This window comes from Pseudomonas saliphila (assembly GCF_008638345.1).
GTDB lineage: Bacteria > Pseudomonadota > Gammaproteobacteria > Pseudomonadales > Pseudomonadaceae > Halopseudomonas > Halopseudomonas saliphila.
In genome coordinates this window covers 1-53,380 of the sequence record NZ_VTVA01000021.1, presented here as the reverse complement: position 1 = coordinate 53,380, position 53,380 = coordinate 1, and the positions used below count along the sequence as shown (strand labels likewise).

Annotated in this window: 70 protein-coding genes and 1 riboswitch (1 of these 71 cut by a window edge); of the genes, 17 read left to right on the top strand and 53 right to left on the bottom strand. The window is 58.2% G+C overall.

Annotation, left to right across the window (positions count from 1 at the left end; genetic code table 11):
* On the bottom strand, positions 1-217 hold the 5' portion of the coding sequence (locus FHK95_RS17945; protein ID WP_150306017.1) for an OsmC family protein. 206 nt of this gene lie to the left of the window's left edge; the window shows 217 of its 423 coding nt (coding positions 1-217); its start codon is at positions 215-217; its stop codon lies off the left edge, out of view.
* A gap of 238 nt (positions 218-455) precedes the next feature.
* Between FHK95_RS17945 and crp the strand changes: the two genes are divergently transcribed.
* The 9 genes from crp to FHK95_RS17900 all read left to right on the top strand — a co-directional run bounded on the left by crp (position 456) and on the right by FHK95_RS17900 (position 10,351).
* The gene (crp, locus tag FHK95_RS17940; protein ID WP_150306016.1) at positions 456-1,100 is read left to right on the top strand and encodes a cAMP-activated global transcriptional regulator CRP; all 645 of its coding nucleotides are present in this window, start codon (positions 456-458) and stop codon (positions 1,098-1,100) included.
* A 63-nt stretch (positions 1,101-1,163) separates the two neighbouring features.
* Positions 1,164-2,516, top strand: coding sequence for an adenosylmethionine--8-amino-7-oxononanoate transaminase (locus tag FHK95_RS17935; protein WP_150306015.1), 1,353 nt, complete (start codon positions 1,164-1,166; stop codon positions 2,514-2,516).
* A gap of 4 nt (positions 2,517-2,520) precedes the next feature.
* The gene (locus FHK95_RS17930; RefSeq protein ID WP_150306014.1) at positions 2,521-3,243 is read left to right on the top strand and encodes a 16S rRNA (uracil(1498)-N(3))-methyltransferase; all 723 of its coding nucleotides are present in this window, start codon (positions 2,521-2,523) and stop codon (positions 3,241-3,243) included.
* Positions 3,244-3,307: 64 nt separating this feature from the next.
* Positions 3,308-4,081 (top strand): sulfite exporter TauE/SafE family protein, encoded by a 774-nt coding sequence (locus FHK95_RS17925; protein WP_150306013.1) that lies wholly within the window; start codon positions 3,308-3,310, stop codon positions 4,079-4,081.
* Between the two features lie 66 nt (positions 4,082-4,147).
* Entirely contained in the window at positions 4,148-4,387 is a 240-nt protein-coding gene (locus tag FHK95_RS17920) for an exodeoxyribonuclease VII small subunit (RefSeq protein WP_150306012.1), read from the top strand.
* Positions 4,380-5,267, top strand: coding sequence for a (2E,6E)-farnesyl diphosphate synthase (gene ispA, locus FHK95_RS17915; protein ID WP_150306011.1), 888 nt, complete (start codon positions 4,380-4,382; stop codon positions 5,265-5,267). Before FHK95_RS17920 ends, ispA begins: the two co-directional genes overlap by 8 nt.
* A 94-nt stretch (positions 5,268-5,361) precedes the next feature.
* Positions 5,362-7,269, top strand: a complete 1,908-nt coding sequence (gene dxs, locus FHK95_RS17910; protein ID WP_150306010.1) for a 1-deoxy-D-xylulose-5-phosphate synthase — start codon at positions 5,362-5,364, stop codon at positions 7,267-7,269.
* 30 nt (positions 7,270-7,299) lie between these two features.
* Positions 7,300-7,528: riboswitch (cobalamin riboswitch) on the top strand.
* 148 nt (positions 7,529-7,676) lie between these two features.
* Positions 7,677-9,488 carry a TonB-dependent receptor domain-containing protein gene (locus tag FHK95_RS17905; protein ID WP_150306009.1) on the top strand — a complete coding sequence of 604 codons (1,812 nt, stop codon included), beginning with the start codon at positions 7,677-7,679 and terminating at the stop codon, positions 9,486-9,488.
* Positions 9,489-9,658: 170 nt separating this feature from the next.
* The gene (locus FHK95_RS17900; RefSeq protein ID WP_150306008.1) at positions 9,659-10,351 is read left to right on the top strand and encodes a histidine phosphatase family protein; all 693 of its coding nucleotides are present in this window, start codon (positions 9,659-9,661) and stop codon (positions 10,349-10,351) included.
* Here the strand turns inward: FHK95_RS17900 and FHK95_RS17895 are convergent.
* From FHK95_RS17895 to nrdR, 13 genes are all read right to left on the bottom strand, one after another.
* Positions 10,321-11,154, bottom strand: coding sequence for a cobalamin-binding protein (locus FHK95_RS17895; RefSeq protein ID WP_150306007.1), 834 nt, complete (start codon positions 11,152-11,154; stop codon positions 10,321-10,323). The genes FHK95_RS17900 and FHK95_RS17895 overlap by 31 nt on opposite strands.
* A complete protein-coding gene (locus FHK95_RS17890; protein ID WP_150306006.1) occupies positions 11,154-11,582 on the bottom strand; it encodes a hypothetical protein in 429 nt (142 codons plus the stop codon). The genes FHK95_RS17895 and FHK95_RS17890 overlap by 1 nt, the downstream gene beginning before the upstream one ends.
* On the bottom strand, positions 11,582-12,193 hold the full coding sequence (gene ribA / locus FHK95_RS17885) for a GTP cyclohydrolase II (RefSeq protein WP_150306005.1): 612 nt from the start codon (positions 12,191-12,193) through the stop codon (positions 11,582-11,584). The genes FHK95_RS17890 and ribA overlap by 1 nt, the downstream gene beginning before the upstream one ends.
* Positions 12,194-12,294: 101 nt before the next feature.
* Positions 12,295-12,945, bottom strand: a complete 651-nt coding sequence (locus tag FHK95_RS17880; protein WP_150306004.1) for a retropepsin-like aspartic protease family protein — start codon at positions 12,943-12,945, stop codon at positions 12,295-12,297.
* Positions 12,946-13,019: 74 nt separating this feature from the next.
* Positions 13,020-13,514 carry a phosphatidylglycerophosphatase A family protein gene (locus FHK95_RS17875; protein WP_150306003.1) on the bottom strand — a complete coding sequence of 165 codons (495 nt, stop codon included), beginning with the start codon at positions 13,512-13,514 and terminating at the stop codon, positions 13,020-13,022.
* The gene (thiL, locus tag FHK95_RS17870) at positions 13,514-14,500 is read right to left on the bottom strand and encodes a thiamine-phosphate kinase (protein WP_150306031.1); all 987 of its coding nucleotides are present in this window, start codon (positions 14,498-14,500) and stop codon (positions 13,514-13,516) included. The genes FHK95_RS17875 and thiL overlap by 1 nt, the downstream gene beginning before the upstream one ends.
* A gap of 29 nt (positions 14,501-14,529) precedes the next feature.
* Positions 14,530-15,009 carry a transcription antitermination factor NusB gene (gene nusB, locus FHK95_RS17865; protein WP_150306002.1) on the bottom strand — a complete coding sequence of 160 codons (480 nt, stop codon included), beginning with the start codon at positions 15,007-15,009 and terminating at the stop codon, positions 14,530-14,532.
* Complete coding sequence (gene ribH / locus FHK95_RS17860; protein WP_150306001.1) at positions 15,010-15,486, bottom strand: 6,7-dimethyl-8-ribityllumazine synthase; 477 nt, start codon at positions 15,484-15,486, stop codon at positions 15,010-15,012.
* 58 nt (positions 15,487-15,544) lie between these two features.
* The gene (gene ribBA / locus FHK95_RS17855; RefSeq protein ID WP_150306000.1) at positions 15,545-16,639 is read right to left on the bottom strand and encodes a bifunctional 3,4-dihydroxy-2-butanone-4-phosphate synthase/GTP cyclohydrolase II; all 1,095 of its coding nucleotides are present in this window, start codon (positions 16,637-16,639) and stop codon (positions 15,545-15,547) included.
* Positions 16,640-16,661: 22 nt separating this feature from the next.
* The gene (locus tag FHK95_RS17850; RefSeq protein ID WP_150305999.1) at positions 16,662-17,327 is read right to left on the bottom strand and encodes a riboflavin synthase; all 666 of its coding nucleotides are present in this window, start codon (positions 17,325-17,327) and stop codon (positions 16,662-16,664) included.
* Positions 17,328-17,362: 35 nt separating this feature from the next.
* On the bottom strand, positions 17,363-18,616 hold the full coding sequence (gene nhaD / locus FHK95_RS17845) for a sodium:proton antiporter NhaD (RefSeq protein ID WP_150305998.1): 1,254 nt from the start codon (positions 18,614-18,616) through the stop codon (positions 17,363-17,365).
* Positions 18,617-18,625: 9 nt separating this feature from the next.
* Complete coding sequence (gene ribD / locus FHK95_RS17840) at positions 18,626-19,759, bottom strand: bifunctional diaminohydroxyphosphoribosylaminopyrimidine deaminase/5-amino-6-(5-phosphoribosylamino)uracil reductase RibD (protein ID WP_150305997.1); 1,134 nt, start codon at positions 19,757-19,759, stop codon at positions 18,626-18,628.
* Positions 19,752-20,225 carry a transcriptional regulator NrdR gene (gene nrdR / locus FHK95_RS17835; protein WP_150305996.1) on the bottom strand — a complete coding sequence of 158 codons (474 nt, stop codon included), beginning with the start codon at positions 20,223-20,225 and terminating at the stop codon, positions 19,752-19,754. Before nrdR ends, ribD begins: the two co-directional genes overlap by 8 nt.
* 117 nt (positions 20,226-20,342) lie before the next feature.
* On the opposite strand from nrdR, the gene FHK95_RS17830 reads away from it, so the two are divergent.
* From FHK95_RS17830 to FHK95_RS17805, 6 genes are all read left to right on the top strand, one after another.
* Positions 20,343-20,999 (top strand): class I SAM-dependent methyltransferase, encoded by a 657-nt coding sequence (locus FHK95_RS17830; RefSeq protein WP_150305995.1) that lies wholly within the window; start codon positions 20,343-20,345, stop codon positions 20,997-20,999.
* Between the two features lie 52 nt (positions 21,000-21,051).
* Positions 21,052-21,933 (top strand): thioredoxin, encoded by an 882-nt coding sequence (trxA, locus tag FHK95_RS17825; protein ID WP_150305994.1) that lies wholly within the window; start codon positions 21,052-21,054, stop codon positions 21,931-21,933.
* Positions 21,934-22,028: 95 nt separating this feature from the next.
* Positions 22,029-22,673, top strand: a complete 645-nt coding sequence (locus FHK95_RS17820; RefSeq protein WP_150305993.1) for a DUF2796 domain-containing protein — start codon at positions 22,029-22,031, stop codon at positions 22,671-22,673.
* A gap of 44 nt (positions 22,674-22,717) precedes the next feature.
* Positions 22,718-23,431: an ABC transporter ATP-binding protein gene (locus FHK95_RS17815; RefSeq protein ID WP_150305992.1), complete on the top strand. Its 714-nt coding sequence runs from the start codon at positions 22,718-22,720 to the stop codon at positions 23,429-23,431.
* Complete coding sequence (locus FHK95_RS17810; RefSeq protein WP_150305991.1) at positions 23,431-24,693, top strand: ABC transporter permease; 1,263 nt, start codon at positions 23,431-23,433, stop codon at positions 24,691-24,693. The genes FHK95_RS17815 and FHK95_RS17810 overlap by 1 nt, the downstream gene beginning before the upstream one ends.
* Positions 24,694-24,703: 10 nt before the next feature.
* Positions 24,704-25,222, top strand: a complete 519-nt coding sequence (locus FHK95_RS17805) for a DUF3299 domain-containing protein (protein WP_178114840.1) — start codon at positions 24,704-24,706, stop codon at positions 25,220-25,222.
* A gap of 12 nt (positions 25,223-25,234) precedes the next feature.
* Here the strand turns inward: FHK95_RS17805 and FHK95_RS17800 are convergent, their stop codons facing one another.
* Genes FHK95_RS17800 through FHK95_RS17775 form a run of 6 tightly spaced genes read right to left on the bottom strand, consistent with a single transcriptional unit; the run spans position 25,235 to position 30,074 of the window.
* Positions 25,235-26,344: a tetratricopeptide repeat protein gene (locus tag FHK95_RS17800; RefSeq protein ID WP_150305989.1), complete on the bottom strand. Its 1,110-nt coding sequence runs from the start codon at positions 26,342-26,344 to the stop codon at positions 25,235-25,237.
* Complete coding sequence (locus tag FHK95_RS17795; RefSeq protein WP_150305988.1) at positions 26,341-27,030, bottom strand: energy transducer TonB; 690 nt, start codon at positions 27,028-27,030, stop codon at positions 26,341-26,343. Before FHK95_RS17795 ends, FHK95_RS17800 begins: the two co-directional genes overlap by 4 nt.
* Positions 27,030-27,449, bottom strand: coding sequence for an ExbD/TolR family protein (locus tag FHK95_RS17790; RefSeq protein WP_150305987.1), 420 nt, complete (start codon positions 27,447-27,449; stop codon positions 27,030-27,032). The genes FHK95_RS17795 and FHK95_RS17790 overlap by 1 nt, the downstream gene beginning before the upstream one ends.
* Positions 27,450-27,458: 9 nt before the next feature.
* Complete coding sequence (locus FHK95_RS17785; RefSeq protein ID WP_235906825.1) at positions 27,459-27,974, bottom strand: MotA/TolQ/ExbB proton channel family protein; 516 nt, start codon at positions 27,972-27,974, stop codon at positions 27,459-27,461.
* Complete coding sequence (locus FHK95_RS17780; RefSeq protein ID WP_150305986.1) at positions 27,967-29,313, bottom strand: MotA/TolQ/ExbB proton channel family protein; 1,347 nt, start codon at positions 29,311-29,313, stop codon at positions 27,967-27,969. Before FHK95_RS17780 ends, FHK95_RS17785 begins: the two co-directional genes overlap by 8 nt.
* The gene (locus FHK95_RS17775; RefSeq protein WP_150305985.1) at positions 29,310-30,074 is read right to left on the bottom strand and encodes a DUF3450 domain-containing protein; all 765 of its coding nucleotides are present in this window, start codon (positions 30,072-30,074) and stop codon (positions 29,310-29,312) included. Before FHK95_RS17775 ends, FHK95_RS17780 begins: the two co-directional genes overlap by 4 nt.
* Before the next feature lie 194 nt (positions 30,075-30,268).
* Between FHK95_RS17775 and FHK95_RS17770 the strand changes: the two genes are divergently transcribed.
* A complete protein-coding gene (locus FHK95_RS17770; protein WP_150305984.1) occupies positions 30,269-30,949 on the top strand; it encodes an OmpW/AlkL family protein in 681 nt (226 codons plus the stop codon).
* A gap of 50 nt (positions 30,950-30,999) precedes the next feature.
* Here the strand turns inward: FHK95_RS17770 and FHK95_RS17765 are convergent, their stop codons facing one another.
* The 4 genes from FHK95_RS17765 to FHK95_RS17750 form a co-directional block, all read right to left on the bottom strand.
* On the bottom strand, positions 31,000-31,878 hold the full coding sequence (locus FHK95_RS17765; RefSeq protein ID WP_235906828.1) for a sugar nucleotide-binding protein: 879 nt from the start codon (positions 31,876-31,878) through the stop codon (positions 31,000-31,002).
* Between the two features lie 101 nt (positions 31,879-31,979).
* The gene (locus FHK95_RS17760) at positions 31,980-32,657 is read right to left on the bottom strand and encodes a histidine phosphatase family protein (RefSeq protein WP_150305982.1); all 678 of its coding nucleotides are present in this window, start codon (positions 32,655-32,657) and stop codon (positions 31,980-31,982) included.
* A 213-nt stretch (positions 32,658-32,870) separates the two neighbouring features.
* Positions 32,871-33,389 carry a single-stranded DNA-binding protein gene (gene ssb / locus FHK95_RS17755; protein WP_150305981.1) on the bottom strand — a complete coding sequence of 173 codons (519 nt, stop codon included), beginning with the start codon at positions 33,387-33,389 and terminating at the stop codon, positions 32,871-32,873.
* Between the two features lie 28 nt (positions 33,390-33,417).
* The gene (locus tag FHK95_RS17750) at positions 33,418-34,773 is read right to left on the bottom strand and encodes an MFS transporter (protein ID WP_150306029.1); all 1,356 of its coding nucleotides are present in this window, start codon (positions 34,771-34,773) and stop codon (positions 33,418-33,420) included.
* A gap of 206 nt (positions 34,774-34,979) precedes the next feature.
* Here FHK95_RS17750 and uvrA point away from each other — a divergent pair, with 206 nt between their 5' ends.
* On the top strand, positions 34,980-37,811 hold the full coding sequence (gene uvrA / locus FHK95_RS17745; RefSeq protein ID WP_150305980.1) for an excinuclease ABC subunit UvrA: 2,832 nt from the start codon (positions 34,980-34,982) through the stop codon (positions 37,809-37,811).
* Positions 37,812-37,963: 152 nt separating this feature from the next.
* On the opposite strand, the gene FHK95_RS17740 is transcribed toward uvrA, so the two are convergent.
* The 29 genes from FHK95_RS17740 to rpsJ all read right to left on the bottom strand — a co-directional run bounded on the left by FHK95_RS17740 (position 37,964) and on the right by rpsJ (position 53,182).
* Positions 37,964-39,424 (bottom strand): catalase, encoded by a 1,461-nt coding sequence (locus tag FHK95_RS17740; RefSeq protein ID WP_150305979.1) that lies wholly within the window; start codon positions 39,422-39,424, stop codon positions 37,964-37,966.
* A 186-nt stretch (positions 39,425-39,610) separates the two neighbouring features.
* Complete coding sequence (gene rplQ / locus FHK95_RS17735) at positions 39,611-39,994, bottom strand: 50S ribosomal protein L17 (RefSeq protein ID WP_150305978.1); 384 nt, start codon at positions 39,992-39,994, stop codon at positions 39,611-39,613.
* Positions 39,995-40,020: 26 nt separating this feature from the next.
* A complete protein-coding gene (locus tag FHK95_RS17730; RefSeq protein WP_150305977.1) occupies positions 40,021-41,022 on the bottom strand; it encodes a DNA-directed RNA polymerase subunit alpha in 1,002 nt (333 codons plus the stop codon).
* Between the two features lie 25 nt (positions 41,023-41,047).
* On the bottom strand, positions 41,048-41,668 hold the full coding sequence (gene rpsD, locus FHK95_RS17725) for a 30S ribosomal protein S4 (protein WP_150305976.1): 621 nt from the start codon (positions 41,666-41,668) through the stop codon (positions 41,048-41,050).
* Between the two features lie 13 nt (positions 41,669-41,681).
* Positions 41,682-42,071 (bottom strand): 30S ribosomal protein S11, encoded by a 390-nt coding sequence (gene rpsK, locus FHK95_RS17720; RefSeq protein WP_150305975.1) that lies wholly within the window; start codon positions 42,069-42,071, stop codon positions 41,682-41,684.
* Between the two features lie 20 nt (positions 42,072-42,091).
* Positions 42,092-42,448 (bottom strand): 30S ribosomal protein S13, encoded by a 357-nt coding sequence (rpsM, locus tag FHK95_RS17715; protein WP_150305974.1) that lies wholly within the window; start codon positions 42,446-42,448, stop codon positions 42,092-42,094.
* A 175-nt stretch (positions 42,449-42,623) separates the two neighbouring features.
* Positions 42,624-42,740: a 50S ribosomal protein L36 gene (gene rpmJ / locus FHK95_RS17710; RefSeq protein WP_150305973.1), complete on the bottom strand. Its 117-nt coding sequence runs from the start codon at positions 42,738-42,740 to the stop codon at positions 42,624-42,626.
* A 26-nt stretch (positions 42,741-42,766) separates the two neighbouring features.
* Complete coding sequence (gene secY, locus FHK95_RS17705) at positions 42,767-44,095, bottom strand: preprotein translocase subunit SecY (RefSeq protein WP_150305972.1); 1,329 nt, start codon at positions 44,093-44,095, stop codon at positions 42,767-42,769.
* Complete coding sequence (gene rplO / locus FHK95_RS17700) at positions 44,096-44,530, bottom strand: 50S ribosomal protein L15 (protein ID WP_150305971.1); 435 nt, start codon at positions 44,528-44,530, stop codon at positions 44,096-44,098. It lies immediately after the preceding gene.
* 3 nt (positions 44,531-44,533) lie between these two features.
* On the bottom strand, positions 44,534-44,716 hold the full coding sequence (gene rpmD, locus FHK95_RS17695; protein WP_150305970.1) for a 50S ribosomal protein L30: 183 nt from the start codon (positions 44,714-44,716) through the stop codon (positions 44,534-44,536).
* A 6-nt stretch (positions 44,717-44,722) separates the two neighbouring features.
* Positions 44,723-45,226 (bottom strand): 30S ribosomal protein S5, encoded by a 504-nt coding sequence (gene rpsE, locus FHK95_RS17690; RefSeq protein ID WP_150279291.1) that lies wholly within the window; start codon positions 45,224-45,226, stop codon positions 44,723-44,725.
* A gap of 10 nt (positions 45,227-45,236) precedes the next feature.
* Complete coding sequence (gene rplR / locus FHK95_RS17685; RefSeq protein ID WP_150305969.1) at positions 45,237-45,587, bottom strand: 50S ribosomal protein L18; 351 nt, start codon at positions 45,585-45,587, stop codon at positions 45,237-45,239.
* Positions 45,588-45,597: 10 nt separating this feature from the next.
* Positions 45,598-46,128, bottom strand: coding sequence for a 50S ribosomal protein L6 (gene rplF / locus FHK95_RS17680; RefSeq protein ID WP_150305968.1), 531 nt, complete (start codon positions 46,126-46,128; stop codon positions 45,598-45,600).
* A 12-nt stretch (positions 46,129-46,140) separates the two neighbouring features.
* Positions 46,141-46,533 carry a 30S ribosomal protein S8 gene (gene rpsH, locus FHK95_RS17675; protein WP_150305967.1) on the bottom strand — a complete coding sequence of 131 codons (393 nt, stop codon included), beginning with the start codon at positions 46,531-46,533 and terminating at the stop codon, positions 46,141-46,143.
* A 39-nt stretch (positions 46,534-46,572) separates the two neighbouring features.
* On the bottom strand, positions 46,573-46,878 hold the full coding sequence (gene rpsN / locus FHK95_RS17670) for a 30S ribosomal protein S14 (protein ID WP_150305966.1): 306 nt from the start codon (positions 46,876-46,878) through the stop codon (positions 46,573-46,575).
* A gap of 10 nt (positions 46,879-46,888) precedes the next feature.
* Positions 46,889-47,428 (bottom strand): 50S ribosomal protein L5, encoded by a 540-nt coding sequence (gene rplE, locus FHK95_RS17665; RefSeq protein ID WP_150305965.1) that lies wholly within the window; start codon positions 47,426-47,428, stop codon positions 46,889-46,891.
* 17 nt (positions 47,429-47,445) lie between these two features.
* The gene (gene rplX / locus FHK95_RS17660) at positions 47,446-47,760 is read right to left on the bottom strand and encodes a 50S ribosomal protein L24 (protein WP_150305964.1); all 315 of its coding nucleotides are present in this window, start codon (positions 47,758-47,760) and stop codon (positions 47,446-47,448) included.
* A gap of 11 nt (positions 47,761-47,771) precedes the next feature.
* Positions 47,772-48,140, bottom strand: coding sequence for a 50S ribosomal protein L14 (rplN, locus tag FHK95_RS17655; RefSeq protein WP_150305963.1), 369 nt, complete (start codon positions 48,138-48,140; stop codon positions 47,772-47,774).
* A 42-nt stretch (positions 48,141-48,182) separates the two neighbouring features.
* Positions 48,183-48,446 (bottom strand): 30S ribosomal protein S17, encoded by a 264-nt coding sequence (gene rpsQ, locus FHK95_RS17650; RefSeq protein ID WP_150305962.1) that lies wholly within the window; start codon positions 48,444-48,446, stop codon positions 48,183-48,185.
* Between the two features lie 2 nt (positions 48,447-48,448).
* Entirely contained in the window at positions 48,449-48,640 is a 192-nt protein-coding gene (gene rpmC / locus FHK95_RS17645; RefSeq protein ID WP_150302319.1) for a 50S ribosomal protein L29, read from the bottom strand.
* Positions 48,640-49,053, bottom strand: coding sequence for a 50S ribosomal protein L16 (gene rplP, locus FHK95_RS17640; RefSeq protein ID WP_150305961.1), 414 nt, complete (start codon positions 49,051-49,053; stop codon positions 48,640-48,642). The genes rpmC and rplP overlap by 1 nt, the downstream gene beginning before the upstream one ends.
* A gap of 11 nt (positions 49,054-49,064) precedes the next feature.
* Positions 49,065-49,745 carry a 30S ribosomal protein S3 gene (rpsC, locus tag FHK95_RS17635; protein WP_150305960.1) on the bottom strand — a complete coding sequence of 227 codons (681 nt, stop codon included), beginning with the start codon at positions 49,743-49,745 and terminating at the stop codon, positions 49,065-49,067.
* A 9-nt stretch (positions 49,746-49,754) separates the two neighbouring features.
* Positions 49,755-50,087 (bottom strand): 50S ribosomal protein L22, encoded by a 333-nt coding sequence (rplV, locus tag FHK95_RS17630; protein WP_150305959.1) that lies wholly within the window; start codon positions 50,085-50,087, stop codon positions 49,755-49,757.
* Positions 50,088-50,098: 11 nt separating this feature from the next.
* Positions 50,099-50,374 carry a 30S ribosomal protein S19 gene (gene rpsS, locus FHK95_RS17625; protein WP_150305958.1) on the bottom strand — a complete coding sequence of 92 codons (276 nt, stop codon included), beginning with the start codon at positions 50,372-50,374 and terminating at the stop codon, positions 50,099-50,101.
* Positions 50,375-50,390: 16 nt separating this feature from the next.
* Positions 50,391-51,215: a 50S ribosomal protein L2 gene (gene rplB / locus FHK95_RS17620; RefSeq protein ID WP_150305957.1), complete on the bottom strand. Its 825-nt coding sequence runs from the start codon at positions 51,213-51,215 to the stop codon at positions 50,391-50,393.
* A 15-nt stretch (positions 51,216-51,230) separates the two neighbouring features.
* On the bottom strand, positions 51,231-51,527 hold the full coding sequence (rplW, locus tag FHK95_RS17615) for a 50S ribosomal protein L23 (protein WP_150305956.1): 297 nt from the start codon (positions 51,525-51,527) through the stop codon (positions 51,231-51,233).
* On the bottom strand, positions 51,524-52,126 hold the full coding sequence (gene rplD / locus FHK95_RS17610) for a 50S ribosomal protein L4 (protein ID WP_150305955.1): 603 nt from the start codon (positions 52,124-52,126) through the stop codon (positions 51,524-51,526). The genes rplW and rplD overlap by 4 nt, the downstream gene beginning before the upstream one ends.
* Before the next feature lie 12 nt (positions 52,127-52,138).
* A complete protein-coding gene (rplC, locus tag FHK95_RS17605) occupies positions 52,139-52,777 on the bottom strand; it encodes a 50S ribosomal protein L3 (RefSeq protein WP_150305954.1) in 639 nt (212 codons plus the stop codon).
* A gap of 93 nt (positions 52,778-52,870) precedes the next feature.
* Entirely contained in the window at positions 52,871-53,182 is a 312-nt protein-coding gene (rpsJ, locus tag FHK95_RS17600) for a 30S ribosomal protein S10 (RefSeq protein WP_028614853.1), read from the bottom strand.
* Positions 53,183-53,380: the final 198 nt, after the last annotated feature.

Genomic DNA, 53,380 nt, shown 5'->3' with positions numbered 1-53,380 from the left:
CCGTTTGCACATCCCGAATGTCCTGCCGCGCCTTGCGCAGGATGCTCACCACGTCATAACTGGCGCACCCGCCCAGACCGATAAGCACCGTTTCCATAGGTCGAACACCCATGTTTCGCCCACCCGCTTCAGGCGGACCATCCATTACCAACGTATGACCGCTGCCGGATTCGCCGATAAACATCGCCCCATCTACCCACTTGATATGCGCTTTCATATGCTCTCCAGCGGCACCAATTCACAGTTTGAAAGAAAGGCAGAATAACACAGGCCAAACGGCCCAGTACCGCTATGGCCATTTGCTGCAGAACTGGACATAATCTGATTTGGTCTCGGATATGAGGCTGCAGGGATGCGAGGCATCCTTTGGTAAGGACCACAATTACGGAGCAAAGGGATAGTCCGGTATTTTTGTCCAAGGACCCAGTTCACCAGCCCACTGCAAGGACACACACATGGTTGCTATAGCCCCCATTCCCAAAATAAAAAACATCGACGCCTATCTTTCATATTGTCATCGTCGCCGCTTCGCCGCGCGCAGCACCATCATCCACGCTGGCGATTCTTCCGAAACCCTCTTCTATATCGTTAAAGGCTCAGTGACCATCCTCATCGAGGATGAACACGGGCGCGAAATGATCATCGCCTATTTGAACCAGGGCGACTTCTTCGGCGAAATGGGCCTGTTCGATCAACACCTGGCGCAGCAGGATCGCAGTGCCTGGGTGCGCGCCAAAACGGAATGCGAGGTGGCCGAGATGAGCTACAGCAAATTCCGTGAACTGGGCCAACGCGATCCCGAGTTGCTGTATGTCATCGGTCGCCAGATGGCCGAACGTTTGCGCAACACAACACGCAAGGTAGGCAACCTCGCTTTCCTCGATGTAACGGGTCGCGTCGCAGGCAGTCTGCTTGAGCTGTGTAAACAGCCCGATGCCATGACCCATCCAGACGGCATGCAGATCAAGATCACCCGACAGGAGATCGGTCGCATTGTCGGCTGCTCACGGGAGATGGTCGGACGGGTACTGAAGAATCTTGAAGAGCAAGGCCTTATCGATGTAAAGGGTAAGACAATGGTGATCTTCGGCACCCGCTGAGCTCTGCAGCAGCCCGAGTGCTCATGTACAATCGCCGCATCATTTCCTGATGGTGAGGCGATTATGGGCTTGAACAATGAATGGATGCAGCGCGATATTTCCGTGCTCTGGCATCCGTGCACCCAGATGAAAGATCACGAGCACATGCCGGTCATTCCAATCCAGCGGGGTGAAGGCGTATGGCTGCATGACTTTGAGGGCAATCGTTATCTCGACGCCGTCAGCTCCTGGTGGGTCAATATTTTTGGGCATGCCAATCCGCATATCAATCAGCGGATAAAGGATCAGCTCGATACCCTTGAACACGTCATTCTCAGCGGCTTCAGCCACCCGGCTGTAATCGAGTTATCCGAACGCCTGGTTCAGATGACCCCTGCTCCGCTGACCCGCTGCTTCTATGCCGACAACGGTTCATCCTGCATCGAAGTTGCTTTGAAGATGAGCTTCCATTATTGGCTGAACATCGGGCAACCACGAAAAAAGCGCTTTATTACGCTATCCAACAGCTATCACGGCGAGACGCTCGCCGCTCTGGCCGTGGGCGACGTAGCACTCTACAAGCAAACCTACGAACCCCTGTTGATGGACGTAATCACCGTACCCTCGCCCGATTGCTATCAGCGCGAGGAGGGCGTCAGCTGGGAAGCCCACAGCCGACAGATGTTCGAGCACATGGAGAAGTCGCTCGCAGAGAACCACGAAGAAGTCGCTGCAGTCATCGTCGAACCTCTGATCCAGTGCGCCGGTGGCATGCGTATGTACCACCCGGTCTATCTCAAACTACTGCGCGAAGCCTGTGATCGCTATGGCGTGCATCTGATTCACGATGAAATCGCCGTCGGCTTCGGCCGCACTGGCTCGATGTTCGCCTGTGAGCAGGCCGATATCAGCCCGGATTTCCTATGTCTGTCCAAGGCATTGACCGGCGGATACCTGCCCATGGCGGTGTGCCTGACCACGAACAAGGTCTATGACGCGTTCTACGATGAATATGAAAATATGCGCGCCTTCCTGCATTCCCATAGTTACACCGGCAATCCACTGGCGTGCGCGGCGGCGCTGGCGACCCTGGACCTGTTCGAACAGAACGATGTGATCCAGGCCAATCGCACCCTGGCAGCGCATATGCACAAGGCCACCAGCCATTTCGCTGACCATCCACACGTTGCAGAGGTGCGCCAGACAGGCATGGTTCTGGCAATCGAACTGGTCAAGGACAAGCGCAGTCGTACGCCCTTCCCCTGGCAGGAACGCCGCGGCATCCGCGTTTACCAGCACGGCCTGAAGAACGAATCACTGCTGCGCCCGCTGGGCAATGTGGTGTATTTCATGCCTCCCTACGTAATCACTCCGGATCAGATCGACCACCTGGCAAGCGTGGCCTGGGAAGGCATTCAGTTAGCAACCCGGGACTGATCGCATGCGCGTATCTCGCTTTTATCTGGATCAGCCACTGACTGAGGGCGAGCTGTCGCTCACCGGCGATACCGCCCATTACATTGGAAGGGTGCTTCGCCTGGCGCCTGGCGCACCTGTACAGGTATTCAATGGTTCAGGCCAGGAGTGGTCCGGCGACATTACGCAGATCAGCAAGCGCGAGGTTGTGGTGCGGCTGGATGCGCCCACACCCGGCTTGCCGGAATCCGCTGTGCGCATTCATCTCGGTCAGGCCATGTCCCGGGGTGAACGCATGGACTGGGTCATCCAGAAAGCGGCCGAACTGGGCGTGGCAGAGATCACCCCGCTGTTTACCGAACGCTGCGAAGTCAAACTGCAAGGTGAGCGCGCAGACAAGCGGCAGAGCCACTGGCAACAGGTCGCTGTCAGCGCATGCGAGCAATGCGGTCGCAGCGTGGTGCCGAGAGTCAACCCGCCCACCTCAATGGATGACTGGCTCGCCAGTGTCGATGTCGAATTGCGGCTAATACTGCACCACCGTACCGACCAGAGTCTGAAAAGCCTCCAGCCACCTGCAAGCCTTGCTCTGTTGATCGGTCCGGAGGGTGGGTTGAGCGCTGATGAAATTAGCCGCGCCGAAAAGACCGGCTTTCTCGCCACGCGCTTCGGTCCTCGAGTGCTGCGTACAGAGACCGCTCCGGTTGTCGCTCTGAGCGTTGCCCAGTATCTTTGGGGCGACTTTTAGCAGGGATCGCGCCCTCGACTTGTCACGGCGGGATGAAACAGCGGTTAGCTGAGCTAAGGAGCACATGGATTTCTGGCACGTAGTACTGATTGCTGTGGGCGGTTTTGCCGCCGGTGCCATGAATGCACTGGCAGGCGGAGGCACCTTTTTCTCCTTCCCTGCCCTGCTGGCTGCCGGCATCGCGCCGGTCAGTGCCAATGCTACCAACGCCGTCGCGTTATGGCCCGCCAGCCTGTCCGCCGCCATCGCCAACCGCCGGGTATTACGCCGATTGCCGCTGCGTAGCTATCTGCTGCCACTCATGGTCGCCGCCTTGATCGGCGGTTTACTGGGTGGTCTGGTGCTACTGATCACCACTGACCAAACCTTCACGCTATTGATTCCCTGGTTGCTGTTGACCGCCACGCTGCTGTTCACCTTCAGCAGGCAAATCAGCCGGCTGGTCCGCAAGGGCGACGACCTGTACAACAACAACCAGATTGGACCGACAGGCTTTATCTGCCAGTTACTGGTATCGATCTACGGGGGCTTCTTTGGAGCCGGAATGGGCATTCTGATGATCGCCAGCCTGGCCATCTCGGGCCGTACCGAGGTGCTGGAAATCAATGCCATCAAGAACCTGATGTCGTCCACCATTTACAGCGTCGCGGCCGTGACCTTCATCGTTGCTGGCGCCGTACACTGGCCGGCCTTGCTGATCATGCTGGTGGGAACAGTCAGTGGTGGCTATGCGGGCGGACTATTTGCGCGCGCTTTGCCGGATGCCTGGCTACGCTGGCTGGTGATCGCCATCGGCTGGAGCCTGAGCCTGTATTACTTTTATGACGTATATGTCTGATTGACCCCCCCGACGGGCTTGGGTAATGTTTCAGCCCGAGCGGATCAGCCCAACCGAGGTACCACCATGGCCCGAAAGAAACCCATCGATTTCGAGCAGTCGCTAAGCGCACTACAGCAGCTGGTCGAACGCCTGGAAAGCGGCGAGCTCAGCCTGGAAGACTCGCTCGCGGCCTTCGAGCAAGGTGTGGCACTCACCCGCGACTGCCAACAGGCACTGACGCAAGCGGAACAGAAGGTTCAGCAACTGGTGGAGCAGAATGGCACCCCGACCACATTGCCGCTGGATAGCAACCCGAATGACTGATTTCGATCACTACCTGTGCAGCTGCCAGTCCCGCATCAACGATTACCTGACCCGGCGCCTCGACAATACCCATCCCCGCCTCGAACAGCTGTTCTCGGCCATGCGTTACAGCGTGACCATCGGTGGCAAACGCGTGCGCCCATTATTGGTCTACGCCAGCTGTGAAGCGCTCGACGGTCAGCGGGAGCAGGCCGATGTTGCAGCTGCTGCAACCGAACTGATCCACGCTTACTCACTGATTCATGATGATCTTCCGGCCATGGACAACGACGATCTGCGTCGTGGCCAGCCCACCTGCCATCGCGCCTACGACGAAGCCACCGCGATACTCGCAGGCGATGCCCTGCAAGCCCAGGCCTTCGAATGGCTCAGTGACGCCCAGCACATCCCGGCCGAGACCCGTCTGCGCATGGTTCAGGTACTCGCCGCCGCTGCCGGACCACGCGGTATGGTCGGCGGACAGGCAATTGATCTCGCCGCCGTGGGCCAGCACGTGGATGTGCAGACGCTGGAAGATATGCACCGCCACAAAACCGGAGCCTTGATAGGCGCCAGCATTCAGCTTGGCGCACTGGCCAGCGGCAAGGCGTCGGAGCAGCAGCTACTCGCACTGAATGAATATGCCGGCGCCATCGGGCTGGCCTTTCAGGTTCAGGATGACATCCTCGACGTCGAAAGCGACACCAGCGTGCTCGGCAAGCAACAGGGCGCCGACGCCGCCCGTGACAAACCGACCTACCCTGCCCTGTTGGGCTTACAGGGAGCCCATGATCTGGCCGCCGCACTGCGTGACCAGGCAATCGAGGCCCTGCAGCCCTTCGATGCTGGCGCAGATCGGCTACGTCAGATAGCGGACTATATAATCAAACGCCAATTCTGACCCGCCGGCAAGCCAAGGTTGGGCTATCGACCCGCATCGGGTAAACTACTCGTTTATTTCTTGCCACCGGGCGTGGCCCCAAGAGCCCTGTTTGATGCCTAGCACTTTCCACGAGATACCTCTTGAGCGTCCCAGCACTCCGCTGCTGGACAGCATCAGCGACACTGACGTGCTACGCGGCATGGATGAAGAATCCCTGCCCCAGCTGGCGAACGAGTTGCGCGCCTTTTTATTGTGGACCGTCGGTCAGACCGGCGGGCATTTTGGTGCCGGCCTGGGCGTCATCGAACTAACCGTCGCTTTACATTTTGTTTATCAGACGCCAGAGGACCGCCTGGTGTGGGATGTAGGCCATCAGGCCTATCCGCACAAGATTCTGACTGGCCGCGGCGAACTGATGCGCACTCTCAGGCAAAAAGATGGCCTGGCAGCATTCCCTCGTCGCACCGAAAGCCCCTACGACACCTTTGGTGTCGGCCATTCCAGCACCTCTATCAGTGCGGCTCTGGGCATGGCGATAGCCGCCCGTCTGCAAGGCCTGGATCGCCGTACGGTGGCCGTCATTGGCGATGGCGCGATGACCGCCGGCATGGCGTTCGAAGCGCTGAACCACGCCTCCGAAGTCGACGCCGACATGCTGGTGGTATTAAACGACAACGATATGTCGATTTCGCGAAACGTCGGCGGATTGTCCAACTACCTGGCAAAGATCCTCTCCAGTCGTACCTACTCGCACATGCGCGAAGGCAGCCGCAAGGTGCTTTCCAAGATCCCGAAAGCCTGGGAGCTGGCGCGGCGCACCGAAGAGCACGCCAAAGGCATGCTGGTACCGGGCACCCTGTTCGAGGAACTGGGCTGGAACTACATCGGCCCCATTGACGGGCATGACCTGCCACTACTGGTCAGCACGCTACGCAATATGCGTGCGCTGCCCGGCCCGCAACTGCTGCACATCGTCACGCAGAAGGGCAAGGGCTTCTCCCCCGCCGAAGCCGATCCCATTGGCTACCACGCTATTACCAAGTTTGAGCCCACACCTGCCGCTCAGGTCCCCAGCGGGCCGTCGAAGCTGAAATATTCCGCGGTGTTCGGTCAATGGCTGTGCGACATGGCCGCACTCGACGAACGCCTGGTGGGTATTACCCCGGCTATGAAGGAAGGTTCGGATCTGGTCGACTTCAGCGAGCGCTTTCCGGATCGCTACTTCGACGTTGCCATCGCCGAACAACATGCCGTGACGCTGGCGGCGGGCATGGCCTGTGATGGCGTCAAACCGGTGGTCGCGATTTACTCGACCTTCCTGCAACGGGCCTATGACCAGGTCGTACACGACGTTGCGGTGCAGAACCTGGATGTGCTGTTTGCCATCGACCGCGCCGGACTGGTGGGCGAAGACGGCCCGACACACGCCGGCAGCTTCGACCTGTCATTCCTGCGCTGCCTGCCGAACATGATGATCATGGCGCCAGCGGACGAGAACGAAACCAGGCAAATGCTGACGACCGGCTTTCTGCATAACGGTCCAGCAGCGGTTCGCTATCCACGTGGCACGGGAACCGGCGTGGCAATCGATGCGATGCTGAAGCCGTTGCCCATCGGCAAAGGCGTCGTCACCCGTCAAGGCAAGCAAGTCGCCATTCTGTGTTTTGGCACCTTGCACGCCAATGCGCTGGTCGCGGCCGAAGCGCTCAACGCAACGGTCGTCAACATGCGCTTCGTCAAGCCATTGGACACCGAGCTGGTCAATCGGCTGGTTGAGCAACACGCGTTATTAGTGACGCTTGAGGAGAACGCCGTCATGGGCGGTGCCGGCAGCGCAGTCAATGAATGGCTCATGGCTCAAGGCATCAATCAGCCGGTCCTCAATCTGGGTTTGCCGGATATCTACGTCGAACATGGCAAGCCCGCCGAAATGCTCGCTGAATGCGGGCTGGACGCAGCAGGCATTGAACGTTCGATTCGTAACCGGCTCTCACTCCCGCCCCTTATCCATCTCGCTTGACCTCTACTGGCAAAGCGCCTAGAGTCCTCTGCGCTTCCAGTCGCACTGGGTGCCTGGCAGCTCACACTGCCAGGTGAAACGGGAAGTCGGTGCAACCCCGACGCTGCCCCCGCAACGGTAAAGGATCGCAGGCTCGCCTGCCGGTAATGTCATCCGCCACTGTGTCTCGTACATGGGAAGGCGACATTATCCTGGGGATTTTCATTAAGAGAATCCCACTATCCTGAGCCCGGAGACCGGCCCTGTGCGAAGGGTCTGTTCGGTGCAATGCCCTGTGGGCGGCGTGCCCGACGGATTCGTAGCTGAGGTGTCGCGGAGGGCGTCACCCGGTCGGTGCATGCTGCCCTCCGTCACAGGCAACTCCACTGGCTCCTCGCCCTCCTCAAAAGTTGCTTTTGAGGATCAACATGAACAAGTTCGCCCTGTTTCTTCCCGCCATGCTGGCGTCCGCCGTTGCAGCAGCCAATAGCCTCGACTTGCCGGATACGGTCATTACAGCCTCGCGTATGGCGCAGTCCAAGACCGCAAGCCCCGCAGTCAGCAGTGTATTCAACCGCGCCGATATAGAACGACTGCAGCCATCCAGCGTTGCTGATCTGCTGCGCCGTGTACCAGGCGCTTCGCTGACCCCCAATGGCGGTACCGGGAGCCTGACCACACTGTCGTTACGCGGGACCAGTGCAACCCAGACGCTGGTGCTGGTCGACGGGCAACGCATCAGTAGCGCTTCGGCGGGCCAGCCGAGTCTCGAGTTTCTGGATATCGAACAGATTGAGCGTATCGAAGTGATCCGCGGTCCTCGATCAGCCGTTTACGGATCTGATGCGATCGGCGGCGTGATACAGATTTTCACGCGCCAGGGCGAGCCCGGTCTTCGTCCGCGACTCAAACTCGGAATCGGCTCCAATCAGAGCTTTATCCGCAGTGCTGGTGTTTCCGGCGGGAACGAGCGCACCACCTTCGACCTTGGCGCCACGCTCAGCGAAACAGCCGGTATCGATCGCACCCGCCATAACACAGGCGGCGATGAAGACCGCGACGGCTTCCGTAACCGCGCCTTCAATTTAAGTCTCAACCACCACTTCAGCGACAGTCTTAGCGGTGGCATCAAGCTCGCAGAACAGACAGGCAATACGGAATATGATCTGTTCGGAAACCCAGAGGACGACTTCGCGCTGAGTACAGTCGCGACGCACCTGCAGTGGGATATAAGTGAAGCCTGGACAACCCGTCTGGAGGCCGGACACGCTGAAGATAAGCGCGACAGCATCTATGACCTGGCCACTTACACCTACAACACCTACCGCGACTCAGCCAGTTGGCTGAATACCTTGAACCTGGGTGATCAGCATCGACTGCAACTGGGTCTGGACTGGTATGAGGATCGCCTGCGGAGCAATTCCGACTACATACAAACCGAGCGCTACAACAATGCCGCTTTTGTTCAGCATCACTTCGAGGGAGAGCGTTTCACCACCGAGTTTGGCTGGAGGCATGATGATAACGAGCAGTTTGGTCATCAGAATTCGCTAAACGCCGCCGTCATCGTGCCCATGACCGATACCCAGCAACTGGTCGCCTCGTACGGTGAAGGCTTCCGCGCCCCGACCTTCAATGACCTGTACACCAGTTTCGGCGCTAACCCGCTACTCCAGCCCGAACAATCAAAGACCTATGAACTGCAATGGCGCGGCCAGTCCGAGGGCGCCGAATTACAGGTCGCAGCGTTCCGCACCGATATCGACGAGATGATCCTCCTCGATCCTTTCTACACGGCGCAGAACATCAGCCAAGCGCGTATACATGGTCTCGAAGCAAGCTTCGGCAAGCGCTTATTCGGCTGGGACACCTTGGTGGCCGCTGCCTGGCTCGACCCACGTGAGCGCAGTACCGGGAATCAACTGCCACGTCGTTCCAAACGAACGCTGAGCCTGGATGCAGATCGCCAGCTCGGTTCATTCGGCGTTGGTTTCAGCGTGATTGCCAACAGTGAGCGATTCAATGATCGCGAAAACGAGCAGCGACTGCCCGGCTTTGGCACCCTGGAACTGCGTGGCCATTGGCGCGCGACGTCCAATCTGCGGCTGGATGCCAAGCTCAGCAACGTGCTTGAGCGCGATTATGCGGTGGCGAATTACAGCGCAGACGGTCGAACCTATGCGTACCAGGAGGAAGGGCTGAACGCTCAGCTCGCCGTAATTTGGACGCCAGAAATCTAGCCCCCATACATCCGGCAGTAACTCGCTGCCGGATGATTAATAGACAGATTCGCAGCCGCCTCAGCGCTCTGACGCTTTCGATAACTAATTACCTAATGTTTATCGCTGACAACTTCCTGCAATAAAGACTGTCGATACTTGGGCTAACTCCCAACTCTCGGCAGTCGTCCATGTTGAAAAACCGTACCCGCGCACTCATCGTCGTTCCCTTGCTCGCTATCTCCTGGCTGGTTTACGCAGGTCTCGACAGTACGCCTGAACCCGAAGAGGCCTTCCAGACGCTGGTTTTCCTGCGACATGCCGAAAAACCCACCGGTGGCCTCGGGCAACTGAACTGCCAGGGTCTGAATCGTTCCCTGGCCCTGCCCGCATTGCTCCCGGAACGCTTCGGCGCGCCTGATTACGTATTCGCCGCCAATCCCGACAGAAGGGTGGAGGAAGGACCGGACGACGAGGAGTTCAACTACCTGCGGCCGCTGCTGACCATCGCACCCACCGCCATTGCGCACGGGTTGCCAATCAACACTGAGTTCAATGCGAACGACGTAGGCGACATCGTCGAAGAGCTGACCGAACCGCAGTACCGCAACAGCACCATATACACTGCCTGGTCACGGGGCTACGTATCGGAAATCATGAACGAGCTGCTGGATGAGGTCGACGCAGACGAAAGCCTGAACGTCGCGCGCTGGCACCGGGAAGATTTCGACAGTGTCTATGTCATCAAATTGCATTGGAGAAATGGAGTGGCCAAGGCGTCGCTGGAAGCTCAAGCGCAAGGCCTGAACGATACCGGATCAGCCTGTCCCGGCGAGACGCAGCAAGCAACGCCTCAGTTGGCGGTCCGCGACAATTCGCGCTGACGCGCGATCAATGTGCACAGCTGCCCGACCCCATCCAGCACATCCGGCGTGGGTCGAACCAGGCGATCACTGTCCAGCACATGCAGCCCGTCCTGACGAACCGCATTGAGTTGCGGAAAACGCCGCCAGCGATCGAGCCATTCCGTGACCGCCTTGCCTTCGTCTGCCAGCACCAGAATCAGATCAGGGTTGGCTGCCAGCACACCTTCTCTGCCCACCTGCGGGGCCAGGCCCGGCAAGGCCTCAAACACGTTTAACCCCCCGCAATGGTTCACCGCATCGCCGATCAACTGCTTTCCGCTGACGGTATATATCGGATCGTCCCAGAGCTGGATGAATACGCGGGGCGCATCGGCGTCTGCCGGTACCGCGAGCTGCGACAGCGCGGCCTTATAGCGCTCATTCAGCTGGGCAGCGCGCTCGGTAGCATGAAGCGCCTCGCCCAACTGCTCGACCGTCGCGGCAATGCTTTCAAGAGTTTTAGGATCGAAGCGCAGTACCCGGATGCCCCAGCTTTCCAGACGGCTAAGCAAAGCCGGGGGGTTACCGGAATCCCAGGCCAGTATCAGGTCGGGTTTCTGCTCGACGATCAGCTCCAACGACAGGCTCTGATGGCCGCCGACGCGCGGAATATGATCAAGTTCAGGGGGAAGCTGTCCATCGTCCAGCACGCCCACCAGTTGCCCTGTTGCATCGAGCATGATGACCATGTCAGTGAGAAAGGGCGCCAGACTGATGACCCGCTCGGCAGCAGACAGGCAGACACTCTGGAACAGCAGGCCAGCGACTAGCCAGCCACGCATCACTGCATCCGGGCAGTCGGAGGACGATAGAGCAACATGGCGCCCTGGCTCGCCAGCACCAGCAGAACCAGCGGTACGATTTCACCCGCAGCAACGTAGTGCAGCATGCCGATCCAGCCGGGGAGTTTTGCATTGAGCAAACCAAGCAACTGTTGATGATGCAACCTTGCCCAGGCTTGCTCCGTTGCAGCAGAGTCACTGCTGTTATCGGCTTCAATCAGCGCGAACCGGTACTGACGGAAGCGCCACACGGTGAGGAATATGCTGGCCAGCCCAACCATGAAGATCGGCACTGCAGCAGTGTCCAGCACAGGCTGCCAGTCATCGCCGAGCAGCCAGACCAGTGCAATAGGTAACAGCAATGAAGCGGCGCATTGCATGCGCCAGTTACGCTGAAGCGCTTTCCAATGCGTGTGAGTATCAACCATCACTCTGCCTCGGCCTGATGAAATTTGCCGAGTAGATGCCCCAGCTTGCCGGCTTTGGTCGCCAGATACTTGCTGTTATGCGGATTTTCCCCGAATTGCAGCGGTAACCGCTCGACGACGGGGATGCCGTAGCTTTCCAACGCACTGACCTTGCGCGGATTGTTAGTCAGCAGCTTGAGACTGGTGATTCCCAGGTGAGCGAGCATCGGCTTGCAGATGGCGTAGTCGCGCTGGTCCGCACTGAACCCCAACTGCACGTTGGCTTCTACTGTGTCCGCACCATTGTCCTGCAGGTGGTACGCACGAATCTTGTTCATCAGGCCAATGCCCCGCCCTTCCTGACGCAGATAGAACAACGCACCACGCCCTTCTTCCGCGATCGCCTGGAGCGCAGCCTCCAGCTGAAAGCCGCAATCGCAACGCAGGCTGAATAACGCGTCACCGGTCAGGCACTCGGAATGCAAGCGCCCCAGCACCGGGAGACCGTCCGCTACATCGCCCATGGTGAGCACTACGTGTTCCTTGCCGGATCCGGGTTCGAGAAAACCGTGCATGGTGAAAGTACCCCATTTGGTGGGGAGCTGGGATGACGCGACGAAGGTGACAGGCACACCGGTCTCCTGTATGGACCACTGCAATAAACGGGCATACATGTTACCAGAGTGGCGGAGGCGCGGCGATTACAGTCTGGGCGAAGCGAAGCGCACAGGGCTCAATATCGGCGCTCCATTACCAGGGTATTGCCTTCGTCGATCATACGAAGCCGGCTGAGAAAGCTCATACCCAACAATACTTCGGTGGGGTGTCCGCCTTCCAGCACCATGCCCTCGATATTCTGCAGCTCAATTTCACCGACCTTGATACGCTCCAGTCGGACCCGGTAGCCGGCCGTGATGCCGCTGGCGGTGGTCACGCCGACGCGGGTACCGGTGACTTTGTAGTCGATGCCCAGGCGCCGCGCATGACCAGAGTTCATCGCGACGGTGGTGGCCCCGGTGTCGATCAGAAAGGGCACGCCATGACCGTTGATGGAGCCCTGGATGCGGAAATGACCGCCCTGCCCGCGTGGCACGACCACACGCTGCTGCTCCGGCTCGGTGTGGCTTTCGCTGTAATCAGTCTGCAAGCTAAAGTCCCGCGGGGCGCCATTGATAGCCAGGCGGGCAGTGTTGCTGTTGGCTGAGAGCAGTTCGACGCCCTGCGGCCCCGGCTTGCCAACTCGCAGCATATGCCGCTGGCCGTCGATGGTGACCACCGCCGCGCCAGCAAACAATCCCACCACCCGTACCGAGGGGTCTGCCAGCGCGGGGGTGATGATCCATAGCATGGAAAATATCAGTGCACAGCGGTTTGCAATGTTCATTGAGCGGCATCCATTGTCAGTCTCAAGGCAGTGCGGCGAACAGGTCAGTCGTCTTCGCGCCTATTACCTGGCGATCAGATCCGACCCAGGGCGAATTCGGCGATCAATAGCACCAGTAGCGCCATGAACCCCGCGAGTACATCGTCGAGCATGATACCCAGCCCGCCGTGAACCTTTCTATCTACCCAGCCGATGGGCCAGGGCTTCCATATATCAAACAAGCGGAACAGCAAAAAGCCGGCGATCAACCATCCCCAGCCAACTGGTGCCAGCCATAGGGCTATCCATACGCCGACAAACTCGTCCCACACGATACCACCATGGTCATGCACACCCAGATCCGCTGCAGTGCGGTGGCACAACCAGATTCCCAGTAACGTGCTGAGCACCAGCACCAGGCTGTAACCGCCTGGAGGCAGCTGTTGCCAGAGCAACACGAAGGGCATCGCCGCCAGTGTACCGAAGGTGCCGGGGGCTTTGGGCGCAGCACCGCTGCCGAAACCGAATGCCAGGAAATGGATAGGGTTGCGCCAAACAGAGGCGGGCGTCGGCTCGCGTGGGTCAGCCATCAGGAAGCTCCTTGAAAATGGTTATAGCCGGCAGGCCGCCCGACGCGTTGCGGCCCCTGCCCCTCATCCAGCCAGACGCCATCGCCGGACTGGATCTCGCCGATAACGCTGACACACCAGCCGCGGGTTCGCCACTCATCAATACGCGCACGCTGGGCTGGCGGCAGGCTGAATAGAAGCACGTATTCATCACCGCCGCCGAGCATCCACTGCAATCGTTGGGAGGCAGGCCAATGGGCAAGGGCTGGCGAGTGCGGCAGGTCGACGGCTCGAATATGCACGGCGATGCCGCTGCTGCTGGCAAGATGACCAGCATCAGCAAGCAACCCATCCGAGACATCCAGGCCAGCCGTGGCGATACCCGCCAACGCCTGGCCCAGCTCGCATTGCGCGCGTGGACGCCAGAAGCGCTGGTAAAGATAGTCTCGCTCGGACGCCGACAGCGTGGCAGGGAGATCCTGCCCCAGCGCCACCGCCAACCCTCCCGCGCCATCGCCCAGCGGACCGCCGACACACAGCAGATCGCCAGGCTTGGCGCCAGCCCGCTGCAAGCCCAGTCCATGCAGGACGTCACCGAATACGGTCACACCAATATTCAGCGGGCCACGGGTGGTATCGCCGCCAATCAGACTGATCTCAAACGCCTGCGCCGCCTCGGCCAGACCGCGGGCAAAATCCCGTAGCCATGCTTCGTCCACACTGGGCAGGGTCAGTGCCAGCGTAAAGGCCAGGGGGCGGGCAGCCATTGCCGCCAGATCACTGACAGCAGCCGCCAGAGCGCGGTAAGCCAGATCATCGGGTGAATAACGGGAGGGGAAGTGTGTGTCCTGCACCAGCGAGTCGGTGGAGATTACCAATTGCCGGCCGGACGGAATATTCAGCAAGGCCGCGTCATCGCCAATACCTAGCGCGACAACCGACTGATCGCCGGCCCTTTCCAGGGCGGCGCCCCGGAAATAGCGTTTGATCAGCTCGAATTCACCCAGCGGCATGGCTGTGGCTCCTGCCGTTGACGTCAGCGACCCCGGCGGGGTGCGCCAACTTCGGCACTGCGCAGGCGCGGCGCCAGCTTGTCGAGGATACCGTTAACGTATTTATGGCCATCTGTGGCGCCAAAAATCTTGGCCATCTCGATGCCTTCATTGATGACGACCCGGTAGGGAACGTCGATGCGCTTGCTCAGCTCGTAGACGCCGATGCGCAATACGGCCAACTCGATCGGGTCCACGTCCTTGACCGCTCGGTCCAGTACGCTGTCGAGATAACCATCCAGCTCAGTGAGGTTACGCGGAACGCCCGTCAGCAACTCATGGAAATAGGCGCCATCCACCTTGCTGAAGTCGTTGTCAGTGCGAAACTGGGCCTCGATATCAGACAGCGGCATACCCGCAATCTGCCAGGAGTAGAGCGCCTGCACTGCCATGCTGCGTGCCTTGCGGCGCGCTGAAGCCTTGGGTCGTCCGGGTGCAGGCGATTGCTGATCGGAATCGCTCACTTAAGCCCCCAACTGCTTGATCACGCTGACCATCTCGATAGCAGACATAGCCGCTTCAGCGCCCTTGTTGCCGGCTTTGGTGCCGGAGCGCTCAATGGCCTGCTCGATGCTGTCGACAGTCAACACGCCGAAGGCTACCGGTACGCCGAAGTCCAGTGACACGGAACCCACCCCTTTGACGCATTCACCGGCGACGTATTCGAAGTGCGGCGTGCCGCCACGAATGACTGCGCCCAGGGTGATGATGGCGTCGAAATCCTTGAGCTCAGCTACCTTCTGCACCATGAGTGGAATCTCGAAGGCGCCCGGAACCCGAACAATGGTGATATCGGCTTCCTTCACACCGTGGCGCTTGAGGGTATCAATCGCGCCAGCGACGAGGCTTTCCACTACAAAGCTGTTGAAGCGACCGACAACCAGGGCGTAACGTCCGCCGGCTGCAATGAAATCGCCTTCAATGGTACGGATAGCAGTCATGTTTACTCTCTCTTAAAGAACCGGCTGCACTCCATGGCGCAGCCGCAAATCAATGCGTTTATTCGCAGGGCAGATATTCTACTACTTCCAGGTCGAAACCGGATATGGCATTGAACTTCATCGGCGTGGACAACAGGCGCATCTTGCGTACGCCCAGGTCCCGCAGAATCTGTGAACCCGCGCCGACAGTGTTGTAGGTCGCCGGACGCCGCGCGGGGGCTTCGTCACCGGTCAGTTGCCTGACGTGGTACAACAGCTCTTCGCCGTTCATCTGATTACCCAGCAGCAGCACTACGCCGTTGCCCTGCTCGGCCAGTTTGGCCATGGCAGCGCGCAGACTCCAGCGGCCCGGTTGCTTGACCATGAACAGATCGCGGAGTGGATCCATGTTGTGTACGCGTACCAACGTCGGCTCTTCCGGCTCGATGTTGCCGAGGGTCAGGGCCAGGTGCACAGAACTGTCCAGGCTGTCGCGATAGGTGACCAGGTTAAAGCTACCCAGTTCGGTATCCAGCGGCTGTTCAGACAGCCGCTTCACGGTGTGTTCGTTGAGCAGACGATAGTGAATGAGATCGGCAATGGTGCCGATTTTCAGACCATGCTCCTCGGCGAACACTTCAAGCTCGGGGCGGCGTGACATGCTGCCATCCTCGTTCATGATCTCGCAGATAACGCCGGACTCACCAAATCCAGCCATCCGCGCCAGATCACAGGCCGCTTCGGTATGTCCAGCCCGCGCCAGCACACCGCCGGGCTGAGCCATGAGCGGGAAAATGTGGCCCGGGCTGACAATGTCTTCCGCGACCGCGTCACGCGCTGCGGCAGCCTGGACGGTTCGCGCCCGATCGGCTGCAGAGATGCCTGTCGTGACACCTTCGGCTGCTTCGATCGACACGGTGAACTTGGTCCCGAAGCCTGAACTGTTGCGCTGTACCATTAATGGCAGTTTGAGCCGTTCGCAATGCTCCAGGCTCATCGGCATACAGATCAGACCGCGACCGTGCCGGGCCATGAAGTTGATATGCTCTGCCTGACAGGCTTCAGCGGCCATGATCAGGTCGCCTTCGTTCTCGCGGTCTTCGTCATCCATGAGGATGACCATCTTGCCAAGACGAATGTCTTCGACCAGTTCTTCAATTGTGTTCAGATTCATAAGGCCCTCCCAGGCTCGCAAATCAGGGCTTGAGAAAGCCGTTTTCGGCCAGAAAAGCCAGATTAATGGTGCTGTCCGAACCAGATTCGGCCGCCTTGTCGCCGAGTAGCAGGCGTTCGAGATAACGGGCAATGACATCCACTTCCAGGTTGACCGGATGCCCGGGCTGATACTCGCCCATGACGGTCTCCTGGAGGGTATGCGGCACGATGTTCAGATCGAACACAGCGCCATCGACCGCATTCACGGTCAGACTGGTGCCATCGACGGTGATGGAGCCCTTCTCGGCGATGTATTTGGCCAGAGCGGCCGGCGCCTCAATACGAAAGCGCACAGAACGCGCTTCTTCATCACGGGACAACACATGCCCGACACCGTCGACATGGCCGCTGACCATATGGCCGCCCAGACGCGTGCTTGCCGTCAGCGCTTTCTCCAGGTTGACCTGGCTGCCGGTTTTGAGCCGGGTAAATGCGGTACGGCGCATGGTTTCCTGGCTGACATCCGCCCAGAAACCGTCGCCAGGCAGTTCCACTGCCGTCAGGCACACGCCGTTAACGGCGATACTGTCGCCGAGTTTTACATCGGCAAGATCCAGTTTGCCGGTCTTCACATACACTCGCACGTCACCGCTGCGCGGCTGCATGCTCTGAATTTGACCCACCGCCTCGATAATGCCGGTAAACATAGACGCCTCTGTTGGGGTTGGATATCAGTGCGCGATCATTCGATCATCAATCCGGTTAAATATACCGCCACGAAACCGACGGCGAAGGAAAGGAATAGCAGGCCGAAACTGCGCAAATAGGACATGAACGTCAGCCCCGGCACCTTGCTCATTGCTACGATGCCCGCGGCGGAGCCAATTATAAGCAGGGAACCCCCCACTCCGACAGCATAAGTCAGCCCCATCCACTCGGCGACGCTCATTTCCAGGTCGGATTTCAATAGCGCGGCGGTCAAGGGGACGTTGTCGATCAGCGCCGACAACACCCCCATCAGGAAGTTGGCCATCAGCACCGGCACCACGTCATACAACGCGGTGAGGCCATGTAGCACACCGATAAACTGCAACATGCCGACCAGCAACAGGATGCCGAGGAAGAACAGCAGCGTCTCGAATTCGATGGCCCGGATATATTCGAGGATCGGATCCTTGGAGATATCTTCGTTGAGAAAATGTGCCACGAGAAACATCAGCGCCAAACCGCCAAGAAAACTGAGAAGCGGCGGAATCTCGAACAACAGACTGCCGAGAATAGTACCCATAATGGTCAGAAGAAAAATGGTCGCAATGACCCGCTCTACCCTTTGCGAGTGCACCTTGGAGCTCTTGTCGATGACCACCTGATCGTTCATGCCGATCGATAACAGCGACGCCAGCAACAGCACCGCAGCCAGTGACGGAACAATGAGAAATAACAGATGGGTTATCTCGAGTTTTCCGGCGAGAAATATCATCAGGGTAGTGACGTCACCGGTAATCATCGCCACGCCGCCTGAGTTCACCGAGAACACCACCAGTGTGGCAAATCGCAGTGTCTTGCGCAGCTCCAGACGCAGGCTCAGCACCAGCGCCATGGACACCAGCGTGGCGGTGATATTGTCGGCGATGGAGGAAAACGCAAAGCAGAATATAGCCGTAAGAAACAGCAGCTTACGCTCACTGACATGGGTCGGCAGTATCTTGAAGATGACGCTGTCGATGAGACCTTTCTTATTCAGATACGCCACAAAGGTCATGGTCGCCATCAGGAACAGCCAGAGGCCGGCGATATCCAGGATATTGTGGTTCAGCGCCTCCTGCACCCTGGCGCGGGCCAGCTCATCCGGTGCGGCAATAAACATCAGAATCCACGCCAGCGTGCCGAAGAACAGCACCACCATCGCCTTGCTGACGTGGGTGATCTCCTCCAGCACCACGCCTGCCACAGCCAGCACGGCCAGCAGAATCAGAACGACTTCTAATGCACTCATATCACTATCTCAGGAAGGGAAAGCCGGTCGCGCAGTAATACGCCAGTCTCTGCCGACGGCGCGCATATCGATGATGTCGAGGTCTTGAACTTCACTCATGGTATCGAAGGGCAGCTCGATCAACGGGCGGCCGCGACTGCCCAGCAAGCGGGGGGCCAGATACACAACCAGTTCATCCACCAGTCCAGCTCGGTAGAACGCGCCCGATAGACCGGCGCCGGACTCGATCAGCACCTCATTGCAGCCACGGCTGGCCAGTTCGAGCAGCAGGGCGTGAAGATCGACCTGTTCGCCTGCTTCGTCCGGCAGTGACAACAGCTCGGCACCGGCGAAACCATAATCCGGGGCACGCCCGCGCTGCATGCGACAAGCGACCAATACGGGCCCGGACTGGCGAAACAGTCGGTTCTCCAGTGGCACCCGCAGTCTCCCGTCGACCAGCACCCTGAGCGGCTGGCGTGCCGCGGCAGCGATTGCTTCGGCTTCGGGCAATCCCAGTTCGGTCGCGCGCACGGTCAGTGCCGAATCGTCCATCAACACGCTGTCGGCGCCGCTGATCACCGCGCCGCTGCGTGCGCGCAGGCGCTGCACATCACCTCGGGCATCAGTACCAGTTATCCACTGGCTTTCACCGCTGGCCATCGCGGTGCGTCCGTCGAGGCTCATCGCCAGTTTCATGCGTACCCAGGGCAGTCCGGTTTCCATGCGCTTGATGAAACCGGGATTGAGCGCGCGAGCCTCACTCTCCAGCACGCCGCACTGCACATCGATACCTGCGGCGCGCAATCGCTTAAAACCTCGACCCGCTACCTGTGGATTGGGATCCTGCATGGCGGCAACCACTCGGCTGACGCCCGCCTTGATCAAACCGTCAGCGCAGGGCGGCGTCTTGCCGAAGTGGCTACAAGGCTCAAGGGTGACGTAGGCGGTGGCGCCCCTGGCGTTTTCTCCCGCCATCGCCAGCGCATTGACCTCGGCGTGGCCTTCACCAGCCTGCACGTGCCAACCTTCACCGACGATCACGCCATCGCGCACCACTACACAGCCCACCCGCGGATTAGGCTCGGTGGTATAGAGCCCGCGCGCGGCCAGTTGCACCGCGCGCGCCATAATCTGCTGATCGAATATGTCCGGTTCAGACATCCGGTTCAGCCTTTTCACGGCGCGACAGGCGTTCGATTTCTTCACGGAACTGGTCGAGGTCCTGAAAACGGCGATACACAGAGGCAAAGCGGATATAGGCCACTTCATCCAGTTGCTTGAGCTCATCCATGACCATTTCACCGACCACCATGGCCTTGATCTCCCGCTCACCGGTGGCGCGCAGTCGATGCTTGATACGACTGATTGCCGCCTCGATCTCTTCGACGCTGACCGGGCGCTTCTCCAGCGCACGCAGCAGGCCAGCACGCAGCTTGTCTTCATCAAAGGGCTGACGGCGGCCGTCCTGCTTGACCAGCCGCGGCATGACCAGCTCGGCTACTTCGAAGGTAGTGAAACGTTCCTGACAGGCCATGCACTCGCGGCGACGGCGCACCTGGTCACCGTCGGTCACCAGTCTGGAATCGATCACCTTGGTGTCGTGGGCGCCACAGAAAGGACAATGCATGGGACGGATCCTGGATTCGAGGATGAAATAACGGGCCCCATGTTACTCCCAACCCGGCTGCTAATAAATCGTTGCGAAGGGTTACACTGTCCGCTCACTCACTCACCAGACTGCTACATGTTGTTGAATCAACTCGAATCTGCGCTACATGAGGTATTGACTGACGCCCGACTGGTACCTACGGAGCTGCCAGGACTGCCGGAGTTGCGCCTGTGGCTACTTGACCCGGCCAACCTTGATCGCGCCTTTGCCGAACAGGAGACCCGCGCCCTGCTGCACAAGCCGCCCTACTGGGGGTTCTGCTGGGGCAGCGGTCTGGCGCTGGCCCGCTGGGTGCTGGATCATCCCGAGCAGGTCCGTGGCAAACGGGTACTGGATTTTGGTGCCGGTTCGGGCATCGTCGCCCTCGCCTGTCGCGCCGCCGGTGCCAGCGCCAGCATCGCCTGTGATCTGGACGTCCCGGCACGCTGGGCCAGCCAATTGAACGCCGAACTCAATGAACTCGACATCGAGCTGGCGGAGGACTTCTTCGCAGTCGGCGGCGAACTGGATATGATCCTGGCTGCCGATGTGCTTTACGATGCGGAAAACCGCGTGTTCCTCGATCACTTCGCTGCGCGCAGCAATCAGGTGCTGGTCGCCGACTCGCGCGTTCGCAATCTCCACCATCCGGGCTACCAACGTCTGGGCACCATGCCAGGCCAGACGCTACCTGATCTGGGCGAGCCGCTCGAATTCCGTCAGGTGGCACTCTACGGCGCGGGTCTTGAATAACGCCCAGCTGCCACCATATTAAACCGATAGCCAACAGTCATCCGGAAACCCCATGAGCCAATCGCCCTACATTTTTGATGTTACCGCCGAGGATTTCGACCGCTTCGTTCTGGAAAACTCCTTCCATAAACCGGTGCTGGTCGACTTCTGGGCCGACTGGTGCGCGCCCTGCAAGGCATTGATGCCCGTACTGGCATCCATCACCGAGAGCCTCGCCGGCGAACTTCTGCTGGCCAAGGTGGACTGTGACGCCCAGGCGGTACTTTCGGAGCGTTTCGGCATCCGCAGCCTGCCGACCGTTGTGCTATTCAAGGACGGTCAACCGGTCGATGGCTTCGCGGGTGTAGAGCCTGAAAGTGCTATTCGCACGATGCTCGAACCGCATCTTGCTGCGCCCACCGAAGCGCCACAGAACGACCAACTGGATACTGCTGGCCAGGCGCGCGAGCTGATCACAGCCGGCGCCTATCAACAGGCACAGTCGCTGTTGCAGCAGGCCATTGCCGAGCAACCGGATGATGAGCTACTGGTACTGTTGGCCGAAGCGCTGGCAGGGGATGGCCAACTCGACGACGCTGAGCAGGTCATTGGCTCGGTGAAGGATCAGGATGCCCATAAACAGGCCATCAAGGGATTGCAGGCGCAGATCACTTTTTTGCGCGAGGCCGCCGGCTTCCCGGATCGCGCCTCGCTGGAGGCACGCCTCGCTGCGGACGCCAGGGACAGCGAAGCGACCTATCAGCTGGCCATACTCGATCTGGCCAACGGCGAGTACGAATCCGCGCTCGCTGCGTTACTGGGTCTGTTCCAGACAGATCGCGGTTATGCCGATAACAGCCCGCAGCGGAGCATGCTGCAGGTATTCGATCTGCTCGGAAACGCCGACCCACTGACAATCCAGTATCGGCGCAGGATGTATCAGGCTCTTTATTGAGCCGGATGTTTCTATATCAAACCAGCTGAGTGGACCCTTGGTGAACGATAAGTTATAAGATAACATCCTGGTTTCGTTTCCCGAGGTTCTCCGTCATGCGCACTGCACCGTTCTTGTTCGTCACATTGCTCAGCAGCTTCGTCGCCGCGACGTATGCCCACGATCACGGCGAGCACGCCCATTCGCACGGGCATGCAGAGGACAACCAAGGTGACAGCCTGTCCGCGCATCAGCATGGTGTCGCGGCGCTCAATCTGATTGTTGACGGGGATGTGGTTGAGATCGAGCTGGCTAGCCCGGCGGATAACCTGATCGGTTTTGAATACCTGCCCTCCACTGCGGCGGACATCAAAACAGTGAAGGACACCATGGCTTTTCTGGGCGAGCCCCAGCGCCTTTTCGCATTTCCCGCCGCTGCAGGCTGCACGTCCACTGAGGTCGAACTGAAAAGCCCAATTTTTGAAGCAGTCACAGCATCAGACCCTGGCCATGGCCAGAAGGCTGACGATCACGATCACGATCACAGCGAACACCCCGCGGATCATGACGACAGCAAAACACATAACGATATCGAAGCGCATTACCGCTTCGCCTGCGAAAATACCGCTGCCCTGGATCGGGTCGAGGTGAAGCTGTTCGAAGCCTTTCAGAATACCGAAAAACTGATCCTACAGGCCGTTGGCGCGCGCGGGCAGCAGGGTGGCGAGCTGACGCCGGCCAGCAATCTCATCCGTTTCTGATTGATAGTTTCGTTGCCCCGGATTCGCCTGACCTTGAGTACTCCATGCTAAACGCGCTGATCGACCTGAACGCCACGACCTATGCCTGGCCGGGGCAACCGACGTTGCTGGATATCGAGTCGTTTTCACTGCTCGCAGGTGAGAAAGTCTTCCTCAAGGGGCCATCGGGCAGCGGCAAGACGACACTGCTTGGGCTCTTGGGTGGTGTGTATGTGCCGCAATCCGGGACCATCGAGCTGTTGGGACAGAATCTGGCAAGCCTGTCAGCAGTCCAGCGCGATCGATTCCGTGCCGATCACACCGGTTACATCTTCCAGATGTTCAACCTGCTGCCTTATCTCTCCGTCGTCGAAAACGTCACGCTGCCCTGCCGTTTCTCCACCCTGCGTCGTCAGCGGGCACTTGAGCGTCACAGCGATCTGACAGTCGCAGCGCTCGACCTGCTCAACGGTCTTGGCCTGGCTGATCCGGCATTGCTTGCACGCCGGGTCACCGAGCTGTCTATCGGGCAACAGCAGCGCGTGGCGGCTGCCCGAGCACTTATCGGCAGTCCGGAACTGGTGATCGCGGACGAGCCGACTTCGGCACTGGACGCGGACAGTCGCGAGGCCTTTTTACGCCTGCTGTTTGCCGAGTGCGATGCCGCGGGCAGCAGCTTGTTATTTGTCAGTCACGACTCATCACTGGAAGCGCTGTTTGATCGGGCGCTGTCATTGCGCGACATCAACCGCGCTGCAACTGCTCCGGAGCTGACCTGATGTATCTGCTGCAACTGGCGTTCAAAAGCCTCGGCAATCGGCGCTTCTCCGCCATTCTGACCGTTCTCGCAATCGGACTGAGCGTGACGCTGCTCCTGGCGGTGGAGAAGGTTCGCACGGAAGCCCGTGCCAGCTTCGCCAGCACCATTTCCGGCACCGACCTCATCGTTGGCGCACGCTCCGGCTCAGTGCAGTTACTCCTCTATTCAGTATTCCGGATCGGCAACGCCACCAATAACATCCGCTGGGAGAGTTTCGAGCATTTTTCCGAGGATCGCCGGGTCGACTGGGCCGTGCCTATCTCACTGGGTGACTCCCACCGCGGCTTTATGGTCATGGGCACCAATGGCGACTACTTCGAGCATTTCCGTTATGGCCGTCGCCAACCGCTGGCTTTTAAGGCTGGCGCCCCATTTGATGATCTCTATGATGCGGTGCTTGGCGCCGATGTGGCGCGAGAACTGGGCTACGATCTGGACACTGAAGTGGTGCTCGCCCATGGCACGGGCGCAGTGAGTTTTGTCGATCATGCTGACAAGCCGTTTCGCGTAACCGGCATTCTGGAAAAAACCGGCACCCCGGTAGACCGCACCGTGCATATCAGCCTGCAGGGCATGCAGGCGTTGCACGTTGACTGGCAACAAGGCATGCCCGCTCGCGGCGCCGCCAACGTCAGCGCTGAGGCTGCACGTGAGCTGGACCTGACACCCAAGGCCATCACCGCGATGCTGGTGGGCCTCAAAAGCCGCATCAGCACCTTCGCGGTACAGCGCGATATCAATCAGTACAACGGCGAACCGTTGCTCGCGATCCTGCCGGGTGTCGCTCTACAAGAGTTGTGGAGTCTGCTGGGGGTGGCGGAAAAGGCGCTGCTGGTTGTGTCGGGGTTTGTCGTGCTCACTGGTCTAGTGGGGATGCTGACCGCGATTCTCAGCAGCCTGAACGAACGCCGCCGGGAGATGGCCATTCTGCGCTCGGTTGGCGCCAAGCCCCGGCATATCTTCGGTCTGCTACTGCTGGAGGCCGCCAGCCTGGCTCTGGCAGGCATTCTTCTGGGCCTGGGGCTAATGTATCTGGGGTTGTGGGTAAGTCAGCCCTTTATCCTGACCCAGTACGGGCTCTACGTCCCCATCACGCCGCCGGGTATGTATGAATGGGGCCTGCTTGCCGCTATTCTGGCGGCCAGCGTTCTTATGGGCAGCGTACCGGCCTGGCGGGCCTATCGGCAATCGCTGGCCGATGGCCTGTCTATCCGCACTTGAGAGGAACAGCATGCATCCTGGCACCCTGGCACTGAGCGTTTTTTTAACCCTTTTCGCCCTGACAGCTCAGGCAGCTGAAGAACTGAGCTGGGACGACCTGATACCGCCCGAAGTCCGCGAGATAATGGAAATGGCGCCGCCCGTATACGATCTGGCCGATATGGCTGATGGTCTGTCGGACGAAGACTTTGACGGTCCGCTGGTGCAGATAGAGCGTTCAGCGCCAGTCGTGGCGGAGTTGAACGGTCGTGAGGTCAAGTTGCCTGGTTACATCGTGCCGCTGGGCTTTACCGCGGAGGGTGAGGTGAATGAGTTTCTGCTGGTCCCTTACTTTGGTGCCTGTATTCACGTGCCGCCACCGCCGTCCAACCAGACTGTGTACGTGAAGAGTAAAAAGAGTATCAAGCTCGAAGAGCTGTATGAGCCGTTCTGGGTGACCGGTGCCATGCAGGTGGAACATGTAGAGAGCGAGCTGGCCAACGCCGGGTACAAGATTGTCGCCTCCGTTATCGAGCCCTACGTATATTGAGCCAGCCGCTGATCAGCTGTTGTTCTCGTCCTGGGCACTACGGGCATAGTCGCTCCACTGGCGAATCTGGCGCTGCTGCTCGGCGTTAGCGCCAGCTTGGGCCCGTTCCAGGCTGGCAAGCAGGGCGCTCCACTCCCCCGCCTCCAACTGTATGCTCGCCAGCCGCAACCAGTGATCGGCTCGCCCGCTTGCTGTCGCCAGGTTCGCCCAGGCGGCCCTGGCCCGCTCGCGATCCCGCGCCTGATGCCATAGTTGCGCCAGCCGTTCACTGCGCGCCGCATCACCCGCCAGCAGCCGTTCATCGAGCAGGGCTTGCAGCAGACGTGCGGCTTGCCAGGGCGCTCCGGCGCGCACCTGCAGCGCCACCAGGTTATCCAGATCGGACTGACTAAAGCGGATACCCGACTCGTAGGCCAAGCGCAGTGTTGCAGCGGCAGCCACCTGCCGGCCGCCCTGACTCTGAACGCCGGCCAGTTGCCGCCAGTACTGCATGTTGCCCGGCTCGCGCTTGAGCAACACCTTGAGCCAGCGCTCCGCTTCGCGGTAGCGTTCCAGGCGCTGGTTCATCCCGGCGAGCAACTGATACCAGGTTGCTTCCACCCCCGGCTCCGCCGTTACCACCTGCTCGGCGATGGGTATGGCCTTACTGTACTGCTGTAACCGACTGTAGGCCTGAACCAGTAGTCGCTTTGGCTGGTTACCCAGGGGCTGCTGTGCATGTTCGCGCTCCAGCAAGGTAACGGCTTCACGGTAGCGCTCCTGCATGATCAGCAGCTGCGCCAGGTTGATCCGGTCTTGTCGCGCTGCGTCAGCAGACAGCTGATCATGTGCCAGCGCCTTGCGCAGCCAATCAATCGCTTCGGCGTTGCGCTCGCGGGCGATGGCCAGATAACCGAAACGCTGCTCAATCAACGCGCGCTCCAGACTACCGTCCCGCGATTGCTCCAAAGCAGTTTCCAGCCGCGAAAGCGCACGGGCATAGTCGCCGGCTTGCTGAGCCTGTTGCGCCGAATTCAGTGCGCTGAACACGCCAGGGTTGATGGCCTGCTGAGCTTGCGCCGCGCCACTCCCAAGCAGCACGCACAAAACCACAGCTTTCAGAGAATGACGCGAGCGATTCATCGACGTCCTCCATCGAGTTTGAAGTACAGCGTCTTGGTGGCTTCCCTGGCCACCGGCTGGCCATTTTCTCGCCGGGGCGCAAACCGCCAACGGCTCGCCGCCCGACGCGCTTCGCGATCGAACACACCCTTGGGCTCGGCGTGCGTCACCCGCAGGTTATCCACCCTGCCCTCGGCAGTAATGGTAAAGGCCAGCGTGACTTCGCCCTCAATACCGGCCGCCAGCGCCCGCTGCGGGTAATTAGGCGGAACGTCATTGATGGGCGTGACTTCCTCCGACAACGACGGTTCGGCGTCCATCGCTGGCGCGGAGACCGGAGCCGGTGGGGTGCTTTCGACCTCCGCGGCGGTAAGTCCCTCAAGCCGGGGCGCAGTGCTCAGGCTGATCTGCGCATCGATGCTCGGCACCTCGATATTCAGGTCCAGTTCAGCAGTGACCTGCGGTTGCTGTTGTGGCGGCGTTGGCTGCGGGGTTGGCTCGGGTGGCTGCGGGCGTTCCGGCGCTTCACGCGGCTGGCGCTCCCGGCTTTCGCTGGTCGTGTCGCTAACACTGCGAACAAAGCTCACCCGCGCCAGCTCCTGATCCGGCGCGCTGTCGTCACGCGGCGGCATCACCAGCACCACCATCAGTGCGAACAGCGCCAGGGCAATCAGCACTGCACCGAGAAAACTCAACAGCAATCGCATCAGCGGTTGCCGTTGCCGGCGGTGGCAGCCAGCGCGACATCCTGCACGCCAGCCAGGCGCACCTGATCCATCACCTGGATGACCAGACCGCTACGGGAATCCTGGTCGGCCTGAACCACCACGCTGCTATCGGGCTGATCCACCCGCATGCGCTCTACGGCCGCACGCACGGCACGGATATCCACTTGCTGGCCGTCCATCCAGATTTCACCGTTCGGACTCACCGCAATCAGGATGTTGCCCTTGGGCTGTTCCGTGGCGCTGGCGGCCGAGGGCGTCTGCACGGTGATACCGGCTTCCTTGATAAAGGAGCTGGTCACGATGAAAAAGATCAGCATGATGAACACGATATCGAGCATCGGGGTCAGATCGATCCCGGCTTCTTCATCGTTGGTGGCGGTATGTCTGCGCATGCGCATAAATAAATCCTAGTCGTGACGCAGTTTGTCAGTCAGGCGCTGGAAGGCGCGACGTGACTGTTGATCCAGCCGTGCCAGACAGAACAGCCCGCTGATGGCGATGACCATGCCGGCCATGGTCGGTACGGTCGCGCGGGATACCCCCGAAGCCATGGCGCGCGGATTGCCATTACCACTCAGGCTCATGACGTCGAACACCTGAATCATGCCGGTGACCGTGCCGAGCAGCCCGAGCAGCGGGCACAGGGCGATCAGCACCCGCACCATCGGCACGCTGCGGTTGAGCCGCAATTGCGCCTGCGACAGCCAGGCAGTGCGAATATGCCGCGCTGCCAGGCTGCCGCGTTCGGTCCGCGCCAGCCAGTTACTGCGCAGGTCGCGGGCCTCATTGGGAAACACCCGGGCGAGAAACCACAAGCGCTCAAGCATCAGCGTCCAGAGCAGCACAGTGGCGCACAGAATGGCCCACAGCACCCAACCGCCGCTGTCAAAAAAGTCCTGCAGATGCAGCAGGCCTTCACTCACCCTTGCGCTCCTCGCCACCCAGATGCAGCGCGATCAGACCGGCACTTTGCTGTTCCAGCACCTGAATCAGCGCCTTGCTGCGCGCGGCGACCAGGCCATGCAGGAACAGCAACGGAATCGCCACCACCAGCCCCAGTACGGTGGTGACCAATGCCTGGGAGATCCCTCCGGCCATCAACTTCGGATCACCGGTGCCATACAGGGTGATCGCCTGGAAGGTGGCAATCATGCCGGTGACTGTACCCAGCAGACCCAGCAGCGGCGCAACGGCAGCCAGCAGCTTGATCAGCCCCTGCCAGCGATCGAGTTTGGGCGTTTCCTTGAGGATCGCTTCGTCCAGCTTGAGCTCCAGTGTGTCCAGCTCCTCGAGCTTCGGCTGGTTGCCGATAACACCGAGTACACGGCCCAGCGGATTGTCGTCGCTCAGTCGATCCAGATTGTCGATTTGTCGGTCGACCCGCGCGCTGGTGCGCTGCAGCCATACCAGCCGCGCGAGTGCCAGTAGCAAACCGAGCACACCCAGTGCCATTATCACGTAACCCACCACGCCGCCCTGTCGTGCTCGTTCCATTAGCGACGGGGTCAGTTGGATCTGTTGGATCACGTTGCCGCGGGTGGGGTCGATCTGCAGGTCAGCCAGCGTGTCGCGGGGTGCCACGAAATCGTCGATCAGTCCGCGCCCGCCCGGCTGCCGAGCCGCGACCAGCAAGCGATCGGCTTCGGGCTGGTAAATAAGATAATGGTCATCCTGCAGCGCAGTGAAGGGCCCGACGCTGACCACCGGCAGGGTCTGCTGTTCGCCATCCAGACCCACCACGGGCGCCTCGAACCGGCTGACCTTGCCGCTTGCGGTCATGTCCTGCTGAAGCATGAACCAGAACTGTTCAAGCGATTCGATGGTAGGGATACCACGGCTCTGCGATAGCGCATCAAGCCTGTTCATGCGCTCAGGGAACTGCAGATTCAACAGCGAATCCTGCCACTGGCTCTGGGTATCGCCGGCAATCTGCCGCACCACGCCAAAGAGTTCGCCAAGATTGCCACTGCGTTGCGCGAGTTCTGCCTCACCTTCAGCCAGGGCTGTTTCCAGCTCGTCGAAGGCTGTTTTCAACCGGTCAGCCTCGGCTTGTATTTCGGCAAGCTCACTTTCAGCCGCTTCTACCCGGCTTTGTTGCTGGTCCCGCTCGGCAAGAAACGCCGCTTCACGTTCCTGCATCACCTGCTGTTCCTGGCTACGCACTTCGCGGATATCACGCAGCAGTTCGTCCAGGTTGACAGGTTGGGCCTGAGCCAACGGCACCAGCGCCGCGAGCACACAACTGATGACCAGACGCTTCATGGGGCATCTCCCTGCGGCTCTACTGGAGGCAACGGCAAACGCAGCATGACCGGCGTCTGTTGCTGATGAGCGATATTCAGCCCCTGCTGAAGGGTGCGGTGATAATCGTCCGACAGCTCAGCCCAATCGCTTCCGGCGGCGTCCCAATACCCCTGACGACGACCATCAAGCGTCTGATAGAACAGCATCACCCGGCCCAAACGCAGGAAGTCGACGACGCGCTGACTGCCATCCACCTCCAGCGGACCGCGCCAGGCTTCGAGCGTGCGACCGTAGTCACTTTCGATCTGGTAGGCCTCGAGCACGCGGCGGTATTTCTCCGCCACGCTGACATCGGGTTGCGCCATCAGGTCGCGCAGCTGCCCGAGGCGCTCGTTGCGCTCTTCCAGTTGAAACGGCACATCAAGCGAAACGAATGTTTCCAGCGAATAAAGCATGCGCTGCAGCATGGGCAGCACTTCACGCTGGGTTTCCTCGATGCTCGCCAGCTGGGTCTGCAGCGACTCGAGTTCACCGCGCTGAGTCTGCACCATCTCGGCAAGCTGCTTGTTGTAATCCCCCAGCTGCTCACGCTGCTGTATGGCCTGGCGATAACGTTGCAAGGCGTCCCGGGTGGCGTCGTCCAGCGCATCGATGCGTTGCTGGGAATCGCGGGCCTCGCCCATCAGTCTTTCGCTTTCAGATAGCGCTTGATCGCCAGCATCCTGCGCCAGCAACGCACCTGGCATGCAAGCCAGGATCAATAACCAGACAACCTTCATTAAACCTCTCCGAGACGCCGGCTCGATTGAGTCCGACCACAAAAGAGACTCATTATCATCTGTGCGCCGACAGACTTCAACCGCATGTGGCGCACCGTCGCATGACAGAGGGCGCGTCAATTGCTCCAGATCAATATTTGGGTGCTGTGAACCACGTAAAGTCCGTCCATCGATACCTACCCAGGAGTACCTACATGTCACGCTTCGCTACCAAACTCGTCGCCAGCCTTCTTATTGCTCCAGCATTACTCGCTACCGCGGTCGCTCAGGCTCACCAGGCCGGTGACGTTATCGTTCGCGCCGGTGCAATTACGGTTGATCCACGGGAAGATAGCTCAGCCATTGAAGCAGCCGGAACGTCTCTCGGCGGCAAGGCAACGCTGGATAGCAACACTCAGTTAGGCCTGAACTTTGCCTACATGCTGACCGATAATGTTGGGATTGAGTTGCTGGCAGCGACGCCGTTTAAACATGACGTTGGCGTGGCGGGTTTGGGAGCTCCGTTTGACGGGAAATTAGGCACTATCAAACATTTACCGCCTACCCTAAGCGCCATCTGGTATCCAATGCAGAGCAACTCGGCGTTCCAGCCCTACGTCGGCGCAGGCGTAAACTTTACCTGGTTCTTTGATGAAGACGTCGGTAGCGACGCAGAAAACAGAGGTTATGATGGTTTGAGGCTGGAAAACTCATGGGGCTTGGCTGGCCAGGTCGGCGCCGACTTCACGCTGACAGAAAACGTCATGCTGAACGCGCAGGTCCGTTACATCGATATCAGCACGACCGCTAAAACAAGCTTCAGCGGTCTGCCCGTTGAAGTCGATGTCGACGTCGATCCATGGGTCTACATGGTCGGTCTGGGCTACAAGTTCTAAGTAGTCTCACCCTGCTACAACCAAACGGCCGCTGATGCGGCCGTTTGTCGTTAGGCAGATTCGACGCTCTTGAGCAGCTCTGGCAGCTGGCTACGCCATGAACGCGGCTTGATGCCATAGGTCATGAGGATCTTGCGGCTAACCAGGGAGGCGTTCTGCGGTTCGAGCCCTGCCATCGGTGTGGTATTGAACGGCATGGGATGAATCACCGGATCCTTGTCCAGCCGGTGGGTGGCCAGCAGCTCCTGGGTCACGCTCTGGGCAAAGCTGATCCAGGTGGTGGGCTCAGTACTGCCGTAATGGTACACACCGTGTACCGGCGCCTCGCAGTCCAGCTGCTTGAGTACTGCCAGCATGACCCGCGCGGCATCCGCCACGGGCGTCGGATTGCCCCGCCACTCTTCCGCGAGCTGCACAGGATCCTGGTGCTGCAATTGATTGAGCAGTCGACCGAGCTGCCCGTCAGGCGAACTATCAAGCAGCCAGCTGAAGCGTAGAATCAGATGTCTGTCGCTGACACTGCGGATCAGGCTCTCTAACGCCGCTTGCAACTCGCCAACCGATTCACCTGGTGCAGGTTTGTCCCGCTCGGTATAGGTGGTTTTCTTCAAACCATCAAACACTCTGGTGCTCGACACCATAAAGGAGGTGATACCGCGCGACGAGCATGCCCTGATCAATTGCTCACCATAAGCCCGCTGGCTGGCCAGCTGCGGCTCATTGTGCAGGCTCAGCTGAAATTGCTCGTGGTAGTAGGCAAGATCGATGACGAGGTCTGGCTGAAAGATATCGAGGCAATCGTCTATCGTGCCTGCCAACCAGCCATCCTTTGGACGTGCTGGTGCATCGATCCTGATTGACTCTGCCGCCGCCTGGGATAATAAGGCCTGTCCCAATCGGGACTCCCCTCCAAGCAGCAATACCCGCATTCGCATCCACTCGCCCTTGTTTCTACTCGTAGTCGCACATTGTGCAGTGTTTCGCCTGCTCCCGTCACCCCGCCGGAGCTGGCGGAGCACGAACGTGACGCTCAGGCGTGGGTGATCAATGATTGCCGGTCGGGCCGATCAAGATGCGGAACGCTGTTGAAGCCGCACAAACGCATTGAGCGCGCGTTGAAAACGCAATGTATCAACGCAGTGTTACGGGTTTGCAGGTTGAGTTCGATCATGGTTTCGCAGGGTGCCTGCAACAACTGGCGCATCACCATCGCGATCGCACCGCCGGAGCTGACTGCGAGCACGCGCTTGCCAACGCACCGCGCCATCAGATCCTCACGCAGGCGCTGTATCCGGTCTTCAAAGGTAGCCCAGGTCTCCGGCAACTCGCCTTCCAGCTCGCCCCGCGACCAGAGAAGAATTCCTTTGCGCAGCTGCTTGAAAAAGTCCGCTATCGCCGGCTTTTCGGGTAGTTTTTCATCCGGAAACTGCGCGCTATAGGCTGCCCGAATAGAATGGAAATCGAATTCGTTCAACTCTTCAAATACTTCGAAGGTCGGGTCGGATAACCCCAGCCCTTGGCATATCCCTTCGGCGGTCTCACGTTGGCGCACCATATTGCCAATGAGCATGTGATCGAAGTGCATATCGCGCTCGCGAAAATATTCGCCAAGCAGTCGGGCCTGTTCATGCCCTGTCTCGGATAGCTTGTCGTAGTTGTCGGAGCCAAACGAAGCCTGGCCATGGCGTACAAAATACACTTCGGACATCGGGGTCTGTTCCTGTTCCATCGCAAGCTGCACTGCTGCGTTAATCCTCGACCAAATTAGCCAAAGAGCTCTATTGTCTGCCTCGCACCGAACCAGACTCCGGCGCGGCTGCGCCAGTGTACGAAGCTGTCCCGCTCTATATCAAAGGCAAAAGAAACCCCGCAATGGCGGGGCTCTTCGGCAGAAATTTTACACGTTCTACTAAGGTGACTCCTAGAACGGGATGTCATCATCAAAACTGTCGTAGTCCGGCGCAGGCTGCTGCGGTGCCTGTTGAGGGCGTTGCTGCTGCGGGGCCGACTGCTGCTGGGGCGCAGCTTGTTGCGAATGCTGGGGAGCTTGACGCTGGGGCTGCTGACGCGGTGCCGCTCCCTGTTCGCCGCCCTGCGGACGCCCGTCGAGCAACTGCATCTGGCCACCGATATCGACAACAATCTCGGTGGTGTAACGCTTGACGCCGTCCTTTTCCCACTCGCGGGTCTGCAGGCGTCCTTCGATATACATCTTCGAGCCCTTGCGCACGTATTCACCAACGACTTCAGCCAGACGGCCAAAGAACACCACGCGGTGCCATTCGGTGCGTTCCTGCTGTTGCCCGGTCTGCTTGTCCTTCCAGCTGTCACTGGTTGCAAGGGTCACGTTGGCAACCGCATTGCCGTTGGGTAGATAGCGCACATCCGGATCGCCGCCTACGTTACCAATTAGAATTACCTTGTTGACGCCTCTGGCCATCTCATTAATCTCCTGTGTACTGCCTGATTCAGGCCGGACTCAACACGCGGTCCAGCTGCTCACGATTCAGCACTTGAATGTCTACTTTGATGTATGCAACGGCTTCTTCCGCCACAATAACCGCCTCAGCCACGCCCGGTACGGCAAGTATTCGCCGGAGCAGATCCTCATCCTTGACTAGCTCGAGGGGCAACGGCAGACGGTAGCTGATTACATAGGCTGGTTGACGCATCTTAACACCAATCAGCAGCCATGAAAGGGCAAGCACGGCGCAGCAGACGAATACCCCGCCCAAGCCGTAGGCCCCGTATACCGCGCCGCCCAGGACCCCGCCCAGCGCGGCCCCAATGAACTGACTGGTAGAGTAAATACCCATTGCCGTGCCCTTCGCACCCGCCGGGGCGAGCTTGCTGAGCAGTGACGGCAGGGTGGCTTCGAGCAGATTGAAGCCGATGAAATACAACACGATTGCCGCAACCAGCCAGCCCAGCGAGGCCATGCTCGCCCACAACATCGGCTGCACCAGTACCAGCAACAGAATCGCCCCCAGTACCACCTGCTTCACGCGTCGCTGGCGTTCCGCATAGATGATGCATGGCACCATGGCCGCGAACGAGACCAACAGCGCAGTAAGGTACACCCACCAGTGCTGTTCGCTGGGCAGGCCTGCTTGCTCGCTGAGCGCCAGCGGGATGGCGACGAAGCTTGCCATCAGAATCGCATGCAGTACGGCGATGCCATAGTTCAGCCGCCATAGCTCGATATTACGCAATGCAGGCAGCACGGCGGCACGGGCAATGCCTGCGTCGCGGTGCTGCACCACGTCAGCCGGCGGCGCCGGCACCGCCCACAGCACCAATACCATTCCCGCCAACGCCAGCAGGGTGGTCACATAGAACACTCCCTGCAAACCTGCCATGCTTGCGATCAGCGGGCCGGCCACCATTGCCAGGCCGAAGGACACGCCAATGCTCATGCCGATCATCGCCATGGCTTTGGTACGATGCTGCTCGCGGGTCAGATCAGCCACCAGAGCCATGACTGCTGCGGCAATGGCGCCGGCGCCCTGCAGGACGCGGCCGGCGATCACGCCTTGAATACTGTCGGCCTGCCCGGCCACCAGCCCGCCAAGGGCAAACAATACCAAGCCACCCACGATAACCGGCTTGCGCCCGATACGGTCGGACAACATGCCGAAAGGAATTTGCAGAAAGGCCTGGGTAATGCCGTAGGCGCCAATCGCCACCCCGATCAACAGCGGCGTCGCGCCATCGAGCGCCTGACCGTAGATAGCGAGAACCGGCAGGACCATAAACAGTCCGAGCATACGGAAGGCAAACACCGCTGCCAGCGATGCGGCGGCGCGACGCTCGGCGGGCATCATGCTATCGGACTGATTCAATGGATACTCCTGCCTGAACAAAAGGGGCGCATTTTAGCATGCTTGCCGATGGCTTTAGTGAACGCTCTTGAAGTCGGTTTTACGGCCTGGCGCGCGATTGTTCATTGTTCGCAGTGCATTCGGTTTTTGGCGCGCATGCCGCGAGCAACGTATACTAGTCAGCTTTGCTGGCCTTGGGTGGATGTGCAGTGGATACCATCGTTATTCGTGGGGCCCGTACCCACAACCTGAAGAACATTGACCTCGACCTGCCCCGTGACAAGCTCATCGTCATCACCGGTCTATCCGGTTCCGGGAAATCTTCTCTGGCGTTCGATACGCTTTATGCCGAGGGCCAACGTCGTTACGTTGAGTCACTCTCTGCCTATGCCCGGCAGTTCCTGTCGATCATGGAAAAGCCTGACGTCGACCATATCGAAGGCTTATCCCCGGCGATTTCCATTGAACAGAAATCGACGTCACATAATCCGCGATCGACTGTCGGCACCATTACCGAGATCTACGATTATCTGCGTCTGCTGTTTGCACGGGTAGGTATTCCCCTGTGCCCCGACCATGGCGAACCACTCGCAGCGCAGACCGTCAGCCAGATGGTTGACCAGGTACTGGCCTACCCGGAAGGCAGCAAGCTGATGTTGCTCGCGCCGGTCATGCGCGACCGCAAGGGTGAACATCTCGCGTTGATCGATGAGCTGCGAGCCCAGGGCTTCGTGCGCGCACGTATCAACGGCCGCATTCATGATCTGGACGAAGCGCCAGCGTTGGAGAAAAATCGCAAGCACACCATCGAGGTGGTCGTGGATCGCTTCAAGGTGCGCGAAGACTTACAGCTACGCCTGGCCGAGTCCTTCGAGACTGCGCTCAAGCTGGCCGACGGTGTCGCCACCATCGCACCCATGGAAGGCGAGGACGGTGAAGAAGTAACCTTCAGCGCCCGCTTCGCCTGCCCTATTTGCGGCCATTCGATCAGCGAGCTGGAACCGCGGCTGTTCTCGTTCAACAATCCAGCCGGCGCCTGTAGCACCTGTGATGGACTGGGCGTAAAGCAATTCTTCGATGCGCGGCGGCTGGTCAACGGCGAACTGACACTGGCCGAGGGTGCGATTCGCGGCTGGGACCGGCGCAACGTTTACTATTTCCAGATGCTCAGCTCGCTGGCCGGGCATTATGGCATTGACCTGGAAACACCCTTCGCCGAGCTGTCCGATGCGCACCGCAAGCTGGTGCTCAGCGGCACCGGCAGCGAAAAGGTCCCCTTTCGCTACCTCAATGACCGTGGCGACATCGTCAAGCGTGAGCATCCCTTCGAGGGCATCCTGCCAAATCTGGAGCGCCGTTATCGGGAAACCGAATCGCAAACAGTGCGCGAGGATCTGGCCAAGTTTCTCAGCACCCAGCCTTGTCAGGATTGTCACGGCACGCGCCTGCGCCGCGAAGCGCGGCATGTGTTCATCGACGACCGCAATCTGCCCGGCATCAGCACCATGCCAGTTGGCGCTGCGGCGGAGTATTTCGCGCAGCTTCACTTGCCCGGCAACCGCGGCGAGATTGCCGAGAAGATTCTGAAGGAAATCCGTGCACGACTGATGTTTCTGGTCAATGTAGGACTGGATTACCTTAGCCTCGACCGGAGCGCCGATACCCTCTCGGGCGGCGAAGCCCAGCGTATTCGTCTGGCCAGCCAGATCGGCGCCGGCCTGGTGGGCGTTATGTATATTCTCGATGAGCCATCGATAGGTCTGCACCAGCGCGATAATGAGCGCTTGCTGGGAACGCTGATCCACCTTCGCGACCTGGGTAACACCGTCATCGTCGTCGAGCACGACGAGGATGCTATTCGGCTTGCCGACCACGTGCTGGATATAGGACCGGGCGCTGGCGTGCACGGCGGGCAGATAGTCGCCCAAGGCACACCTGCCGAGGTGATGGCACATCCCGATTCACTGACCGGCAAATACCTGTCGGGGCGCGTGAAAATACCGGTGCCCGCCAAACGACATCCACCGCGCAAGGATGAATGGCTGCGCCTCAAGGGCGCCTGTGGCAATAACTTGCAGAAAGTCGACCTGGAAATCCCGATCGGCCTTATGACCTGTGTGACAGGCGTCTCCGGCTCAGGTAAATCAACCCTGATCAACAACACCTTGTATCCGATCACCGCCACTGCGCTGAACGGAGCCACGACGCTGGAGGCCGCGCCCTACACAACTCTCGATGGCCTGCAGCACCTGGACAAGGTTGTCGACATTGACCAGAGCCCAATCGGCCGCACACCGCGCTCCAACCCCGCCACCTATACCGGGCTCTTCACTCCTGTAAGGGATCTTTTTGCCGGCACTCAGGAAGCTCGATCTCGAGGCTACAAGGCTGGACGTTTTTCCTTCAACGTCAAAGGCGGACGCTGCGAAGCCTGCCAGGGCGATGGTTTGATCAAGGTGGAGATGCATTTTCTGCCGGATATTTACGTGCCCTGCGATGTATGCAAAAGCAAGCGTTACAACCGCGAGACACTGGAGATCAAGTACAAGGGCAAGAACATCCACGAGGTGTTGGAGATGACCATCGAGGAGGCCCGGCAATTCTTCGATGCCGTGCCGTCGCTGGCACGTAAGCTGCAGACGCTGATGGAAGTCGGCTTGTCTTACATCCGCCTGGGCCAGTCGGCGGTGACGCTGTCTGGTGGCGAAGCGCAACGGGTGAAGCTGGCTCGGGAACTGTCCAAACGGGATACTGGCAAGACGCTGTATATCCTCGATGAGCCGACCACCGGCCTGCACTTTGCTGATATCCAGCAACTGCTTGATGTGCTGCACCGGCTGCGCGATCACGGCAACACCATTGTGGTGATCGAACACAATCTGGACGTAATCAAGACCGCCGACTGGGTGGTCGACCTGGGGCCGGAAGGCGGTTCCAAGGGCGGCCTGATCATTGCGACGGGTACGCCGGAACAGATCGCCGAAGCCAAGCAATCACACACTGGGCAATTCCTCGGTCCGTTGCTGAAGCGCGACAGCTGATCCGGTAGCCTAGAGCTGAATCGAGCAATCGGCGGCGCCCCAACGGCGGCCGCCGAGACCAGATAGCCGGTCCGATGGCCACAACCCAACCTCTACAACGCAAAAAGCCTGCAGCACGCTGCAGGCTCGGTATAGCAGGCCTAACTCTTCTCTTACGCCAGCACTTCCGTCAACGGGATTTCAAGCGCACCCGCCATGCCCTCCCCGTAGGCGGGATCCGCCTGAATACAATGACCGATGTGACGGATCTTGATATGCCGCTCGGCACCGTCCATCGCCCGCGCGGTATTCTGGAACAGACGCTGCTGCTCTTCCGGCGACATCAGACGAAACAGGTCACCTGCTTGAGAAAAGTAATCGTCATCATCCGCACGGAAGTCGTAACGCGCGCCCGCACCTTCCAGTGCAAGAGGCGGCTCGCTGAAATCAGGCTGTTCCTGCCACTCCTCATAACTGTTCGGCTCATAGGAAACACGTCCGCCCTGGTTACCGTCGGTGCGCATCGCACCATCGCGGTGGAAACTGTGGAAAGGACAGCGCGGTGCATTGACCGGGATCTGATGGTGGTTGACCCCCAGCCGATACCGCTGCGCATCACCGTAGGAGAACAGCCGGCCTTGTAACATCCGGTCTGGCGAGAAGCTGATACCCGGCACTACGTTGGCAGGGGAAAAAGCTGCTTGCTCGACATCCTGGAAGTAGTTCTCCGGATTGCGGTTAAGCTCGAAATACCCAACTTCGATCAGCGGATAGTCACCCTTGGGCCAGACCTTGGTCAGGTCGAAGGGGTGGTACGGCACTTTAGCGGCGTCCATCTCGGGCATGATCTGTACATACATGGTCCAACGCGGGAAATCTTTACGCTCAATCGCGTCATACAGGTCACGCTGGGAGCTTTCCCGGTCACCCGCTACGATGGCTGCTGCCTCCTCATCCGTCAGGTTCTTAATGCCCTGCTGAGTCTTGAAGTGGAATTTGACCCAATAGCGCTGATTGTCGCCGCTGATCAGACTGTAGGTGTGCGATCCGAACCCGTGCATGTGACGGTACGAGGCCGGGATGCCGCGGTCGCCCATGACATAGGTGACCTGGTGCAGCGCTTCCGGCAGGCTGGTCCAGAAGTCCCAGTTATTGTTAGCACTGCGCATATTGGTGCGCGGATCACGTTTAATGGCATGGTTCAGATCAGGAAACTTCAGCGGGTCGCGGAAAAAGAATACCGGCGTATTGTTACCTACCAGGTCCCAGTTCCCCTGCTCGGTGTAGAACTTCATCGAGAAACCGCGGATATCCCGCTCGGCATCAGCAGCACCGCGCTCGCCGGCGACGGTCGAAAAACGCACGAACATCGGCGTCTTTTTGCCGACGGTAGAGAACACCTGGGCTTTGGAATACTGAGTAATATCATGAGTCACGACAAAGTCGCCGAAGGCACCAGAACCTTTAGCATGCATGCGGCGCTCAGGTATCACTTCACGATCAAAGTGCGCCAGTTTTTCCAGAAACCAGACGTCCTGCAGGAGCAACGGGCCCCGCTGCCCGGCTGTCATCGAATTCTGGTTATCGGCAACGGGTGCACCGGCTGCGGTCGTAAGTTTCGGCTTGTCTGTCATGTGGGACTCCTTGGTGTGTACTGCAATACGCGCGTCCGGTTCGCTGCTAAGCCCGTCGGCGATGAGATGATAGTACGCAGATCGGCCACGTAACCCCAATGACTTAAATCAACTCAGGTGATAGATAAAATCTGGGCAAAAAAAAGCCGGATCTAGGATCCGGCCTTTCTATTCGCGCTTTACACCTTACTCGTCAGCAGCTGCACTCAGCTCCGGACGATCAACCAACTCCACATAAGCCATGGGAGCCGCATCGCCAGTACGGAATCCGCACTTGAGAATGCGAATATAACCACCGGGACGCTCGGCATAACGCTTGCCCAGGTCGTTGAACAATTTACCAACCGCTTCCTTGCTACGGGTACGGTCAAACGCCAGACGACGGTTGGCTACGGTGTCTTCCTTAGCCAGGGTGATCAGCGGCTCAGCCACACGGCGCAATTCCTTGGCCTTGGGCAGAGTCGTTTTGATCAGTTCGTTTTCGAACAGCGACACCGCCATGTTTTGAAACATGGCCTTACGGTGTGAGCTGGTCCGATTCAGGTGACGACCACTTTTACGATGACGCATCTCTCAATTCCTCGGTGTCGAGACGATCAGGCCGAAACCTTGTCGTCCTTCTTCAAGCTTGCAGGCGGCCAGTTGTCCAGACGCATACCCAGTGACAGACCACGTGAAGCCAGGACATCCTTGATCTCGGTCAGGGATTTCTTGCCCAGGTTCGGGGTCTTCAGCAGTTCCACTTCGGTACGCTGGATCAGATCGCCGATATAGTAAATATTTTCTGCTTTCAGGCAGTTGGCCGAACGTACAGTCAACTCCAGATCATCAACCGGGCGCAGCAGGATCGGATCGATCTCGTCTTCCTGATGTTCGATCACAGGCTCGTGATCTCCCTTCAGGTCAACAAAAGCGGCCAGCTGCTGCTGAAGAATGGTAGCAGCGCGGCGAATAGCTTCTTCCGGATCCAGGGTACCGTTGGTTTCCAGGTCAATGACCAGCTTATCCAGGTTGGTACGCTGTTCTACACGAGCACTTTCCACTACATAGGCCACACGGCGAACCGGGGTATAAGTAGCATCAAGCTGCAAGCGGCCGATCGAGCGGCTTTCATCGTCTTCAGACTGGCGAGCATCGGAGGGCTCATAGCCCCGACCGCGTGCCACAGTCAACTTCATGTTCAGGACACCAGTGTCAGACATATTGGCAATGACGTGATCAGGGTTAACGATCTCGACGTCATGATCCAGTTGAATGTCTGCACCGGTGACCGGCCCCTGCCCTTTCTTGGAAAGAGACAAGGTAACGTGATCACGGCCGTGCATCTTGATCGCCAACCCTTTCAGGTTAAGCAGGATCTCGATGACATCTTCCTGTACGCCTTCGATGGCGCTGTATTCATGCAAAACGCCGTCGATTTCCGCCTCTACCACGGCACAACCGGGCATGGAGGAGAGCAAAATGCGACGCAGCGCATTGCCCAGGGTATGGCCGAAACCACGCTCAAGCGGCTCAAGAGTAATCTTGGCACGCGTAGGCGAGCTTTCCTGTACGTCAATATGACGTGGTGTTAGAAACTCGGTAACCGAACTCTGCATGGGGGCACCTTTTGCTTACTGACGCTTACTTGGAGTAAAGCTCGACGATCAGACTTTCGTTGATGTCGGCATACAGATCACTCCGTGAAGGCAGGGTCTTGAAGACACCTTCCTTTTTGGCTGTATCGACTTCCAGCCATTCGGATTGACCGCGCTGTGCAGCAAGCTCCAGCGAACCGCCAATACGCAGTTGGTTCTTGGCCTTTTCGCGAACAGCGACCACATCACCTGGGGAAACCAGGAACGAAGCGACATTCACAGTCTTGCCGTTGACGCTGATTGCTTTGTGCGAAACAAGCTGACGCGCTTCGGCACGCGTAGAGCCGAAGCCCATACGATAAACAACGTTGTCCAGACGACGCTCGAGCAACTGAAGCAGGTTTTCGCCGGTCGCACCCTTCAGACGGGCAGCTTCCTTGTAATAATTGGCGAATTGACGCTCCAGAATCCCGTACATGCGGCGGACTTTCTGCTTTTCACGCAGCTGGGTGCCGTACTCGGACAACCGGCCACGACGCTGGCCATGGACGCCCGGAGGGCTTTCCAGCTTACACTTAGAGTCAAGGGCGCGAACACCGCTCTTGAGAAAAAGATCGGTGCCTTCGCGACGAGACAGTTTACATTTGGGACCAATATATCTAGCCATTTCCGTCTCCTGGTTACACGCGGCGCTTTTTAGGCGGGCGACAGCCGTTATGTGGGATGGGGGTGACATCGGTGATGCCGCTGATCTTGTAGCCACAAGTATTCAGCGCACGTACTGCCGATTCACGACCCGGGCCTGGGCCCTTCACATTAACGTCGAGGTTTTTCAGACCGTATTCCAGAGCAGCCTGACCAGCACGCTCTGCTGCAACCTGGGCAGCAAAGGGGGTGCTTTTACGCGAACCACGGAAACCGGAACCACCAGAAGTCGCCCAGCTCAGAGCGTTGCCCTGACGGTCGGTAATGGTGATGATGGTGTTGTTGAAAGACGCGTGGATGTGGGCAATCCCATCGACCACCGTCTTTTTGACTTTCTTACGAACACGAGCAGCAGGCTTAGCCATATCTGTATATTCCTTAGCGATTACTTACGGATCGGCTTGCGTGGGCCCTTACGGGTACGCGCATTGGTCTTGGTGCGCTGGCCGCGGACCGGAAGGCCCCGACGGTGGCGCAGACCACGATAGCAGCCCAGATCCATGAGACGCTTGACGTTCATGTTGATCGAACGACGCAGGTCACCTTCAGTGTGGCTCTTGCCCACTTCGGTGCGCAGCAGATCAACCTGCTCCTCGCTGAGATCCTTGATTTTTGCATCCGGTGCAATACCGGTTGCGGCACAGATCTGTTGTGCCTTGGTTTGACCAATACCAAAGATATAGGTCAAAGAGATAACAGTATGCTTGTTATCCGGGATGTTGACGCCTGCAATACGGGCCATCCAAATTTACTCCGTCTGACAGCTACTCTGACTCAACCCAAAACGTACACGAGCTGTGTGTGAAAAAGGGTGCAGTAGGGTAGCGCTAACAAAAATAAAAATCAACCACCCGACCAGTTATCTGGCCGAGCGGCGGTTATCCTGAGACGTAGTCAACAATCAACGGGAAAGGGTATTAACCTTGACGCTGCTTGTGACGGGGCTCAGCACTGCAGATGACCCGGACGCTACCATTGCGACGGACCATCTTGCAGTTACGGCAAAGCTTCTTGACTGATGCTGCAACTTTCATAACAGACTCCTAGAACCTTGAGATTCTCAGCGCAGCATTCCGCTGCCGTAGCCTTTCAAGTTCGATTTCTTCATAAGAGACTCGTACTGCTGAGAAACGAGGTGCGATTGTACTTGGGACATGAAGTCCATCACAACCACAACAACGATCAACAGTGACGTCCCACCCAGGTAGAAGGGAACATTAGCCGACACCACCAGGAACTGCGGCAAGAGACAGACCGCAGTCATGTACATGGCGCCAAACATGGTCAGCCGCGTCATCACCCCGTCAATATAACGGGCCGACTGCTCACCCGGACGAATCCCCGGAATGAACGCGCCTGACTTTTTCAGGTTTTCAGCCACATCCTTGGGATTGAACATCAACGCTGTGTAGAAGAAGCAGAAGAAAACGATCCCCGCACTAAACAGAATGATGTTCAAAGGCTGTCCTGGAGCAATTGCCTGCGACAAACCCTGCAGCCAACCCATGCCCTCACCCTGGCCGAACCAGGTACCCAAAGATGCCGGGAACAACAGGATACTGCTGGCAAAGATCGCTGGAATCACACCGGCCATGTTCACCTTAAGCGGCAAATGGCTGGTCTGGGCAGCGAACACCTTGCGTCCCTGCTGGCGCTTGGCATAGTTGACCGTAATCCGACGCTGTCCGCGTTCGACGAAAACCACAAAGGCAATCATCGCAACGGCCAGCAATGCGATCGCAATCAAGGCGAAGATATTGATATCGCCCTGACGTGCCGCTTCGAAAGATTGGCCAATGGCGCTTGGCAGCCCGGCTACGATACCGGCGAAGATCAGCATGGAAATACCGTTGCCGATACCCCGCTCGGTGATCTGCTCGCCTAGCCACATCATGAACATGGCGCCCGCTACAAAGGTAGTCACCGCTACGAAGTAGAAGCTGAACCCTGTATCAAACGTCACGCCCTGACTGGCCAGACCGACAGACATGCCGATGGCCTGAATAAATGCCAATACCAATGTCAGATAGCGGGTGTACTGGCTGATCTTGCGACGGCCGGATTCACCCTCTTTCTTCAACTGTTCCAGCGACGGGCTAACCGCCGTCATCAGCTGCATGATAATCGATGCAGAAATGTACGGCATGATGCCCAAAGCGAAGATACTCATCCGCTCCAGAGCACCACCCGAGAACATGTTGAACAGGCTAAGTATGGTTCCCTCGTTCTGCCTGAACAGGTCAGCCAGTCGATCAGGATTGATACCGGGCACGGGAATATGTGCCCCGATGCGGTATACGATGATCGCCAGGAACAGGAAGCGCAAGCGCCCCCAGAGTTCCGTCAGGCCGCCTTGCTTCATTCCAGAGAGAGCGCCTTGCTTAGCCATTTAGTCCTCGATCTTGCCGCCAGCTGCTTCGATCGCTGCACGCGCACCTTTGGTGGCTCTCAGCCCTTTGATGCTGACCGCTTTGGTCATATCGCCGGAAAGAACGACTTTGGCACGTACAAACTTGTTGCCAATGATGTTGGCATCCTTCAAGGCTTGCAGGTCAATCACGTCAACGTCCAGCTTGTTCAACTCACTGGTACGAATTTCAGCGGTGACCATCGCAATCTTGGACGTGAAACCGAACTTCGGCAGACGACGGTGCAGCGGCTGCTGACCACCCTCGAAACCCGGAGCTACGGTGCCGCCCGAACGCGAGCTCAAACCCTTGTGGCCGCGACCGGCAGTCTTGCCCAGGCCGCTGCCGATACCACGGCCGACGCGCAGCTTTTCACGGCGTGCACCCGGCGCGGAACGCAGATCATTCAATTTCATGTCTTAACCCTCAACCCGAACCATGTAGGCGATCTGATTGACCATCCCACGCACAGACGGGGTATCTTCGACTTCGACGGTGTGACCGATACGGCGCAAACCCAGACCTTTGACACAGGCCCTGTGGTTTGGCAGACGACCAATCGCACTCTTGTACAAAGTCACTTTGATTGTTGCATTAGCCATTTCAGGTTACCCCACGATGTCTTCAACGGTCTTGCCGCGCTTGGCCGCTACAGACTCGGGAGACTGCATCGACTTCAGACCCTTGTAAGTGGCCTGGACGACGTTAACCGGGTTGGTGGAACCGTAACACTTGGCCAGTACGTTATGCACACCAGCGGCTTCGAGGACGGCACGCATCGCGCCACCAGCAATAACGCCGGTACCCTCGGAAGCAGGCTGCATGTACACCTTGGAGGCGCCATGCGCGGCCTTGACCGGATACTGCAAGGTCGAACCGTTCAGATCCACCTGGATCATGTTACGACGTGCGGCTTCCATGGCCTTCTGAATCGCTGCAGGCACTTCACGTGCCTTGCCACGACCGAAACCCACTCGACCATTACCATCGCCAACGACCGTCAATGCGGTGAAGGCGAAGATACGGCCACCTTTTACTACTTTGGCAACGCGGTTAACCTGAACCAGTTTCTCGATATAACCTTCGTCGCGCTTCTGCTCGAAATTAGCCATAGCTCTACCCTTAGAATTCCAACCCGCCTTCACGAGCGGCGTCGGCCAGCGCTTTCACGCGGCCATGATACTTGAAGCCGGAACGGTCGAAGGAGACCTGACTAATCCCAGCGGCCTTGGCGCGCTCGGCTACCAGGAGCCCGACTTTCTTGGCGGCTTCGATGTTGCCAGTGCCACTGCTGCGCAGGCTGGCATCCAGAGTGGATGCGCTGGCCAGTACTTTTGCACCGTCGGCTGAGATCACTTGCGCGTACATGTGCTGCGAAGAACGGTACACGCACAGACGTACGGCTTCCAGCTCGCGCTGCTTCAGACGCGAACGGCGAGCGCGACGGAGACGGATAACTTTTTTATCGCTCATTTGCTATGCCCTACTTCTTCTTGGCTTCTTTACGACGCACGACCTCATCGGAGTAGCGTACACCCTTGCCTTTATAAGGCTCGGGACGACGGAAATTACGAATCTCCGCGGCTACCTGACCGACTAGTTGCTTGTCGATACCTTTAATGATGATGTCAGTCTGGCTCGGGGTTTCCGCAGAAACACCTTCAGGCAGCTGATAGTCAATCGGATGGGAAAAACCCAGCGCCAGGGACAGAGTCTGCCCTTTGGCCTGCGCCTTGTAACCCACACCGACCAACTGCAGCTTGCGCTCGAAGCCTTGGGTGACACCCGTAACCATGTTTTGCACCAGCGCACGAGTCGTGCCGGCCATGGCCATATTTGGGCTGCCAGGACGTGCGGCGAACTTCAAAACGCCGTCTTCCTGAACAACTTCTACTGTTGAGTGGAGATTCAGATCCAGAGAGCCCTTGGCGCCCTTGACCGAAAGCTCTTGACCGTCCAGCTTTATTTCTACGCCCTGCGGTAATTTGACAGGGTCTTTAGCGACGCGAGACATCGTAACCCCCTATCAGAATACAGTGCAAAGAACTTCGCCGCCGATACCGGCTGCGCGAGCGGCACGATCAGTCATAACACCTTTATTGGTGGAGACGATCGAGACACCCAGTCCACCCTTGACCTTCGGAATCTGGTCAACGGACTTGTACTGGCGCAGGCCTGGACGGCTGATGCGTTTGACATCTTCTATAACTGGCTTGCCTTCGAAGTACTTGAGCTCGATCGAAAGAACAGGCTTGGTGTCGCCCTGCACTTCATAACCGGCAACATAGCCTTCCTCTTTAAGTACTTTGGCGACAGCCACCTTCAGCTTTGCCGCAGGCATACTGACACTGGACTTTTCAGCCATCTGGGCATTACGGATGCGGGTCAGCATATCTGCTAACGGGTCCTGCATACTCATGGGCTTTCTGCTCCTGAAACTGAGTAATTGAGGTCTGGATTACCAGCTGGCTTTAACCAGACCGGGTACATCACCGCGCATTGCCGCTTCACGCAATTTGATGCGTGAAAGGCCGAACTTGCGGTATACGCCGTGCGGGCGGCCAGTGATCCGGCAGCGGTTACGCTGACGAACCGGGCTCGCATCACGCGGCAGTTTTTGCAGCCCCATCTGAGCATTCCAACGGTCTTCAACAGACGCGTTCATGTTACCGATGATGGCCTTGAGCTCAGCACGCTTTACAGCGTACTTGGCAACCGTACGAGTGCGCTTCAACTCGCGGTTTTTCATACTGACTTTTGCCATTACCTGACTCCTAGTTACGGAACGGGAAGTTGAACGCACGCAGCAGCGCACGACCTTCGTCGTCCGTTCGTGCAGTGGTTGTCAAAGTAATGTCCAAACCACGCAGGACATCGATCTTGTCGTAATCGATTTCCGGGAAGATGATCTGTTCCTTGACACCCATGCTGTAATTGCCACGACCGTCGAACGATTTAATGTTCAGGCCGCGGAAATCGCGCACGCGGGGCAGAGAAATAGCCAACAGACGGTCCAGGAATTCGTACATCTGCTCACGGCGCAAGGTTACCTTGACACCGATCGGCCAGCCGTCACGAATCTTGAAACCAGCGATAGACTTACGAGCGTAGGTCACGATGCCTTTACGGCCAGTGATCTTCTCGAGGTCAGCCATTGCGTGTTCGATGACTTTCTTGTCACCAACTGCTTCGCCAAGGCCCATGTTCAGGGTGATCTTGGTGAGCTTCGGTACTTCCATCACGTTCTGCAGGCCCAGTTCTTCTTTGAGCTTGGGAACGAGAGTAGTCCGGTAGTGTTCTTTCAATCTTGCCATGGTAAGCACCTAGATTCTCAAGCGTCGACGGCTTTTTGCGTCGACTTGAAAATACGAACCTTCTTACCGTCTTCGACCTTGAAGCCGACACGGTCGGCCTTGCTGGTCTCGCCGTTGAAGATTGCCACGTTGGAGACGTGGATTGGCGCCTCCTTCTCAACGATACCGCCTTGCGCACCAGCCATGGGATTTGGCTTGGTGTGCCGCTTGATAATGTTGACACCGGAAATTAACAGGCGTGAGTCAGCCAGGACCTTGAGGACCTTGCCGCGCTTACCTTTATCTTTACCGGCGATGACGATTACGTCGTCGTCACGTTTTATCTTTTGCATGACCGGGCTCCTTACAGCACTTCGGGCGCGAGGGAAACGATCTTCATGAACTGCTCATTACGCAATTCACGCGTCACTGGCCCAAAGATGCGGGTACCGATCGGCTCATTTTTATTGTTGAGCAGAACGGCTGCGTTGCCATCAAAACGGATCAGCGAACCGTCTGGACGGCGTACACCGTGACGAGTACGCACGATGACCGCATTGAGCACCTGGCCTTTCTTTACTTTGCCGCGGGGAATCGCTTCCTTCACGGTCACTTTGATGATATCGCCAATGCCGGCGTAGCGGCGGTGAGAACCGCCAAGAACCTTGATACACATGACGCGGCGTGCACCACTGTTATCTGCCACTTCCAGCATGGATTGAGTCTGAATCATAACTTTCTCCGACCCTTGAAAATTCCGCCAACAAGCGCGGGCTTAAACTTGCGCCGCGCGCTCGTCGATCTGTACCAGGGTCCAGTTCTTGGTTTTCGCCAAGGGACGGGTTTCCCGAATAGTTACCAGATCACCGATGCGGCATTCGTTGTTCTCGTCATGTGCGTGCAGCTTGGTAGAGCGGCGTACGTATTTACCGTACAGCGGGTGCTTTACCTGGCGCTCGATCAGCACAGTAACGGTCTTTTCCATCTTGTTGCTGACCACACGGCCAGTAACGCTACGATCTGTAATGGTCTCGGCCATGATCACTTACCACCTTTCTGGTTGAGCACGGTCTTGACTCGAGCGATGTCACGCTTGGCCTGCTTCAGCAGGTGGCTCTGACCGAGTTGACCGGTTGCCTTCTGCATCCGCAGATTGAACTGGTCACGCAGCAGGGTGAGCAGCTGCTCATTGAGCTGCTCGGCAGATTTTTCACGAAGTTCTGTCGCTTTCATCACATCACCGTCCGCTTAACAAAGGTGGTAGCGAGAGGCAGCTTGGCAGCGGCAAGGGTAAACGCCTCGCGCGCCAGCTCTTCGGAAACACCTTCGATCTCATACAGGATTTTGCCAGGCTTGATCTGGGCTACCCAGTACTCGACATTACCCTTACCTTTACCCATCCGGACTTCCAAAGGCTTCTTGGAAATCGGCTTATCCGGGAAGACACGGATCCAGATTTTACCGCCACGCTTAACGTGACGAGTCAGGGCACGACGAGCGGCTTCGATCTGACGGGCTGTCAGACGACCACGGCCGACGGCCTTGAGTCCATATTCGCCAAAGCTCACTTTACTACCGCGATGCGCCAGACCACGGTTGTGGCCGGTCATTTGCTTGCGGAACTTCGTACGCTTGGGTTGTAACATGTGCGTACCCCTTACTTAGCAGCTTTTTTCTTGGTCGCGACGGCTTTGGTTTCTTCGGGCTGACCACCAATGATCTCGCCTTTGAAAATCCAAACCTTCACACCGATCACACCGTATGTGGTGTGGGCTTCATACGTTGCGTAGTCGATGTCGGCACGCAGAGTGTGCAGCGGCACACGGCCTTCACGGTACCATTCGCTCCGGGCGATTTCGGCACCGCCGAGGCGGCCACCAACCTGGATCTTGATACCCTTGGCACCAATGCGCATTGCGTTCTGTACGGCGCGCTTCATGGCACGACGGAACATCACGCGGCGCTCCAACTGCTGAGCAACGTTTTGTGCTACCAGAGCAGCGTCGAGTTCCGGCTTGCGGATCTCTTCGATGTTGATATTCACAGGTACGCCCATCTGCTTTGTCAGCTCCTGGCGCAGCTTCTCGACATCCTCGCCCTTCTTGCCAATCACGATACCCGGACGGGCAGTGTGAATGGTGATCTTGGCGGTTTGTGCCGGGCGCTGAATCTCAACGCGACTGACCGAAGCGCTCTTCAGCTTCTTCTGAACGTACTCGCGTACCTTCAGATCAGTGTTCAGATAGTCCGCATACGTGCGGCCATCTGCGTACCACACCGAAGTGTGCTGTTTAACAATTCCGAGGCGAAAGCCCGTCGGATGTACTTTCTGACCCATGATCGACTCCTACTTGTCAGCAACCTTGACCGTGATGTGGCAAGACCGCTTCACGATACGATCAGCACGGCCTTTGGCACGTGGCATGATGCGCTTGAGAGAGCGACCTTCGTTTACAAACACGGTGGAGACCTTAAGGTCATCCACGTCCGCGCCATCGTTGTGCTCAGCGTTGGCAATTGCCGACTCGAGCACTTTCTTGATGACTTCAGCGGCCTTTTTGTTGCTGAAAGCCAGCAGATTCAGGGCTTCATCAACTTTCTTCCCGCGGATCTGGTCAGCGACCAAGCGCGCTTTCTGGGCAGAGAGTCGGGCGCCTTTATGACTAGCGGCTACTTCCATCTTCTAACCCCTTAGCGCTTGGCTTTCTTGTCCGCAACGTGACCACGATAGGTACGCGTTGCAGAGAATTCGCCTAACTTGTGACCGACCATGTCTTCCGAAATAATTACCGGTACATGTTGACGACCGTTATGTACTGCGATGGTCAAACCAACCATCTGCGGCAGAATCATCGAACGGCGCGACCAGGTTTTGACTGGCTTACGGTCATTCTTTTCAACTGCAACTTCGATCTTCTTTAACAGGTGAAGATCGATAAAAGGTCCTTTCTTCAGAGAACGCGGCATGTCGTTTCCCCTCTAATTACTTGCTGCGACGACGGACAATCATCTTGTCAGTCCGCTTGTTTGACCGAGTCTTGGCGCCCTTGGTCGGGAAGCCCCATGGCGACACAGGATGACGACCACCGGACGTACGGCCTTCACCACCACCGTGCGGGTGATCAACCGGGTTCATGGCTACACCACGAACTGTCGGACGAACACCGCGCCAGCGACTGGCACCGGCCTTACCCAGGGAGCGCAGGCTGTGCTCACCATTGGACACTTCGCCCATGGTGGCGCGGCACTCACCAAGCACCTTACGCATCTCGCCGGAGCGCAGACGCACAGTTACGTAAGCACCTTCACGCGCAACCAGCTGAACGGAGGCACCGGCACTGCGAGCTACCTGAGCGCCTTTACCAGGCTTCAGTTCGATCGCGTGAATGGTGCTACCCACTGGAATATTGCGCAGCGGCAACGTATTACCCGGCTTGATCGGCGCCTCGGCACCCGATACGACCTGATCACCAGCAGTCACGCCCTTGGGGGCAATGATGTAGCGGCGCTCGCCGTCGGCGTACTTGAGCAGAGCAATATGAGCGGTACGGTTCGGATCGTATTCGATACGCTCAACGACAGCAGGAATGCCATCCTTGTTGCGACGAAAATCGACCATACGATAATGCTGCTTATGACCGCCCCCACGATGACGCGTGGTGATACGGCCATTATTATTACGACCACCAGACTTGCTTTGCTTCTCGAGCAAAGGTGCATACGGCGCACCTTTGTGCAGGTCAGCGTTCACGACCTTGACAACGAAGCGGCGGCCAGCGGAAGTAGGTTTACATTTTACAAGTGCCATGATGTACCCCTTAACTTATTCAGCGCTGGCAAAATCGATGTCTTGACCGGATTCCAGGCTGACATATGCCTTCTTCCAATCATTACGTTTGCCTAGGCCGCGTACGGTTCGCTTGGTCTTGCCTTTAACATTCAAGGTCGAAACGGTCTTGACCTTGACGCTGAACAGCTGCTCAACGGCTTTCTTTATTTCCAGCTTGGTCGCGGTGTTTTCCACCTTGAACACGAACTGGTTTTTGCTGTCAGCCAGCACGGTAGCCTTCTCGGATACATGCGGGCCAAGCAGTACTTTGAAAATGCGTTCTTGGTTCATCCCAGCATCTCCTCGAACTTCTTAACGGCAGGTACGGTAATCAGTACCTTGTCGTAAGCGATCAGGCTGACCGGATCCGAACCTTGAACGTCACGTACATCAACGTGCGGCAGATTGCGCGCAGCGAGGTACAGATTGGAATCAAGATTGTCAGTAACGATCAACACGTTTTCCAGGTTCAGATCCTTGAGCTTGCCGATCAACGTTTTAGTCTTCGGAGCATCAACGGAAAAGTCTTCAACCACGACGAGGCGCTCAAGACGAACCAGCTCGGACAAAATCGAGCGCAGCGCACCGCGATACATCTTGCGGTTCAGCTTTTGCTCATGATTCTGTGGACGTGCAGCGAAAGTGGTACCGCCCCCGCGCCAGATTGGGCTGCGGATAGTACCAGCACGGGCACGACCAGTACCTTTCTGGCGGAACGGCTTCTTGCCACCACCGGAAACGTCGGAACGTGTCTTCTGCTGCTTGGTACCCTGACGGCCACCCGCCATGAAGGCGACGACGGCTTGGTGAACCAGGGTCTCGTTAAACTCTGTGGCAAAGGTCAGATCGGAAACTTCGATCGCGTTTGCGCCAGCTACATTCAAATTCATGGTAACTCCCCCTTAACCCTTGGCCTTGACAGCCGGGCGGACGATTACGTCGCTGCCGGGTGCACCAGGAACCGCGCCCTTGATGAGCAGCAGGTTACGTTCGGCGTCAACGCGGACGATTTCCAGGGTCTGCACGGTCACTTGTTCAGCGCCCATGTGCCCGGCCATCTTCTTGCCCTTGAATACACGGCCCGGAGTTTGGCACTGGCCAATGGAACCTGGTACACGGTGGGATACGGAGTTGCCGTGGGTAGCATCCTGGCCGCGGAAGTTCCAGCGCTTGATCGTACCGGCGAAGCCCTTACCTTTGGACTGACCGGTGACATCGACCTTCTGGCCCGCTTCAAAAATGCTGACGGTGATTTCAGCCCCAGCCTGGTACTCGGTATCGCCTTCCACACGGAATTCGCATACCTGACGACCTGCTGCGGTGTTGGCTTTAGCAAAGTGCCCTGCCATCGGCTTGCTGACACGCTTCGCGCGACGCTCGCCCAAGGTGATCTGAATAGCCTGATAGCCATCCGTATCGAGGGATTTTACCTGGGTGATGCGGTTCGGCTCTACTTCTACGACGGTAACCGGAATGGAAACGCCATCTTCAGTGAAAACGCGGGTCATACCGCATTTCCGGCCGACTAATCCAATAGTCATCTTGTAAACCTCATGAGTGCACGGGGCTATTACCCGCTATGGCCGCCCATTTCAGGGCGTTGCACGACTTATAGCCCCAGTCGTGTGGGGCTATCAGCCGAGGCTGATTTGAACCTCAACGCCAGCTGCCAGATCCAGCTTCATCAGCGCATCGACAGTCTTGTCGGTAGGCTGAACGATATCCAGAACCCGTTTATGGGTGCGGATCTCGTACTGATCACGGGCATCTTTATTGACGTGCGGGGAAACCAGCACTGTAAAACGCTCTTTGCGCGTCGGCAAAGGTATTGGACCACGGACCTGAGCCCCAGTACGTTTCGCGGTATCCACGATTTCCTGGGTTGATTGATCTATCAGGCGGTGGTCAAAAGCCTTCAACCGAATACGAATCTGTTGGTTCTGCATTTGACCAGAAACTCCAAGCTTCAATTCTTCAGAGCACACCCCAACACTGCGGGTAGGCCCATCCAAGGGAGGCGCAATTCTACTGACGCGCCTACCCAGTGTCAACCAAAATACAAAAGCCCCCGTTGAACGGAGGCTTTTGATTATGGCGTCAGATTATCAAGCGATAATCTTGGCAACCACACCGGCACCAACGGT

Coding starts and splice junctions, on each gene's coding strand:
- crp (WP_150306016.1), top strand. CDS start 456: ATGGTTGCTATAGCCCCCATTCCCAAAATAAAAAACATCGACGCCTAT.
- FHK95_RS17935 (WP_150306015.1), top strand. CDS start 1,164: ATGGGCTTGAACAATGAATGGATGCAGCGCGATATTTCCGTGCTCTGG.
- FHK95_RS17930 (WP_150306014.1), top strand. CDS start 2,521: ATGCGCGTATCTCGCTTTTATCTGGATCAGCCACTGACTGAGGGCGAG.
- FHK95_RS17925 (WP_150306013.1), top strand. CDS start 3,308: ATGGATTTCTGGCACGTAGTACTGATTGCTGTGGGCGGTTTTGCCGCC.
- FHK95_RS17920 (WP_150306012.1), top strand. CDS start 4,148: ATGGCCCGAAAGAAACCCATCGATTTCGAGCAGTCGCTAAGCGCACTA.
- ispA (WP_150306011.1), top strand. CDS start 4,380: ATGACTGATTTCGATCACTACCTGTGCAGCTGCCAGTCCCGCATCAAC.
- dxs (WP_150306010.1), top strand. CDS start 5,362: ATGCCTAGCACTTTCCACGAGATACCTCTTGAGCGTCCCAGCACTCCG.
- FHK95_RS17905 (WP_150306009.1), top strand. CDS start 7,677: ATGAACAAGTTCGCCCTGTTTCTTCCCGCCATGCTGGCGTCCGCCGTT.
- FHK95_RS17900 (WP_150306008.1), top strand. CDS start 9,659: ATGTTGAAAAACCGTACCCGCGCACTCATCGTCGTTCCCTTGCTCGCT.
- FHK95_RS17895 (WP_150306007.1), bottom strand. CDS start 11,154: ATGCGTGGCTGGCTAGTCGCTGGCCTGCTGTTCCAGAGTGTCTGCCTG.
- FHK95_RS17890 (WP_150306006.1), bottom strand. CDS start 11,582: ATGGTTGATACTCACACGCATTGGAAAGCGCTTCAGCGTAACTGGCGC.
- FHK95_RS17880 (WP_150306004.1), bottom strand. CDS start 12,945: ATGAACATTGCAAACCGCTGTGCACTGATATTTTCCATGCTATGGATC.
- FHK95_RS17875 (WP_150306003.1), bottom strand. CDS start 13,514: ATGGCTGACCCACGCGAGCCGACGCCCGCCTCTGTTTGGCGCAACCCT.
- ribH (WP_150306001.1), bottom strand. CDS start 15,486: ATGACTGCTATCCGTACCATTGAAGGCGATTTCATTGCAGCCGGCGGA.
- ribBA (WP_150306000.1), bottom strand. CDS start 16,639: ATGAATCTGAACACAATTGAAGAACTGGTCGAAGACATTCGTCTTGGC.
- FHK95_RS17850 (WP_150305999.1), bottom strand. CDS start 17,327: ATGTTTACCGGCATTATCGAGGCGGTGGGTCAAATTCAGAGCATGCAG.
- nhaD (WP_150305998.1), bottom strand. CDS start 18,616: ATGAGTGCATTAGAAGTCGTTCTGATTCTGCTGGCCGTGCTGGCTGTG.
- ribD (WP_150305997.1), bottom strand. CDS start 19,759: ATGTCTGAACCGGACATATTCGATCAGCAGATTATGGCGCGCGCGGTG.
- nrdR (WP_150305996.1), bottom strand. CDS start 20,225: ATGCATTGTCCTTTCTGTGGCGCCCACGACACCAAGGTGATCGATTCC.
- FHK95_RS17830 (WP_150305995.1), top strand. CDS start 20,343: ATGTTGTTGAATCAACTCGAATCTGCGCTACATGAGGTATTGACTGAC.
- trxA (WP_150305994.1), top strand. CDS start 21,052: ATGAGCCAATCGCCCTACATTTTTGATGTTACCGCCGAGGATTTCGAC.
- FHK95_RS17820 (WP_150305993.1), top strand. CDS start 22,029: ATGCGCACTGCACCGTTCTTGTTCGTCACATTGCTCAGCAGCTTCGTC.
- FHK95_RS17815 (WP_150305992.1), top strand. CDS start 22,718: ATGCTAAACGCGCTGATCGACCTGAACGCCACGACCTATGCCTGGCCG.
- FHK95_RS17810 (WP_150305991.1), top strand. CDS start 23,431: ATGTATCTGCTGCAACTGGCGTTCAAAAGCCTCGGCAATCGGCGCTTC.
- FHK95_RS17805 (WP_178114840.1), top strand. CDS start 24,704: ATGCATCCTGGCACCCTGGCACTGAGCGTTTTTTTAACCCTTTTCGCC.
- FHK95_RS17800 (WP_150305989.1), bottom strand. CDS start 26,344: ATGAATCGCTCGCGTCATTCTCTGAAAGCTGTGGTTTTGTGCGTGCTG.
- FHK95_RS17795 (WP_150305988.1), bottom strand. CDS start 27,030: ATGCGATTGCTGTTGAGTTTTCTCGGTGCAGTGCTGATTGCCCTGGCG.
- FHK95_RS17790 (WP_150305987.1), bottom strand. CDS start 27,449: ATGCGCATGCGCAGACATACCGCCACCAACGATGAAGAAGCCGGGATC.
- FHK95_RS17780 (WP_150305986.1), bottom strand. CDS start 29,313: ATGAAGCGTCTGGTCATCAGTTGTGTGCTCGCGGCGCTGGTGCCGTTG.
- FHK95_RS17775 (WP_150305985.1), bottom strand. CDS start 30,074: ATGAAGGTTGTCTGGTTATTGATCCTGGCTTGCATGCCAGGTGCGTTG.
- FHK95_RS17770 (WP_150305984.1), top strand. CDS start 30,269: ATGTCACGCTTCGCTACCAAACTCGTCGCCAGCCTTCTTATTGCTCCA.
- FHK95_RS17765 (WP_235906828.1), bottom strand. CDS start 31,878: ATGCGGGTATTGCTGCTTGGAGGGGAGTCCCGATTGGGACAGGCCTTA.
- FHK95_RS17760 (WP_150305982.1), bottom strand. CDS start 32,657: ATGTCCGAAGTGTATTTTGTACGCCATGGCCAGGCTTCGTTTGGCTCC.
- ssb (WP_150305981.1), bottom strand. CDS start 33,389: ATGGCCAGAGGCGTCAACAAGGTAATTCTAATTGGTAACGTAGGCGGC.
- FHK95_RS17750 (WP_150306029.1), bottom strand. CDS start 34,773: ATGATGCCCGCCGAGCGTCGCGCCGCCGCATCGCTGGCAGCGGTGTTT.
- FHK95_RS17740 (WP_150305979.1), bottom strand. CDS start 39,424: ATGACAGACAAGCCGAAACTTACGACCGCAGCCGGTGCACCCGTTGCC.
- rplQ (WP_150305978.1), bottom strand. CDS start 39,994: ATGCGTCATCGTAAAAGTGGTCGTCACCTGAATCGGACCAGCTCACAC.
- FHK95_RS17730 (WP_150305977.1), bottom strand. CDS start 41,022: ATGCAGAGTTCGGTTACCGAGTTTCTAACACCACGTCATATTGACGTA.
- rpsD (WP_150305976.1), bottom strand. CDS start 41,668: ATGGCTAGATATATTGGTCCCAAATGTAAACTGTCTCGTCGCGAAGGC.
- rpsK (WP_150305975.1), bottom strand. CDS start 42,071: ATGGCTAAGCCTGCTGCTCGTGTTCGTAAGAAAGTCAAAAAGACGGTG.
- rpsM (WP_150305974.1), bottom strand. CDS start 42,448: ATGGCCCGTATTGCAGGCGTCAACATCCCGGATAACAAGCATACTGTT.
- rpmJ (WP_150305973.1), bottom strand. CDS start 42,740: ATGAAAGTTGCAGCATCAGTCAAGAAGCTTTGCCGTAACTGCAAGATG.
- secY (WP_150305972.1), bottom strand. CDS start 44,095: ATGGCTAAGCAAGGCGCTCTCTCTGGAATGAAGCAAGGCGGCCTGACG.
- rplO (WP_150305971.1), bottom strand. CDS start 44,530: ATGAAATTGAATGATCTGCGTTCCGCGCCGGGTGCACGCCGTGAAAAG.
- rpmD (WP_150305970.1), bottom strand. CDS start 44,716: ATGGCTAATGCAACAATCAAAGTGACTTTGTACAAGAGTGCGATTGGT.
- rpsE (WP_150279291.1), bottom strand. CDS start 45,226: ATGGCTAATTTCGAGCAGAAGCGCGACGAAGGTTATATCGAGAAACTG.
- rplR (WP_150305969.1), bottom strand. CDS start 45,587: ATGAGCGATAAAAAAGTTATCCGTCTCCGTCGCGCTCGCCGTTCGCGT.
- rplF (WP_150305968.1), bottom strand. CDS start 46,128: ATGTCTCGCGTCGCTAAAGACCCTGTCAAATTACCGCAGGGCGTAGAA.
- rpsH (WP_150305967.1), bottom strand. CDS start 46,533: ATGAGTATGCAGGACCCGTTAGCAGATATGCTGACCCGCATCCGTAAT.
- rpsN (WP_150305966.1), bottom strand. CDS start 46,878: ATGGCAAAAGTCAGTATGAAAAACCGCGAGTTGAAGCGCACTCGTACG.
- rplE (WP_150305965.1), bottom strand. CDS start 47,428: ATGGCAAGATTGAAAGAACACTACCGGACTACTCTCGTTCCCAAGCTC.
- rplX (WP_150305964.1), bottom strand. CDS start 47,760: ATGCAAAAGATAAAACGTGACGACGACGTAATCGTCATCGCCGGTAAA.
- rplN (WP_150305963.1), bottom strand. CDS start 48,140: ATGATTCAGACTCAATCCATGCTGGAAGTGGCAGATAACAGTGGTGCA.
- rpsQ (WP_150305962.1), bottom strand. CDS start 48,446: ATGGCCGAGACCATTACAGATCGTAGCGTTACTGGCCGTGTGGTCAGC.
- rpmC (WP_150302319.1), bottom strand. CDS start 48,640: ATGAAAGCGACAGAACTTCGTGAAAAATCTGCCGAGCAGCTCAATGAG.
- rplP (WP_150305961.1), bottom strand. CDS start 49,053: ATGTTACAACCCAAGCGTACGAAGTTCCGCAAGCAAATGACCGGCCAC.
- rpsC (WP_150305960.1), bottom strand. CDS start 49,745: ATGGGTCAGAAAGTACATCCGACGGGCTTTCGCCTCGGAATTGTTAAA.
- rplV (WP_150305959.1), bottom strand. CDS start 50,087: ATGGAAGTAGCCGCTAGTCATAAAGGCGCCCGACTCTCTGCCCAGAAA.
- rpsS (WP_150305958.1), bottom strand. CDS start 50,374: ATGCCGCGTTCTCTGAAGAAAGGACCTTTTATCGATCTTCACCTGTTA.
- rplB (WP_150305957.1), bottom strand. CDS start 51,215: ATGGCACTTGTAAAATGTAAACCTACTTCCGCTGGCCGCCGCTTCGTT.
- rplW (WP_150305956.1), bottom strand. CDS start 51,527: ATGAACCAAGAACGCATTTTCAAAGTACTGCTTGGCCCGCATGTATCC.
- rplD (WP_150305955.1), bottom strand. CDS start 52,126: ATGAATTTGAATGTAGCTGGCGCAAACGCGATCGAAGTTTCCGATCTG.
- rplC (WP_150305954.1), bottom strand. CDS start 52,777: ATGACTATTGGATTAGTCGGCCGGAAATGCGGTATGACCCGCGTTTTC.
- rpsJ (WP_028614853.1), bottom strand. CDS start 53,182: ATGCAGAACCAACAGATTCGTATTCGGTTGAAGGCTTTTGACCACCGC.